Below are 57,671 nucleotides of genomic sequence, written 5' to 3' on the forward strand. Positions count from 1 at the left end.
CTATAGAAGAAAAATATGCTCGTCTTCAAGTTCAAAACAAACTATTAAAAGCTGAAAATGAATTACTAAAAAAGCTAGGAATGTTAGAAAGGAAGGTGTTAAAGAAGAAATAATTATACAATCTAAAGATAAATTCAATATTATTAGGAATGTTCTTAAAAAATATAAACTTAACCGAATGCTATCGCATTTATGTAAGTTAGCTAATGTTTCACAATCAGGATATTATAGATATTTTTCTAAAAACTCTAAATCTATTAGAGCGAAAAAAATTTAACTGATAATCTTGTGAAAGAAAATATCTTAAAGGCATTTAACTTTAAAGGGCGTAAAAAAGGTGCTAGGCAAATTAAAATGGTTTTAGAAAATGAATTTAACATAGTTTATAACTTAAAGCGTATTAGGCGAATAATGAAAAAGTATAATATTTTTTGCCCTATTAGAAAAGCAAATCCTTATAGACGAATGGTGAAAGCAACGAAGGAACATTCTGCTATGCCTAATCTACTAAATCGTAGATTTAAACAAGCTACACCTGGAAAAATTTTATTAACGGATATCACATATTTAACTTATAAAAACAGAAAAAGAGCTTATTTATCAACTATTAAAGATGGATCAACTAATGAAATTTTAGCGTATGCTGTCTCCGACAGTTTAAAACTCGATATAGCTAAAGATACTATGGAAAATCTTAAGAATAATAATTCTGTTAAATTACATAGTAATGCACTTATTCATTCAGACCAAGGATTTCATTACACAAGTCCAGTGTTTCAAAAATTAGTTAAAGAAATGGGGTTAATCCAATCTATGTCCGGATTCGGTAATTTTTGGGATAACGCGCCTCAAGAATCATTTTTTGGACATTTTAAAGATGAGTTAGATATTAAAAAGTGTAATACACTTGAGGAAGTAAAATCAGCAATAGATAGCTATATAGGATATTATAACAATTATAGATACCAATGGAATCTAAACAAGATGACTCCTGCACAATACAGAGATCATCTTGTTTAGAGTTAGTTTTTTTTTAATATGTCCTTGACAAAGGGTACATTTTAATTATCAACAGCTTTTTTATAATTTATAATCTTATAATTGTTTTTATATAATTATCTAAATAAACTTCCACCTATAATCATTTTTTGTATTTCATTTGTTCCTTCATATATTTGAGTTATCTTTGCATCTCTCATCATTCTTTCTACATTATATTCTCTCATATAACCATAACCTCCAAGCATCTGTACCGCATCAACAGTAACTCTCATAGCTAAGTCCGTACATGCAAGTTTAGCTTTAGCAGCAGAAACAGAATAAGGTTTGCCTAATTCTTTATCCATAGCAGCTTTATACAATATATATTTTGCCTCCTCTATTTCTAAATCTAGCTCTGCCATCTTAAAACTCAAATATTGATTTTTATATAAAGGTTTTCCAAATTGATTTCTCTCTTTCATATAATTTTTAGCTATTTCGAAAGCTCCCTCTGCTATTCCAAGACCTTGAGCCGCAACTCCTATTCTTCCAGCATCTAAAGTATTAAAAGCAATTTTTAGTCCATCTCCTTCTCTGCCAATTAAATTTTCCACTGGCACTTTACAGTTTTCAAAAATAAGTTCGGATACCTGTGCTGCTCTTATACCACATTTATTTTCAAGTTTTCCAATGGAAAACCCGGGGTATGTTTTTTCTACTATAAATGCAGATACACCTTTAGATCCTTTTGTTTTATCTGTTATAGCAAAAACCACAAAAACGTCCGCTAAAGGTGCATTTGTTATAAAACATTTTGATCCGTTTAATACATAATAATCACCTTCCTTTACTGCTGTAGTTTTGGCATTTCCTGCATCTGATCCTGCATCAGGCTCTGTTAATCCAAAAGATCCTAACTTTTTCCCTGAAAATATATCTGGAAGATATTTCTTTTTCTGTTCTTCAGAAGCATAACAATATATTGCTCCTGAACAAAGTGATGTATTTACTGAATAAGAAATTCCCATAGCTCCATGTACCTTTGAAATTTCTTCAACTGCTAGAATATAAGATAAATAATCTCCTCCTTGTCCACCATAATCTTTAGCATAAGGCAACCCAATAAGACCCATTTGTCCCATTTTTTTATATGATTCTATAGGGAATTCGGCACTCTCATCGTTTTCAATAGCTATAGGTTTTAGTTCCTTTTCTACAAATTTTTTTACCATATCTATTACCATTTCCTGCTGTTTTGTTAAATTAAAATCCATATATAACTCCCCCTTATTTTAAAAGAATTTTATTTAGGCTAGCCTTTATGGCTACCCAATTCTTTTTCCTTTATTTGGTATTCATTACCATTATATTACCCTTCCAATAAAATATGAATAAAAAAACTATTGATGAATTAAGTTCATCAATAGTTTTTTTTATAAATCTAAACTAGATAAATACCTTCATAAATGAAGTTATAGCCATTGCTATAACCACACATACAGGAATAGTTATAACCCAAGCTTTTACTATATTACTAGCTATATTCCATCTAACAGAGGAAAACCTTTTAGATGCCGATACTCCCATTATAGATGTAGATATAATGTGTGTTGTACTTACAGGTGCATTAAACATAGTAGCCGTAAAAATTACTGCAGCAGCTCCTGTTTCTGCTGCAAAACCATTTACTGGAGTTAATTTTGCTATATTATGTCCCATTGTTTTTATAATTTTTTCTCCCCCTACTGTTATACCTAATGCCATAGCCGTAGCACAACTAATTTTTACCCAAAGAGGAATGTGAAATTCATTAATAATTCCCCCACTCATAAGAGCCATAGTTATAACTCCCATGGATTTTTGTGCATCATTAGATCCATGATTTAAAGCCATCATCATAGCAGAAACCACCTGTGCCTTAGAAAAAATCTTTGTAACCGTTGCAGGTCTTTGTTTTCTCAAAATTATATTTAAAATACTCATGAATATATAGCCTGCTATAAATCCTATAATTGGTGATAAAAATAACCATAATACCACTTTCCAAAAAAAATTAGACCAATTTATTATACATAAAGATTTTGAAAAAGCAATGGCAGATCCTATAAGTCCACCTATTAATGCATGAGAAGAACTGCTAGGAAGTCCAAAATACCAAGTAAATACATTCCATATTATAGCAGAAACTAATCCCACTATAACAACATTTTGGGATATACTTTCTGGATTTATAAGACCTTTACCAATAGTTTGTGCAACCTTTACATTAGTAAAAGCCCCTATAAAATCAAATATGGCTGACATTAAAACAGCTTGTCTCATAGAAAGAACACGTGTGGATACACATGTAGCAATTGCATTTGCACTATCATGAAATCCATTAATAAAGTCAAATGTTAACGCTAAAATTACTATTATTATAGTTAATGTAAAAGTTCCACTAAGCATTTTTCATTACTACTCCTTCTATTACATTAGCTACGTCCTCACAAGCATCTAATGTATCTTCTAAAAACTGATATATCTCTCTCCATTTAATAATTTCTAAAACTTCCATATCCTTTGAAATAAAAATATTCCTTATAGCATTTCTTGATACCTTATCCCCTTCTTCTTCTATTCTGTTTATCTCAATAATTCCTTTTGCTATATTATTATTATTTTTCATATGTTTAAATTCTTTCATTAAATCAATTAATTCTTCACATGCTTTAAATATCATATTTCCTAAAAGTCTAGCTTCCTCTGTAGAATAATTTACATCAAGCATTACAAATCTACTAGCTGTAGATTCTATGTAATCTATAATATCATCCATATCCTTTGCTATCATATATATATCTTCTCTATCAAAGGGTGTTAAAAATGTTTTGTTTAGTTGTTCTATTATTTTATGTTGAAGATTATCTCCTTCGTGCTCCACTTCCTTTAACTTCTGTAATTTTTTTTCTGAATCCCTTAAATCACCTAAAAACTCTTCTAACATACCTGCTGCTTTAAAGGCAGTTTGGGCAATTTCCTCAAATAATGTAAAAAATTCATCTTCCTTTGCAGCTTTTTTAAACATTTTATGCCTCCTAATGTACTTTATTGTAATATTTACGCTTCTTAAAGTATATCACATTTCAATATATTATTAAACATAAGATATAATAAAAAGGTCGGTAAATTTACCAACCCTTGCCTTATAATTATTCATTTAAATCCTTTTGTTCTCCAGTAACCATATAAATTGTCCATTCACATACATTAGTAACATGATCCGCTACTCTCTCTAAATATTTACATACAAACAAAAATTGGGTAGCTTGATTGACAGTGTTATTATCCTTAGCCATCATAGGTAGCATTTCATTAAATACTCCTTTATATATATCGTCTATTTTATCATCCTCTTCACAAACTTTATAAGCTTTTTCAACATCACTTTCTACATAGGCATCTAAAGACTCCCTTATCATTTCCTTTACTATATCGGACATTCTAGGTATATCTACTACTGGTTTTATAAAATTTTCATTCTTTAATCTAATAGCAATTTTGGCTATATCCACTGCATGATCTGCCATTCTTTCTAAATCCGTTACAATCTTTGTTGTAGTAAATATCCTCCTTAAATCTGTTGCTAATGGTTGCTCCTTTGCTATAAGTTTTATACACTTATCTTCTATTTCCCTTTGCATATTATCTACTATATCATCATCATTTATTATATTCCTTGCTAAACTTACATCGTGATGTATTAAAGCTTCAATACATTCATGTATTTGTTTCTCAACTACACTTCCCATTCTAAGTATATCATTATGCAATTCATAAAGTTCTCTATCAAATGTACTTCTTGACAAAATTATCACCTCTCATAATATCACTTTAAACAATTAACCAAATCTCCCAGTAATATAATCCTCTGTCCTTTTATCTTTAGGCTTATAAAATATATCAGAAGTTTTACTAAATTCAATTAATTCCCCTGTTAGAAAAAAAGCTGTATAATCAGATATTCTAGCTGCCTGCTGCATATTATGTGTTACAATTATAACTGTATATTCCTTTTTTAAAGTGTCCATAAGCTCCTCTATCTTCAATGTTGAAATTGGATCTAATGCAGATGTTGGTTCATCCATCAAAAGTACCTCTGGTTCAACTGCAAGAGTTCTAGCTATACATAATCTTTGTTGCTGACCTCCTGACAGCCCTAATGCATTTTTCTTCATTCTATCTTTAACTTCCTCCCATAAGGCCGCTTTATTTAAACTTTCTTCCACTATTTCATCTAAATCATTTTTATCAGTTATACCATGTAATCTAGGACCATATGCAACATTATCATATATTGACATCGGGAATGGATTTGCCTTTTGAAATACCATACCTACCCTTTTTCTTAAATCTATCTCATCATAATCTTTGTATATATCTTTTCCCTTAAAAATAACTTTTCCCTCTATTTTCACACCATCTATCAAATCATTCATTCTATTTAATGTTCTAAGAAACGTAGATTTTCCACAACCCGAAGGACCTATAAGAGCCGTAACTAAATTTTTCCCTATATTTATATTAATATTGTTTAATGCCTTCGTTTCACCATAAAATAAATTTAAATTATTAGTCTCTATAATATGCATACAATATCCCCCCTATTTTTTCCCAGTATATGATTGATATACTTTTTTTCCTATAAACCTGGCAAATAAATTAAAAAATAAAACCATTAATATAAGCACTGCTGAAGAGCCATCTCCTATTCTACTGGCATCTGGTACCATGCCTTCAGAATTTATTTGCCATATATATACTGATAAAGTTTCCGCTGGCCTAAATAAACTAAATGGTGAGTTGCTACTAAATAATTTATCTGGTGAAAATGACAGCATAGGTGCGCTCATACCGGCAGTATATATTAATGCCGCTGCTTCTCCAAATATTCTTCCAGAGGCTAATATAACTCCTGTTAATATTTGTGGCATCGCAGAAGGCAAGATAACTTTAAAAATTGTTTGAAATCTAGTAGCACCTAATCCTAAACTAGCCTCTTTTACTCCAACAGAGGCCGATTTTAGAGCACTTTCACTAACCCTTGTAAACGCAGGTAAATTAATTATAGAAACAGCCAAGGCTCCTGATAGTAAAGTAAATCCCCATCCAGTAAGTTTTACAAATACTAAAAGTCCAAATAATCCAACCACAATTGATGGAAGAGAAGCCATAGTGTCTATACAAAGTCTTATAAAATTTAATAATTTACCTTCTTTAGCGTACTCAAAAAGATATATTGAAGCTCCTATCCCAAGTGGAATAGTTATTAGCAACGCAATTATTAACATATAAAAAGAATTAAATAATTGGGGTCCTATTCCCCCACCTGCTTCTCCTATCTTAGGACTCCCAAATAAAAATTCTAAAGTCAAGTATCTAATTCCTTTTACAAAAATATATCCAATTAAAGACATTAATAAAACCACTACAAATAAAGATATTATATATAAAATCCCTGTCCACACTTTATCTTTAATTTTTTCATCCATTTACCTTGCCTCCCCCCTTTTTGCTATAATCCTTATCATAAATATAAATATAAATGAAACAATTAAAAGTATCAAAGCCAATGCCCATAAAGCATCATTCCAAGGAGTACCTGTAACAGTATTTGCCATATCCATAGTTAAAATAGAAGTTAGTGTACTTGTAGGATCTAATAGCCCTTCTGGCATTTTTATAGCATTTCCTATAACCATTTGTACTGCAAGAGCTTCCCCAAAAGCTCTAGCAAGTCCTAATACTATAGCAGTTAATATACCACTTTTCCCAGCAGGAATTATTACATTCCTAATAGTTTGCCATCTAGTCCCTCCTAATGCATAAGAGGCTTCTAAATAATATTTAGGTATTGATTTTAATGTATCATAGGACAGACTTGCTATAGTTGGCATTACCATTATACTTAATACTAAAATACCTGCAATTAAACTAAAACCTATACCTGAAAAATTTAATTTTATAAAGGGAATCAATACTTTTATTCCAATCCATCCGTAAACTACAGAGGGAATACCTACAAAGAGTTCTAAAGCTGGTTGTAATATATTTTTACCTACTTTAGGAGAAATGTAATTCATAAATATGGCTATTGCTAAGCCAATAGGAGTACTTATAATCACAGCTCCAATTGACACTAGAATAGATCCAGTTATAAAAATTGCGGCTCCAAATTGTGGATTAGTAGAATCTGGGTTCCATTTTGTTGAAAGTAAAAAATCCTTAATAGTATAATTTCCTTTAATAAAAAGACTTGATCCTTTAACTCCGATAAAAAATATAATACTCAAAGTTAAAATAATAATAACCATAGCGCAGATTAGTGCATATAACTTTCCTATATACTCTGTTTTTATTTTTTTATATTTTTCACTTTTAAACATATATCCTCAACCTTTATAAAAATTTTTAAATCATAATTATTTATTTAAATCCGAAATAGGAATATACCCTAATTTTTCAACTGTATGATTATTTTCCTCTCCCTTTACATACTCAATAAAAGATTTTACTGCACCTTTAGCCTCTCCTTTAGTGTACATATGTTCATAGGACCAAAATGGATACTTTTTAGACACTATATTATCTTTAGAAGGCACTATGCCGTTAATTTTTAAAATTTTAACATTGTTATCTGTATCAAGGTTCAGATAAGATAAGGCCAAATAACTTATTGCTCCTTCAGTTGTTTTTATTGTTTCCTTTACGCTACCATTAGAATCCTGGATAGTTCCAAGTCCTTCTAGCTCATCTTTATTATCCATTATTGTATTTCTAAATGTAGCCCTTGTACCAGAGGATTTAGGTCTATTTATTATATTTATAGCTAAATTTTCTCCCCCAACTTCTCTCCAATTCTTTATTTTACCTGTAAAAATATCTTGTAATTCTGCTTTAGTTAAAGAATCAATTTTCACATCTTTGTTTACAACTATTGCAAACCCTACACCACATACTTTATAATCAACTAGTTCTCTTGCTCTTTCTTTTATCTTTGATTCTGCTAATACATCTGAATTTCCAATATCAATTGATCCTTCTAGTACTTGATTTATACCAACTCCACTACCGCCCCCTTGTATACTTATATTTAAATCTGTATACCTATTCTTAAAACCTTTATAAGTTTCTTCTACTAAAGGTTTTAAGGCTGTAGACCCTGCTATAGTAATCATGCCAACCGTATCAGTCGTATTTTTACTTTCTTTTCCGCAGGCCATGAGATTACAAGATATTATTATCATAGCAAGAGATCTTGTTAATATTTTCAATAATTTCTTTTTCATATACAAAAACCTCCATTTAATAAATTTAATAATTTATATTACATAAATTAGATTACTACACAGAAGTTAAGTATTGATTATCCCTGTGTTAAATATTATTTTATTTTGTTAATTAAAATTTAACAAAAAAATTTAAATTGTAGTTTCTTCCTACAATTTAAATTCTCCATTAATATAGTAATTATTCATATTTCTATCTAGTTAAAGTCCTTTAGTGGTATTACTACTGTAAATATACTTCCTTCTCCAATGTCACTTTTAACATTAATACTTCCCTTAAAGCCTAATACTATATGTTTTACTATGGCAAGACCTAATCCTGTTCCACCTTGAGCTCTACTTCTAGCTTTATCAACCCTATAAAATCTTTCAAAAACTCTATCTACATGTTCCTCTGGTATACCAACCCCTGTGTCCTTCACTCTTATTATACAATTGTTATCCTTTTTAGAAACATTAATAAATACTTCCCCATTATCATTATTATATTTTATAGCATTGTCTACTAAATTTATTATCATTTGTTTAAATCTATCTTTATCCCCTAATATCATTACATTTTTATTATAATTTGTATGTAACTTTACATTTTTTTTATCAGCATAGTTTTTTACAAGGTAACATATATTATTTATGGTCTCATTTACATCTATAATTTCTTCTTTTTTATCTTTAATTGTTTCTATATCCGATAAAGTTAAAATATCATTAATAAGTCTTGTAAGCCGTTCTGCCTCATCATTTATAATTTCTAAAAATTTATCTCTATTACCTTTATCATCTACATATCTTAAAGTTTCCGCAAATCCTTTAATTGATGTCAACGGAGTTTTTAATTCATGAGATACATTAGCAACAAATTGTGACCTCATATTCTCTAATTTTTTTATATCTGTTACATCCTGTACTACAGCTACAGTGCCTATAAGTTGTTTACCATTATTTATATCTGCGGTTTTGATTCTAAGCTCCCTCTCCTTGGGCCAAAGTATCTTCATTTGTCTGTAATCATCACATATATTTCTAAACAAATTCTCCAACTCAAAATTTCTTATATTATCTAATAGATTTTTTCCTATTATATCCCTATCTATTCCAAATATCTCTTTTGCATAAGGATTAATCATTATAACCTTAAAATTAGTATCAACAGCTATAACTCCACCATCCATACTTTTTAAAATAGCCTCTAACTTATTTTGCTTATCTAATGCATCGTTTAATGTCAATTGTAATTTTTCAGCCATATTATTAAATGTATCTCCCAATTGTCCAATTTCATCTTGAGAATTTATATTGACCCTTCTGTCAAGTTCTCCAGTTGCTATTCTAGTAGTTATAAATTCCAAATCTTTTATCGGCTTAACAATCCCTATAGATAATTTAGATGAAAATACAAAGGACATTAATATAACAAGTACAGCTACAAAAATATAATATTTAATAAATTGGCCCTCAAAACCCGTAAGAATATTCATTTGAACAGAACTTCTTATAATATAACCTTCTTTAAAAACCGTAGCAAAGTACATAGTATCACTATTAGTTGATTCACTATGCCTTATTTTATATCCATATCCTTTTTTTCTTGCTTCTTTAATTTCCTCTCTATTGTTATGGTTTTTCATTTCCTTTTTATCAATAATAGAATCACTTATTACATTACCATTTTTATCTATAAAAGTAACCCTAATTTCATTATTTAAAAATACATCCTTTGCAAATTTGTCCATTTCATTTACTTTTTGAGTATTAATTATATTAATAACTAATTCATTGTTTGATTTTAAAACCTTTTTAGTGTTTTCAACGTACTGATAATTAGCAATTATTATAAACAAAGTTATAACTATAGCTAAACTCAACATTAATGTAGTTAACATATACATCATTAATTTTTTCTTCATTTATCATCACCTAACGTTATTCAAAAATATTGAATCTATATCCAACTCCTCTAATAGTATCAATAAATTTGGGCTTTTTATCATCTTCTTCAATTTTTTGTCTTAAATGTCTTATATGTACATCCACAGTTCTAGTTTCTCCTATATATTCATACCCCCATATCTTATCTAATAAAAAATCTCTAGTTAAAACTCTTCCTTTGTTTTTTACCAATATTTCCAGTAATTCAAACTCTTTTAAAGTTAAATCTATCCTTTTATTATTCTTTATTACTTCATGCCTATCAAAATCAATTACTATATTTCCAAATTTATATCCTCTTTCAATAACTTGAAAACTAGTTCTTCTAAGCACAGCCTTAACCCTAGCAATAAGCTCTCTTACAGAAAAAGGTTTAGTAATATAATCGTCCGCTCCTAATTCTAAACCCAATACCTTATCTAATTCCTCCCCCTTTGCTGTTATCATAATTATAGGTGTAGTGGATATAACATCATCTTTTCTTATTTCCTTGCACACATCATATCCATCCATTTCAGGAAGCATTAAATCTAACAAAATAAGTTGTGGCTGCTCCTGCTTAGTTATTTTTAATGCATCTATACCATTATCCGCATATAACACAGTATATCCTGATTTTTCTAAATTAAACTTTAATAATTCTATTATATGTTCTTCATCATCCACAATTAAAACTTTTTCTTTGGCCATAATTTACCTCCTACTTATTACTATTTATACTTATCTATATTCTAACATTTTTTTATTACAATATAATATATATTTTAAAACTTTACTTTATTAACTGTATCTTAACATTAAATTAAATAACAATAAGCTTTATGTTTACCATAAAGCTTATGTAAAAAATTATGTAATTTTATTTATCTGACATTAGTCTTTTAATTTCTTCCATAAAAGTATTCACATCTTTAAACTGCCTATACACAGATGCAAATCTTACATAAGACACTTCATCAATTTTTTTTAAATTGTCCATTATCATTTCGCCAATACACTCTGATCTAACTTCAGTCAACATCTGATTATTAATCTTTTTCTCAACATCATCTGCTATAACTTCTATTTGTTTTCTGGAAACCGGTCTTTTTTGGCAAGCCTTTATAAGCCCATTTATTATTTTAGACCTATCAAAATACTCTCTACTCATATTTTTTTTTATAACTAATATTGGGACATTCTCTATTTTTTCATAGGTGGTATATCTTTTGGTACATTTAAAACATTCTCTCCTTCTTCTTATAGACATATCATCTTCCGTTGATCTTGAATCTACAACTTTACTTTCATTATATCCACAATATGGACATTTCATACATCTCCCGCCTTCTCAATTTAAGCTTAATTAAAATATGTTTATACTATATTATTATACACTTTTTTAACTTTATTTCTACTCTGATTTATCAATTAAGTATTCATTTCCATCAACTAAAATAACATCTATTCCAACTTTTCTAACCTTTGACCAAGGTATTTCCATATCATTATTCTTTCCAAACCATGATATTTTTTGAGAAGGCAATATTATTGCTAGTATTTTGCATACACTAGCATCTATCTTTAGGTCTTTAATACAACCCATCTTTGCTCCTGAATTCACATCTATAACTTCCATAGTTCTCAAACTATTTAATGAATAAAAAGCTCCTTCCATCTAAAACCCCTCCTATACACTTATATATATATCTATGAAAAAAAATTTATTATAATGACTAATAAAAACCCATATCATAAATTTTATGATATGGGTTTTTATATAATCAAACATATTTTCTCATGTGCTTTAATGCAGTTTTTTCTAGTCTTGATACCTGTGCTTGAGATATACCTATTTCATCTGCAACTTCCATCTGAGTTCTCCCATCGAAAAATCTTAAGGTAAGTATTAATTTTTCTCTGTCATTTAATTTTTTCATTGCCTCCTTTATAGATATATTTTCTAACCAGCTATCATCTACATTCTTATTATCACTTATTTGGTCCATAACATATATTGCATCCCCACCATCGTGATAAATTGGCTCAAATAGCGATACAGGATCTTGTATTGCATCTAATGCAAACACCACTTCTTCTCTTGGTAAATCTAATTCTTTAGCTATTTGTGATACTGTAGGCTCTTTATTATCTTTAGCAATTAGCCTATCCCTTACCTGTAAAGCCCTATAAGCGATATCTCTAAGTGATCTACTAACTCTTATAGAATTGTTATCCCTAAGATATCTTCTTATTTCTCCAATTATCATGGGAACTGCATATGTAGAGAATTTTACATTCTGACTTAAATCAAAATTATCAATTGACTTAATAAGTCCAATGCATCCTACTTGAAATAAGTCATCTATATTTTCTCCTCTATTATTGAATCTTTGAATTACACTTAAAACAAGTCTTAAATTCCCCTTAATAAATTTTTCTCTACACCCAGCCTCTCCATTTCTTATTCTAATTAATAAATCATGCATTTCCTTCTCTTTTAATACAGGTAATTTAGAAGTATTTACACCACAAATTTCAACCTTATTAATCATCATCAGTAATCAGTCCCTTCTGAGTGATTGCATTTTAATTATTTCCAGAGAAACTGATTTTTATTCAAAGGACAAGTTTTATAACATTTTATTTATTTCTTTTTTTAATCTTTTAATTATTCTTTTTTCCAACCTTGATATATAAGATTGTGATATACCAAGCATATCCGCCACTTCTTTTTGAGTTTTTTCTATTTTACCACCTAATCCAAATCTTAAATTAACAATTTCTTTTTCCCTGTTATTTAACTTGTCCATAGCAATAAATAAGAGTTGCTTGTCTACTTCATCCTCAATTAGATTATATACCACGTCATTATCTGTTCCTAAAATGTCTGAAAGTAGTAACTCATTTCCATCCCAATCTACATTTAGTGGTTCATAAAATGAGATTTCAGCCTTAACTTTACTATTTCTTCTTAAATACATTAATATCTCGTTTTCAATACATCTAGATGCATAAGTTGCAAGTTTTATTTTCTTTTCAGGGTTAAAAGTATTAACTGCCTTAATTAATCCTATAGTTCCAACTGATACTAAATCTTCAACATTTACTCCGGTATTTTCAAATTTTCTTGCTATATATACTACTAGTCTCAGATTCCTTTCTATAAGTGTAGCTCTTATGCTTTCATCACCACATACAAGTTTATATACTAGCTCCTCTTCTTCTTGTTTTGTAAGTGGTGGAGGAAGTGCATCATTACCACCTATGTAATATATCTTTCTAGTAAATATTTTTAATTTAGAAAGTATATTATTTAATAGAATTTTTAACTTTAGCATCACATTTCCCCCTATTTTTTATAATATTCCTCTTGATAACAATGCTTGGTAATCTCCAGTATCACTAAGCTTTTCATTACTAAATGCTATTAAAGCATCTTTTTCTTCTATCTGCTCCTCCTTATATATTTTTATACATTCTGGTTTAATAGCCCTTAATCTTCCCCCTGCCCCATTAACTACTTTATAAGGTATGTAAAAATTACTATAATCTTTTATATCTATATCTTTAAATATATCCTCTTGTACAACTATTACTGGTAAATTCGTCACAGGTTCCACTAATTCATTTCCTGTATCCAAAAAAGCCTTTACCTTTGTTTTAGAACTTCTTAGTACTATATCCACATCATACAAATAACAATTACTATCTCTTCTATCCTTTATGAATGCTAATAATCTATTTATAACTAAATAAATAATCATTAAAGATAGCATAAGTTTTTTATATGAAAAATTATATATAACTGCTGTACCTTCTATTGGATTATTATTTTTATTCATTTCTATAAATACACAAAGCCCAGCTAGTAACATAGTATAAAGTATAAAAATAATTGTTGTTTTTATATTAAATAATAAATTTTTTTTTCTAAATGTTATATAAGTCATAACCAATGCTAAAAGTATTTTAAAATAAATGCTAATAAAGTAACCTTTTTTATCATAAAACATTACTAGAATATATAGGCTACCAATAAAAGCAGATAGGGTTATATCAAACTGTTTTATTTTAACTTTTACAGTTTGGGCTGTTAGGTAAAGTAAAAATTTATTTACAATAAAATTTTCTAAAATTAATAAATCCATGTAAATGATCACACTCTTCACCTCTAAAATTATTATATACCTATTCTCTTCAAAATTTTGTCAAATTATAATATTAATTCCTTTTTTTATTTTTTAAAATACGCCAATAAAATAAAAAAATCTGACCTTATTTTCAAGATCAGATTTTTTACAATCTTTAAATTATCTTCTTTGTCTTCTTAAGAATGTTGGGATTTCCAAATCATTCTCATTATAACTCTCTACCTCTTCTTTAGATGCAGCAGCTTCATTATTAGATTGTTCCTTTGATGAATTATCTGGAATATTTATATTAAACTTTTCTTTTCCCTTTTCCTTTTCACATTCAAATCCAGTAGCTATTACAGTTATTCTTATTTCATCTTTCAAGTTTTCATCTATTACAGCACCAAAAATAATATTCGCATCTGGATCAGCAGCATCCTGAACAATTTCCGCTGCTTCATTGATCTCAAGCAATCCTAAATCTGCACCACCGGTTATATTTAATAGTACACCTGTAGCTCCTACTATTGATGTTTCAAGTAATGGACTAGATATAGCCTGCTTAGCTGCCTCTTGGGCTCTATTATCGCCTGAACCTCTACCAACGCCCATATGTGCAAGTCCTCTATCTGTCATTATAGTTCTTACATCCGCAAAGTCTAAGTTTACTAGTCCAGGTATAGTAATTAAATCAGAAATACCTTGTACACCCTGTCTTAAAACATCATCAGCCAACTTAAAAGAATCCATAAGTGTAGTTTTCTTATCAACTATGCTTAATAACCTTTCATTAGGTATAGTTACTAATGTATCTACACTCTCCTTTAACTTATTAACCCCCATCTCTGCATGCAACATTCTTTTTCTTCCTTCAAATGGGAATGGTTTTGTAACAACTCCTACAGTAAGTATTCCCATAGACTTAGCTATGTTTGCTATTACAGGGGCAGCACCTGTACCTGTTCCACCACCCATTCCGGCAGTAATAAATACCATATCTGCTCCTTTAATTGCTTGTGAAATTTCCTCTTTACTTTCTTCTGCTGCTTTTTCTCCAATCTCAGGGTTCGCACCTGCTCCCAAACCTTTGGTAAGTTTATCCCCTATCTGTATTTTTTGAGAAGCCTGAGACAACATTAACGCTTGTTTATCTGTATTTATAGCAATAAATTCAACATTCTTTAATCCCTCTTTAATCATTCTATTTACTGCGTTATTACCTCCGCCACCACAACCAATTACCTTTATCTGAGCAAATTGTTTTACATCTACATCAAAATCTAGCACAATAATACCTCCTCATTAGAAAAAATCTGTGAAAAATTCTTTTATTTTTGTTAATATCCCATTGCCTTTTTCTTCATCAGAATAATCTTCATTTCTTATATCCCATGTAGATTTATAATCATCTTCATGATCATCTGTTGAAACATTCCCTTTAGACAACTTTACCTTTCCTGAATATATAACATCTTTAACTATTCCAACTGCAGAAACATATACTGGACTAGCAGCACCTACATATTCAGGATATCCTATTCTCACTGGTTTATTTAATATATTTTTACATAAATCGCTACTTCCTTTTATTAAAGCTATACCTCCTCCTACTATGACTACTCCTGATACTTCATCAATTTGTCCACATGTTATCAATTTCTTTTTTATAAGGTATAAGATTTCCTCCACTCTAGCTTTTATAATTTGTGACAATATACTATATTCTACTTCTATTATATTATCATAGTTTGTGTCTATTTTTATTTTGAAATCTTCTCCTGAAGTTTTATTATTAACATTTCCGTATTTAGTTTTTAACTTTTCTGCATCTGAAAATGGTATTTTCAAACATACAGATATGTCATTAGTTATAGTATTTCCTCCTAATGCTATTACATCAGTAAACAATAACCTTCCATCTTTGAAAACTGTAATATTAGTACACTCTGCGCCAACATCTAAAAGAACAGTCCCCATTTTTATTTCTTCATCTTTTAACACAACATTTGCACTAGCTAATGGTTGAAAAACCATACCCTTAACATTTATTTCTGACTTCTTTATACTTTTAAATATATTACTTATTACAGTAGACTGAGATAATATTATCTGTGCATCAACTTCTAACCTCACTCCACTCATGCCTATAGGGTCCATAATATTATCGTAACCATCTACAATAAATTGTTCCGGAATTACCCCTATAATTTCTTTATCGGATGATATAGTTATAATTTTAGCTGCTTTTAAAACTCTTTCTACATCATTTTCCCTTATTTCTCTATCTTCTGACGATACCGCTACTACTCCTCTATTTAGGGTTAACTCACAAATTTCTGATGGAATTGCTATATAGGCATCTGTAATTTTATAATCTATCATTCTTTCCAACTGCTCTATACAGTTTTTAATAGATTCAGCTGTATTATCTATATCAACTACAATACCTTTTTTCATTCCATTACAGCTAACTGAAGTAATCCCTGTAACTTGAATTTTCCCAAACCTGTCAAGCTTACCAGCTGCAGCACATATTTTAGAAGATCCTATATCGATTCCTACTACATATTCATTCATCAGTCTTTCCCCCCTTAAAGAGAACCATTACAAAGTATATATTCAACAAAAAAATTTATTTTCCTCTAACAGTATTAAAAATTTTAATTTTATATACCATCCATTGTATTTATGATTTAAAAAAAGAAAGATTCACTAATCTTTCTTTTTTTATTAGTTGGCTTTTTCTAACTCCTGTATATCCACATTTCTAGTATGTAATGTGTGGCTCCATTCTTTGTCATTTTTGCGCAGTATACCCTGAATGGATATCGGTAACCAAGTTATAGAATATATAGGATATAATATATAGTACCAGAATATTTTAAAATCCAACTTCTTATCAAGAACTAGTATAAATGGAGTATATATAAACTGCAATATTGTAATCAGCACACCTGCTATAGTAATCATTCCAAAATTCATAGAATATAACGATCCCAAAGCATTAATATTAGATACAAAATCAAAAGCCTTCATAATATAATTTGTTCCACCAACAATCATAGAAAAACCAAAAAGAATTATTATTATAGGTTGAATACTATATAAAGCACAATCTAGAGCTGTAAAACTAAAGCTTTTTATAGATTTTTTTAAAAGTCTAAAAAAATATCTCCCAGCTACATCTGCAAATCCTTGCATCCACCTTCTTCTTTGAAACCAGGATTGTGTCAATGTCAATGGCTTCTCATCATATATTATAGCATCATGAGCCCATCCTACTCTATAGCCGTTTAAAACTAATTTACAAGTAAACTCTAAGTCCTCTGTAAGGCAGGTTGCGCCCCAACCTAATTCTTTTAATATATCAGTGTCTATACAAAATCCTGTTCCACCTAATTGACTTGAAAGCCCAAGGTTACTTCTAGATAATTGAAACATTCTATTTGATGTCCAAAATGATATAGAGTAGCTTCCTGTTATCCATGTGTCATCAGGATTTTTACTATCTAAATATCCTTGAACAACTTTATACCCATCACACATTTTCTTATTCATTTCTCTTAAAAAATTTTTATGAACTAAATTATCTGCATCAAAAACAGCTACAGCATCATATTTTTCATCATCCATATCAAAAATATTTTTAAACATCCATTCTAATGCATAGCCTTTGCCTCTTTTATCTTTATTAAATCTTTCGTATACAATGGCACCTTTTTCTTTTGCCTTACTAGCTGTTTTATCCGTGCAATTATCTGCAATAACATATACATCATATAGTTCCTTGGGGTAATCTAAATTGTTTAAACTATCTACTATATTTCCGATAACTATTTCTTCATTATGAGCTGCTACAATTAATGCAAATTTTTTTTCTGGTTCTACCTTTCTATTGTCCTTTTTTCTCCATATTCCAAAAAAGGATATACATAAATAATACATGGAAACTATAAATACAGTAATAGTAATAATACGTGATACATCATGTATTATATTATAAAAGATTTCCACTAAAAATCCCCCCTAATTCACAGTTATTTTAGCATAAATATGCTACAATTACTATAGACTAAGCATAAATATTTAAAATAATTTATATCAAATTATAAATTTGATTAATATAAAGCTATATAAAGAATTATTAATTTATTTAAAATGTATTCTATATTATTATGATAAAATACTGAAATTTAATGCTTTTTATGACTTGAATTTATTTCCAGTATATATTATAATATATACTATCAAAATATTAGCTGTAATATATTCACAGCAAAAGGGGGTAGAGCCTTATGAGGCGCTACGAACTTATATTTTATGTAGATTTAAGTAAGCTTCATAAAAAAGACGAATCTTTCTGGTAAATCCTTAATTTAATTTATGATAAATTAAATTAAGGAGGTTAAAATATGGAGTCTGAAAAATCCAAAAATCCTTCTAATGTTGAAAATAACAATATTAACCATAAGAAACAAATAAAAAAAGATAATTCTTTTTCCTCAATTGAATTTTGTATAAAAATTTACGATTACACTATATTTTAGTTAGAATAATAAAAGGGATCTTTAAAGATCCCTTTTATTTATATAGGGCTATTATTTTTTCAAGCATTTCCCTATCAACTGAATATGTAAGCGCATCTTCATAAGATATAGAACCCTTTTTATACATTTCTGCTAAACACATATCCATAGTCTTCATTCCATATTTTGAGCCTGTTTGTATTGAAGACTCAATTTGATGAGTTTTTCCTTCTCTTATCATATTCTGTATAGCTGAGGTTGTAGTCATAATTTCAAATGCAGCAACTCTTCCATCCCCATCCTTTTTAGGTAGTAATTGCTGTGATATTACTCCTTTTAAGACTGCTGATAATTGTACTTTTACTTGTTGCTGTTGATATGGTGGAAAAACATCTATTATTCTATCTATAGTTTTAGCTGCTCCAATTGTATGAAGTGTTGAAAAAACTAAGTGTCCTGTCTCTGCAGCTGTAAGAGCCACTGAAATAGTCTCTAAATCTCTCATCTCTCCTACCAAAATCACATCTGGATCCTCTCTAAGTACAGATTTAAGTGCATCTGCATATCCCTTTGTATCTTTTCCTATTTCTCTTTGATTTATTATAGATTTATTATGTTTGTGTAAATATTCAATAGGATCCTCTAAAGTTATAATATGTGCTGCTCTTGTTGCATTTATTTCATTTATCATAGCTGCTAAAGTTGTACTTTTCCCACAGCCTGTAGGTCCAGTTACTAATACTAAACCTCTTTGTTTAGATGTGATAGTCCTAATTATATTAGGAAATTGTAGTTCATTTAATGTTGGGACCTTTAAACCAACTACTCTAATAGCTGCTGCATCACTGCCTCTTTGTTTAAAAACATTTACTCTAAATCTTCCAAGTCCTGATACTGAGTAAGATGTATCCATTTCTCCTTTCTCAGAATATTCTTTGTATAAATCACCTAATATCTCCTTAACATACTTTTCTGTATCTATTGGTGTAAGTTTCTCATTTCCCAATCTTGCAAGTTCCCCATTTACTCTGATTGTAGGAGCAACCCCTACTGTTAAATGTAAATCTGATGCCTTTTCTTTTATTGTAGTTTCTAATAAACTGTTTAATGAAATCAACTCTTTTTTCTCCTCTCTTATATGTATACTCTCCAAATTTCTATGGCTTTATATGCTTGAAGCTTTAGCATAAGTTCTCCATTCATTACATTTGCACCTAAATTCTCAGCTTCCTTTAATAGTCTAGACTTTTTAGGTGAATAATTTAAGTCATATACTAAAAGCCCCTTTTTTGTATTTTTCAGTGTTATTAAAGAATCATTTTTATAGTTTTCTCCTCCTATTGGGGTGCAGTTAATAATTAAATCATAATTGGATAAATCATTTTCCCCTTTTGTAGATAAAATTTTATCTACTTTATCAAATTCATATTCTATATTAGAAACATTTCTAACTAAAATATCTATGCTCTGTATTTTTAAATCTAATAAAGCGTAATAAATACTTCTAGCAGCCCCACCACTACCAATTATTAAGGCCCTGTTATTTTTAATACTTACTTTATTATATCTTAAACTTTGTATAAATCCATAATAATCTGTATTAAATCCTATTAACTTATCCTTACCAACTACTACAGTATTAACTGATTTGATTTTATTTGCTGGATATTCTATTTCATTTAAAAACTCTATAATTTGCCTTTTGTATGGTATAGTTACATTAAACCCCACTATATTATATAATCGTACATTTTTTATAAAGTTTAACAATTCATCCTTTTTAAGGTCAATTATTTTATAATAAAGAGGAATATTATATTTCTCATAATAACTATTATGAATCTCAGGAGATCTAGAATATTGTATATCATTGCCTATAAGTCCAGTGTACTTCATTTCTACACCCCTTAATTTTATAAATTATATGGTATGTTTTTCTTACGTTTATTTTACAATAAAATTCTAATAATATCAAAAAATATATTATTTTAGACTTTGCTACTATTCATCTCCTTATATAATTTTTTTAGTGCCCTTTTCTCTATCCTAGAAACATAAGATCTGGAAATGCCCAGAATAGTTGCTATTTCTCTTTGAGTTTTAGGTTTCCCATCCACTAACCCATATCTCATTTCTATAACAGATTTTTCTCTCTCTAGAAGACAAGTACCTATTTTACCATATAATTTTTTTATTTGTATTTTATTTTCAACTATTTCAATTATTGAGTCCTCCTCACTACTTAACACATCCATTAAGGAAATCTCATTTCCTTCTTTATCAACCCCTATAGGATCTTGTAGATATACCTCTCCTTTAGTTTTCTTATTGTTTCTTATAAGCATTAAAATCTCGTTTTCTATACATTTTGCTGCATATGTTGCAAGCCTAGTCCCTTTATTAGTATTAAATGAATCTATGGCTTTTATTAGTCCAACCGTACCAATGGATATTAAATCATCCACATCTTTTCCTGGGTATGAATATTTTTTTACTATGTGCGCAACTAGTCTTAAATTCCTCTCCACTAAAACACTTTTAGCTAGAATATCCCCTTCCTTTAATTTTTTCAAATAATACTCTTCCTCTTTCTCATCCAAAGGTTGAGGAAATGAATTATTTCCCGTAACATAAGCAGTTAAGAAAAAATTCTCACTAAATAGATTAACTAAACAATCTATAAATAACACAGCCGCTCCTCCAAATAGTGCTTATTAATATAATATTCAGTTAGCTTGTACTAGTTGCATATTTAAGACTATATTTTTCATTAAAAATCAATATTTAATATTTTAAAATAAAAAAGAATCTCCTAGAAGATTCCTTAATATTTCTTTGCTTCCTGTGTATTTGTTTTTGTAAATTTATTATTATTATCTTTAGTTACTTTATTAAGTTCCTTTATTATGCCACCTACACCTTATATATAAGTATGTTACTTTTTAATGTTTCTGTAACTTTTTCCTTTACCCTATTTTGCCTTACTAGAAAATATGTCTAACTGCTCTTAATAAATTCTTCCACTACATCTCTAAAAATAGGTGCAGCAGTATTTCCTCCGCTTTCAGTATTTTTATTTATATTTTGTACAAATACTACCATAGAATAATACTTATTATTAAAATAAAAGTATCCAATAAACCACCCATCTGATAGTTCTCTTTTCTTGTTTTCACTATCTTCTTTAAACACTTCTATCCTCTCTGTTGTCCCAGTTTTCCCTCCTGTAATTGCTTTAGATGTAAAAGCCATTTTGCCAGTACCTCTTTTTACAACCCCCTCCATTGCATCCTTTATTATATCTGCATTCTTTTTTGAAATTATTTTCTTTTTTATTATTTTAGTTTTATCAATTATTTCTCCCTCACTATTAATATATGAATCTATAATATATGGTTTTACATAGTATCCATTATTTGCTATGCTATTTACTATACTAATAGCTTCTATTGGTGTTATCCTTAGGTTTTGACCTATAGACATACTTCCTAAACTACCATCCTCTGCAATAGGTTTTGTAACTTCTAATTTTCCATGTTGCTCCTTTTCAAATCCCAAAACTTTATTAAACAGTCCCTGTTCTTCGCATAATTCATTTATTTTATTAAACCCAGCATTAATTCCTATACGCGAATAAATATCATTACATGAAACTATAAATGCATCTATCATATTTAAGCTACCGTGATTATGTCCTATACTCTCAAACTCTCCACTACAAGAAATTTTTTTATTTATAGGAATTTTATTTTCTTCTAAAGCAGCTTCAAGCACTATAGATTTAAATATGGATCCTGGGAAAAAACCATTTAAAGTTTCTGCACCTATATTTACATTAGGAAGAGTATCATCCTTTTGTACTAAAGCCTTTATTTTACCAGTATTCCCTTCCATAAGAACTATTCCTATTTGATCATACTTTTTATACTTAGAGTTTATTAATTTCTTTATACGTTGTTGTAGGCTACCATCTAAGGTTAATAAAACATCTTTATTATCTTTTCCGTACTCTATACCTGCCTCAGTTATATTACCATTCATATCTATATTAAAAACTACTTTAGGCTTTTTGTTATTCTTCACATTATTATATAGTTTCATCTCTAAGGAATCATTATTTTTTAAGGAGCTGTCACTGGTATTTCTTGTATTTATTAATAAATTTTCTATTTTCCATCCTTCTTTATTGTCCAACTCAAGATAAGAATAGGTATAAAAGCCCTTAATATTTTTTAATTTTCTTAATTTGTTATAAGTTATATCATCTATATCAAAATAGATTTTCTCACTTTTGTTACTTCCTATAGTTGTGGATAAATCATATTCATCATTATAACTTTTTAATATATATAAAAGTTTTAAAAACTCTTCATTTCCCTTATCATAATTATTTTTTGAAAAAGCTGAAGGTATAATTACTGCTTTATACTTTTTATTATAATTTAAAAGTTCTTTCTTATTACAATCAATTAAATTATAATTTAATTCTTTGTAATTTTCAGTATATTTATATTGAGAATCTGCTATAACACTTAATTGGTCTGCATTCTTATACTGAATTTTTATAATTCTTATATATACCAAAAGAAACCCTGTTAAAAAAAACAATAATAGGATAAAACACCTTCTTTTATGCATAAAAATACCTCACTTTCAACTTTAATTATAGCCAAAATGAGGTATTTTATTCTCTATTCATTTGATTGTAACATTTGTTTTATATTACCCACTATTACATCAATCGCTACTTTATTATGTCCACCCTCTGGAATTATTATATCTGCATACCTTTTACTTGGTTCAATAAACTGCAAATGCATAGGTCTTACCACATTTAAATATTGATTTATTACAGAATCTACACTTCTTCCTCTTTCCTTTATGTCTCTTAAAAGCCTTCTAATAATCCTTACATCAGCATCAGTATCTACATATATCTTAATATCTAAAATATCTCTTAATAATTTATCTTCTAAAACTAATATCCCCTCAACTATTATAATATCTCTTGCTTCAACCTTAATAGTTTCCTTTTTTCTATTATGCTTTTCAAAATCATATATAGGTTTTTCCACATTTTTCCCTTCCAAAAGCATTTGTAAATGTTTTACTAAAAGCTCATTATCAAAAGCATCAGGATGATCATAATTAGTTTTTATTCTGTCATCAAATGATAGGTGACTTTGATCCTTATAATAAGAATCCTGTTCTATCATTGCTATACAATTTTCATGAAATTTTGTATATATTTCCTTAGCAATAGTACTTTTACCTGAACCTGTTCCTCCACTTATTCCTATTAAAACTGGACGTTTCATAATAAATTTTCCTTTCCCCCCCTTAAGCTTTTTTATATTGTCTTTTTATCTTTACTTTTAATTATCATATCGTTTTCTCTTAACTCTTTATCAACAAAAGCATTATAAATCATTTGAGCTGATGGAGTAGAGGATATTTGATTACCATTTGAATCCTTTAATTGTGTCAATTTAATTTCAAAATTATCTCCAATAGGTCTTAATACTTCTACAATATCCCCCTGAAATATCTTGTTTCTTTGTTCTATTGTAGCAATCTTATTATGGCTATCATATTTTTTTACAATACCCACTATATCAAAATCTCTTATGTATGAAGAATTTTCATATATTTGACTATCTTTATCTTTAAAATAAAAGCCTGTATAATAATTTCTATGACTTGTTTTTAATAAGTTACTCATCCATTCTTGTTTAAATATATACTCTTTTGGGTTAGATAAATAACTATCTAAAGCTTCTCTATAAGACTTAACTACAGCAGCTACATAGTAAGAACTTTTCATTCTTCCCTCAATTTTTAATGAGTTAATACCCGCTTCAACAAGATCAGGAATATATTTTATCATACATAAATCCTTGGAATTAAAAATATATGTTCCTTTATCATCTTCATTTACTTTAAAAAATTCATTAGGTCTTTTTTCTTCCATTAAATAATATTTATATCTACAAGGTTGAGCACACTCTCCTCTATTAGAATCCCTTCCAGTCATATAATTGGAAAGAAGGCATCGTCCTGAATAAGACATACACATAGAACCATGTACAAATGCCTCTATATCACAATCACTTGGGATATTTGTCCTAATTTCTTGTATTTCTTCTAATGACATTTCCCTGGCTAAAACTATTCTTTTAATACCTTGTTTGTACCAAAACAAAGCAGATTTCCAATTAACATTATTAGCCTGAGTACTTAAATGTAATTCTAAATCTGGAACTACTTCTCTTGCAGTCATGATTATACCAGGATCTGATACAATTATTGCATCTACCTTTAAGTTATATAAATTAATAAGATATTCTTCTAAGCCATATAAATCTTTATTATGTGGAAATACATTTAAAGTTACATATACTCTCTTACCTCTAGCATGGGCAAATTCTATACCTTCTTTTAACTGGTCATCACTAAAGTTATCCGCAAAAGCCCTTAGATTTAATTTGCTTCCACCTAAATACACTGCATCTGCACCAAAATTTATAGCAGTTTTAAGTTTCTCTAAATTTCCAGCAGGAGCTAGTATTTCTGGTTTATTCATAATCCTTCCTCCTTGTTATTACTGCTATTCCATCTCCCATAGGAATTACAGAAGTTATAAATTCTTGTTGGGATACCAAATCTAGAAATTCTCTCATACGTTTTACTATAGTTATTTTTCTCCTTTTAACAAGTTCGTCACTTGCAACCATACCTCTAAACAAAACATTATCCGCAATGATTACACCATTTTTATTCAATAGTCTTAAACAATTAGGGAGGAAATGATTATAGTGCCCTTTTCCGGCATCCATAAATATTAAATCATATTTTTCCTCTAGGTCTTCTAATACTTCCAAACAATCCCCTTCAATTACTTTTATCTTATGAGAAAACCCAAATTTTTTTATATTTCCTTTTGCTATAGAAACCATATGATTATCTCTTTCAATTGTTACTATTTCACATTTATTATTTGAAGCTATCTCCATTAATATAGCAGAGTAACCTATGGCAGTGCCAAGTTCAAGTATTTTTGATGGTTTTTTTAAATTTATCATTAATTCTAAAAATTTAGCTACTTCTTTGTGTATTATAGGAACTTTATTTTCCTTGGCATATTTTTCAATTTCATCTATAATGGGACGTTCATCCTTTATTAATCCTCTTATGTATTTCTCTATATAATCATAAGTAATTGCGCTCATTACATCCTCCTAAATATACATAAACTAATTTTCTTGAGTAGCTGCTTTTACTTTTAAAAACTCGTTATAATTATCAGTAAAAAAATGTGTTCCATCATTATAGGATACAAAAAATAGGTAACTAGTTTTATCTGGTTTCAACGCAGCCACAATAGAAGGCATACCAGGACTACATATAGGACCCGGTGGTAACCCTTTTGCTAAATAAGTATTGTAAGGAGATTTAACCTTTAAATCATTATAGTATAACTTGTCTTTGTGTTTCCCTAAGGCATATAGCACTGTAGCACAAGACTCTAATTTCATTTCATTTTGTATTCTATTATAAAAAACCGAAGCAACTTTTCCTCTTTCATTATCATTTTCTGCTTCCTTCTCTATAATAGAAGCTATAGTAATTATATTATCAATATTATCCTTCTCAATATTATACTTAGATGATATTTCATTAATAGCCTTGTTAAATCTATCAACCATAGTATCGATAATATAGCTACCCTTTGAACCTTTTAGAAATTCATAGGTATCAGGATACAAATACCCTTCTAATTCATATTTTTTATTACTAGTATTTTTTTTATTATAGGGTAAATTATCATACACACTTAAACTATATAAAAAGTCTTTTTTACTAATAACGCCTTTTTCTTGTAATAATGTAGCTATATTATCTACATTATACCCCTCTGGTACAGTAATCTTTACTAAGTTTTTATTATGTTCCCCTGTATTTAAGCTTTTTACTAACTGTTGCAAATCAACTTCTGAGCTAAACTCATAACTACCCTTTTTTATATTAGTATCTAAGTTTTTATTTTTTATATAAAACTTAATAAAAAATAAATTATTTATTTTTTTATCCTTATGTAAAGAATCCAAAACTTTATATAAACTATCGCCATCTTTTACTGTAACTTCTATTTTTAAATTTTTCTGTTTAAACGGATGATTTACAACGTTATTAAAGTATAGATATGCTAAACTGCTTACACATACTAAAGTTATTATAATAAACATAAGCATTTTAACTCTTTTTTTCATAGCCCCTCCACTTTGAACCTAATTTATAATCCAAATTAATACTATAAGATTATTCCTAATACCATTACTCTTTTATAGTGATGGTATTAGGAATATTATGCATATACTAAAAGTCCAAAATTTATTTTCTTCTAGAAGCTTTCTTTCTTGTTTCGGTATTTAATATTCTTTTTCTCATTCTTATATTTTTAGGTGTAACTTCTACTAATTCATCTGATGCTATAAATTCCAAACACTGCTCTAATGACATTACTGTTATAGGTGTTAATTTTAATGCATCATCAGAACCTGATGATCTTGTATTAGACAAATGCTTTTTCTTACATACATTTACATCTATATCATCTGCTCTTGAACATTCTCCTGCAACCATTCCCTCGTAAACCTCTGTACCAGGTCCTATAAACAGAATACCTCTTTCCTGAGCATTAAATAGTCCATAGGTTATTGCTGTTCCTGTTTCAAATACTACAAGTGAACCTCTACTTCTTTCAGGTATTTCTCCTTTAAATGCTTCATATCCTTCAAAAATGTGATTCATTATTCCATTTCCTTTTGTATCCGTCATAAATTCATTTCTGAATCCTATAAGTCCTCTTGCAGGGATTCTAAATTCAAGTCTTGTATAACCATTAACTGCTGAAGTCATATTTACCATTTCAGCCTTTCTTGGTCCTAACTTCTCCATTACAACTCCCATAAACTCTTCTGGAACATCTATAGTCAAATACTCAATTGGTTCTAATTTTTTACCATCTTCAGTCTCTCTAAAAATTACACTAGGTTTTGAAACTTGAAATTCATATCCTTCTCTTCTCATAGTTTCTATAAGTACTGATAAATGAAGTTCTCCTCTTCCACTAACTTTAAAACAGTCAGCTGAATCTGTTTCTTCTACTTTTAAACTTACATTTGTTTCAATCTCTTTCATGAGTCTGTCTCTTAAATGTCTTGAAGTAACAAATTCTCCTTCTTTTCCAGCAAAAGGTGAATCATTTACCATAAAGTACATACTTAATGTTGGTTCATCTATTTCTACAAAAGGAAGTGCTTCTGGATTACTTGAATCTGCTATAGTTTCTCCTATATTAATATCTGAAATACCTGCAACAGCAATTACATCTCCAAGTTTAGCTTCCTCTGTTTCTTCTCTTTTAAGACCATTAAAAACATAAAGACTACTTATTTTAACATTCTCAACCTTACCATCTTTTCTTATAATAGATAACTGTTGATTTTTCTTTACAGAGCCTCTTTCTATTTTACCTATACCGATTCTTCCTACATACTCACTTGAATCTATAGTAGTAACAAGCATCTGGAAAGGCTTATCAATGTATCCTTCAGGAGCCTTAACATTTTTAATTATCGTATCAAATAATGGATCCATATTGTTACTTTCTTCGTCCATTTCTTTTTTTGCCATACCAGCCTTAGCAGAACAATATACCACTGGGAAATCTAACTGTTCATCAGATGCTCCAAGTTCAATAAATAAATCAAATACTTCATCTAATACTTCAGCAGCTCTTTGATCTGGTTTATCTATTTTATTTATAACAACTATTGGTTTTAAATTTAATTCTAACGCCTTTTTTAGTACAAATTTTGTTTGTGGCATTGGTCCTTCATAAGAGTCAACTAAAAGTAAAACACTATCTACCATTTTTAATACACGTTCTACTTCCCCACCAAAATCAGCATGTCCTGGAGTATCTACAATATTAATTTTAACGCCATTATGCATTACTGATGTGGTTTTAGAGAGTATTGTTATTCCTCTTTCTCTTTCAAGAGCATTTGAATCCATAACCCTTTCTTGCACCTTTTCATTTTCTCTAAATACATGACTTTGTTTTAGCATGGCATCTACTAATGTAGTCTTACCATGATCAACGTGAGCTATTATAGCTATATTTCTTATATCATTTCTTGTAAATAAATTCATATTTATTTCCCCCATTTGTGAATTTTCTCTCAAAAAAATTGGATACTTCAAGTATCCAATTAAGTCATTACATCCATTCTAATATTATGCTCGTAAAAAGTCAACTTATGTAAAATTATTTTCCTATTTTGAAAGTTAAATCAATATCTATAGCTTCATTCAATATTTCCATAATATCTTCCGATATTACAGCAAATTTAGCTTCTGCTTGAAGATACGAGGTTATCTCATCATTCATAGATATAATCCCACCTAAGTTACTCAATTTACATTCCGTTTCTTTTGATAACTTACCTTTTTGTACTTGTTCAGAACATGCTTCATACTGCAATTTTCTGAAATCATTTAAGATTTTTTTATTTTTCATCATTATTTATTTTTTTGCATTTTCTTAATTTTATTACCTTTGATACTTTCCTAGTTCTCTACCTAATTTATGGATTATATCATATGCACTCATGACAATCCCTCTGATTTTACTTTTAGGTAGGAAATTTTTGGAATAATTTTCTACCTAAAATTATATTTCCATTATAATCGGAAGTATCATAGGTTTTCTTTTCGTTCTTTCATATAAAAATGTTCTCAAAGCATCTTTTATATTTGATTTAATAGTAGCCCACTCTGTTATATGTTTTTCTTCGCATTCTTTTAATGCTTCTCTTACAATATTACGAGCTTCTTCCATCAAATCTTCTGATTCTCTTACATACACAAAACCTCTAGATATTATATCTGGTCCTGCAATTACTACTCCTGATTCTTTTTCTATTGTAACAACAACAGTTAATATTCCATCCTGCGATAGATGTTTTCTATCCCTTAATACTATATTTCCTACATCTCCTACACCAAGTCCATCTACAAACACTTGCCCTGAAGTAACTACTCCAGCTTTTCTAATAAAGTCTCTATTTACCTCAATTATATCTCCATTATCTGCTACAATAACATTTCTTTGACGCAATCCTAGTTTTACTGCAAGCTCTGCATGTTGTTTTAAATGTCTATATTCACCATGAACGGGTATAAAAAATCTTGGTTTTACTAATGTATGAATTAACTTTAACTCCTCTTGACAAGCATGTCCGGAAACATGTACATCTGCCAAAGCTTCATATATAACCTCTGCACCTTTCTTGAATAATTGATTTATAACTCTTGAAACCAATTTCTCATTTCCAGGAATAGGTGTTGCAGAAATTATAACCATGTCCCCTGGTAAAATATTAACTTTTTTATGTTCTGAAGCTGCCATTCTTGAAAGCGCTGACATTGGTTCTCCTTGACTACCCGTTGTTATAATAACAACTTTTTCCTCTGGATATTTTCCTATTAAATCGATGTCTATAAACATTTCATTTGAAGCATCAATATACCCAAGTTCCTTTGCCACCTCAACTATATTTTCCATGCTTCTTCCAGAAAAGGCAACTTTTCTATTATATTTTTCTGCTGCGGAAATGATTTGTTGTATTCTGTGTATATGTGACGCAAACGTAGCTACAATTATTCTTCCTTTTGCTGTAGCAAATATATCCTCAAATGCTTCTCCCACAGTACTTTCTGACATAGTATAACCTGGTCTTTCCACGTTAGTACTATCTGCCATCATTAATACTACTCCTTTTCTACCTAACTCAGCAAATCTAGCTAAATCCGCTACATATCCGTCTATAGGTGTATAGTCAATTTTAAAGTCACCAGTGTGCAGTACTACTCCTAAAGGAGTGTGTATTGCTATAGCTACTGAATCTGCGATACTATGATTAGTCCTTATAAACTCTACAGATACATTTTCTAACTTTATCATATCTCTAGGTTTTATATAGACTAAATTTACAGAACTCAAAAGATTATGTTCTTTTAATTTTGTTTCCAAGATACCTAATGTAAGTTTTGTACCATATACAGGGACATTCAATTCCTTTAATATATATGGAAGCGCTCCTATATGATCTTCATGACCATGGGTTAAAAATATACCCTTAACTCTTTCTCTATTTTTTATTAAATAGCTTATATCTGGTATTACTACATCTATCCCCAGCATCTCTTCGTCTGGAAATTTCAGCCCGCAATCAATAACTATTATATCATTTTTAAATTCTATAACTGTTAAATTTTTTCCAATCTCATTTAATCCACCTAATGAAATAACTTTGATTTTATCCCTTTCCTTACGCATTTTCTCCCCTCCTTTTTATTTTTTATATTAGGTATCTTTATTTTAATTAATTCTTAGAACATTCACTACATATACCATAAAATTTTACACTGTGATCTTTAATTTTGAAATCATATTTAGATTCTATATTATGCTCCAACACCTCTAAAAGGTCGCCTTCTACTTCAAGTACTTTCCCACAATTAGTACATATAAGATGATGATGCTGATGATTTTCATCCTCATGAACAAGTTCATATCTACTACATCCATCATTTAAATCTAACCTTGTAACAATCCCCATCTCTTCTAAGAGCAAAACTGTCCTATATACTGTAGCTAATCCTATTTCTGGGCATTCCTCTTTAACAAGATTATATAGTTCCTCTGTGGTTAAATGACTTCCTTCGTTTTTGATAATTATATCTACAATAGCTCTTCTTTGAGGTGTTAGCTTATAACCCTTTTCTTTTAATGTGTTTTTTAGTCTTTCTACTTCCTCATATGAAACCTTAGCCATATTAGTCCCTCATTTCATATTTATTTCTCTATAGAAATCTTACACTTAATTATAACTACAATAATTAATTATTGTCAATTGATAATCATTATATGAAACAAACTTTATTTTTAAATAATAAAAGCTATGTAGTGAAAACATAGCTTTTATTAATTCATTAATTTAGCTCACTATCCTCTTCTGCAAATAAACTTTCGTATGCTTCTGCAACAATAGCAAATTCATCATCATCATCTACTGTAACAAGAATATCTTTCCCACTTTCATTACTAATAATCTTTAAAGCTATAGCTTCATCTGTCTCCTCATCCTTTGGTACCACAATTACATACTCTTTATCCTGTATATCCAATTTAGTAACAACATCAAATTCTATATTTTCTCCATTTTCATCCGTCAATGTAATTGATTCTACAGTATTATCCATGTATTATCCTCCCTTATATTTTTAATAAATACTATCCAAATAGCCCTGCAGTATATATACAGCAGCAATTTTATCTACTATTTTTTTTCTCTTAGAACGTGACAAATCTGCTTCTAACATAGCTTTATGTGCCGCCACAGTAGTAAGTCTCTCATCCCAAAAGATTATTTCCTTATCTATCTTATTATGTAAAACATCACAAAAATCTCTTACTTTTTCGCTTTGTGGCCCTAAAGTACCATTCATGTTTTTAGGTAATCCTGATACTATCTTTTCTACTCCATATTGAGCACATATCTTTTTCAATTCATCTATATCATTATCTATCCCTTTTCTTCTTATTGTTGTTATACCTTGGGCAGTTAATCCTAATGGGTCACTTACAGCTACCCCTATAGTTCTATCTCCCACATCTAGTCCTAATATTCTCATGACAATCTCCTTTATTATGCTCAATTTTAAAAATAAAAATGCCCTTAAAGGGCACTTTTATTTTATCCCTAAATAAATTTTTAAAACTTCCTCTAGTATCTCATCTCTTTCTAATTTTCTAACAAGCGCTCTAGCACCATTATAATTAGTTATATATGTAGGATCTCCTGAAATTAAATATCCTACCATTTGGTTTACTGGATTATATCCCTTTTCTTTTAAGGCATCATAAACCTGGGTTAAGATTTCCTTTGTTAGATCTTTTTTATTCTGCACTAGATCAAACTGTATAGTATTATCGTTCCCCATTTTACCTTCACCCCACTCGCGTTAATATCATATGTTATTAAATTTATATAAGTTAAATATATTGGTATTTCCTTTAAATATATTATAAAACATATTTTATGAATTGTACACTACTTTACTAAAGTTACCATTATAGATTCCACTTTAGAAATTGCCTCCTCTAACTTTTCAGGTAATTTACCACCTGCTTGAGCCATGTCTGGTCTTCCACCACCACCGCCTCCAGCTATAGTTGCCACCTCTTTTATTATTTTACCACAATGAACACCTTTTAATACAGCATCTTTTGATGCCATAGCAACAAATTGTACCTTTCCTTCATTATTGCTTCCTAAAACAACTAATCCTTCTGATATTTTATTCCTTATTTTATCAGCTAGTTCTCTTAATGAATTTCCATCTATATCATTTAATACTCCTGTTACTAACTTTACCCCATTTATTTCCTTAGCATTATTTAATAGGTCATCTTCACAACCGTTAGCAAGCTTAGATTTTAATTCGTTGATTTCTTTTTCTTTTATCTTCATTTCTACAATTTGTGAATTTACTTTGTTTATTATATCCTTTTCTCCACATTTTAAAACATCTGAAATGTTTTTTAATATGTTTTCCTTTGTTTCCATATAAGCTATAGCACCAAAGCCAGTAACAGCTTCTATTCGTCTTACCCCTGCTGCAACTCCCGATTCTGAAACAATTTTAAATAACCCAATTTCTCCAGAATTCTTAACATGTGTTCCACCACAAAGCTCCTTACTAAATTCACCTACAGATACAACTCTTACTTCTTTTTCATATTTATCATCAAATAGTGCAGTAGCACCACCATTTTTTGCTTCTTCTATGGACATTAATTCTGTTTTTGTATTATATACTTTCATTATTTCTGTATTAACTATTTTTTCTACTTTATATAATTCTTCTTCTGTTAATCCCTGAAAATGATTAAAATCGAATCTCAGTTTTTCAGCATCCACAAAAGAACCTGCCTGTTGAATATGTTGACCTAAAACCCCTCTTAAGGCTGCATGTAATATATGTGTAGCAGTATGATTCTTACTTATATTATTTCTTCTAGTCTCATCAACCCTTAAAGTAACAAATTCTCCTTTTAATAATTTTCCCTCTGTTACTTTTACAAAATGAAGTATTTTACCTGCTATGTTCTTCTTACAATCAACTACCGTTGCCTTAACTTGTTCTGATATTATAACTCCAGTATCTCCTATTTGCCCTCCCATTTCTGCATAAAAAGGAGTTTTTTCAAAAATAATTACTCCTTCTTCTCCTTCATTTAAAGATTCCAAGATTTCTTTATTATTAGCTACTAAGGTTATTTTAGTATTACATTCAATAGAATCATACCCAACAAACTCTGTTAAAATTTCGTTTGGTAATTTATTTAATATTGTATCTTCTGCTCCCATATAATTGGACTCGCCTCTTGCTGCCCTAGCTCTTTGTCTTTGATTTTCCATTTCATTATTAAATCCTTCTATATCTACATCCATAGATTTTTCTTCCAATATTTCCTGTGTTAATTCTATTGGGAATCCGTAGGTATCGTATAGTTTAAAAGCTTTCTCTCCTGGTAGAATTTTTTTATCTTCTTTTTCCAACTTATTTATGTACTCATTTAGAATTTCAATTCCACCATCTATAGTTTCTGCAAATCTCTCCTCTTCCAATTTTATAACTTTCTTTATATATCCTTCTTTTTCTTTTAATTCTGGATAAGCATCACATGAATTCTTAATAACAACATTACATATTTTGTATAAAAAATTATTTTTTATTCCTAAAATTCTACCATGTCTTGCCGCTCTTCTAAGCAATCTTCTAAGTACATAACCCCTACCTTCATTTGATGGCAATATGCCGTCTGAAATCATAAATGTTACACTTCTTATATGATCTGTTATAACTCTTAAAGATATATCTATTAATTCATTTTTACCATAAGATACATTTGCATATTCACCTACTGTATCTAAAATAGCTCTTATTGTATCAACCTCAAAAATACTATTTTTACCTTGCATAATAGTAGCCATTCTTTCAAGTCCCATACCTGTATCAATATTAGGATTAGCAAGTTTATTATATTTACCAAACTCATCTTTATCAAATTGAGTAAACACTAAATTCCAAAACTCAACTATCCTATCATTATCAGATTCTTTTAAAAATTCTTCTACTGTAGTTACTTTTCCTTCACCTCTATCAAAATGTATTTCTGAACATGGACCACAAGGACCTTGCCCTATTTCCCAAAAATTATCTTCTTTTCCCAATCTAAATATTCTCGTTGAATCTATATCTGTACTTTTAGTCCAAATTTCATAAGCTTCATCATCATCTAAATAAATAGTTACATATAATTTCTCTTTTGGAATTTGTAATACTGATGTAACAAATTCCCATGCCCATGGAATAACTTCCCCCTTAAAATAATCTCCAAAAGAAAAATTTCCCATCATTTCAAAGAAAGTACCATGCCTAGATGTTTTACCAACATTTTCTATATCCCCAGTTCTAATGCACTTTTGACAAGTAGTTACTCTGTTTCTCGGCGGTGTTTGAACACCAGTAAAATAAGGCTTTAAAGGAGCCATTCCTGCATTTATTAAAAGCAAACTTTTATCATTTTTAGGTACTAATGAAAAGCTTGGTAATCTTAGATGCCCTTTACTTTCAAAAAATTTTAAATAAGCCTCTCTTACTTCGTTTAAACTCATATTTTTCATAATAATTTCCTCCATTATATATTAATTATTTTCTATTAGTTTTTAACAACAAAAAAAGCCTTCGTTTTTTAAGGGACGAAAGCTTTTCCGTGGTACCACCCTAATTATATAGCTAGTTTAATTAAACTATATCTCTCAAAACTATAGTTAGCTCCAAAACAGCTTCGACATTTCTATTAAGAAGTTTACACCTACCACTTCCTCTCTAAATAACAAAAAAATATCTACTAGTTTTCTTCATCACTAAAATATTCATTTTGATAAAGATTATAAATAAAAAAATATAATATGTCAATATTTAGCTACATTTTCTATAGATATAAAAAAACATATTTTATATTTTTATTATGGTTTTACCTTTATATTACTGTTTGCAACATATTTTTTTATATTTTTCAAAATTTATTTTACATACAAATTCAATAGCTTAATTTTGAAATTTTATAAATATTTAAAAAATATAATAATTTAGATCTTCGTATACTACTTTTATAGCTACTCCTATTGGTACTGCCAATACCATGCCAACAAAACCTCCTATTTTACCTCCGATTAATAATAAAAGTATTACAATTAAGGGATGCATACTTATATTATCCCCTATGAATTTAGGTGATATTATATTTCCTTCTATTTGTTGTATTGCATATAACCAAATCGCTGTCCAAAATGCTATTTCAGGAGACTTTAACAACGCTATTAAAATAGCTGGCAAAGCACCAAATAACGGTCCAAAATAAGGTATTATATTAAAAAAAGCATTAAGAAGTGATAATACAAGTGGAAAGTCAACCTTAAGTAAAATTAATACTAAAAAAGTAAACCCACCAACTACCATAGAAAGTATAATCTGCGTAACTATGTATCTACCTAACATTTTGTCTATATCTTCTACTATAGTATAAACCAGCTTTCTACTTTTCACTGGAAACATATTAATAAGCCTATTACTTATATCCTTACCATCAGATAAAAAATAATAAGTTATTATAGGAACTATAGCAAAAGCTAATATATTTTCTCCAAGTTTTAAAGCACCTTCAAACGCGCTATTAAATGCTTTGTTAAATCTAATATTTATTTTCCCATAAACTGTTCCTAATATATTTTCAAATATTTTATTGTTTTTTATAAGTTTTATTCTTTGATATAAATCAGTTATAATATTTTCTATATTAGAAATAGTTTCACCAATATTTAAACTTTCCTTAAATAAATAAGGGATAAAGAAAGCGATACTCATAGCAAAGATAACTATCAATAATACTATAATACATACAGATGATATAGTTTTATTTACACCCTTACTTATTAAATAATTATTTAATGGTTTTAAAACATATGCAACTATAAAGGAAATAAATATTAATTTAAAAATATCTCTTATTATAGGTACTTTTAAAATCAATATTACTAGTACAAACATAAAAATTAAAAATACTATAAGTTTTTTATTCTGTTTAATTTTTTCTTTCATCTGTATCATCTTCCATTAATATTTTATTAGGCACATTGGATAACATTACTTTATTTTTATCTTCATAATACAACAAATTTTCTTCCCCTAATATTAAATCTTTTATTAGAAAAACTTTCTTTCCATGTAAAAAATTAGTTATATATCCTGTTGTAACCACAATACCACTTATTAAAAAAGAATCTTTACTAAAAATTATATCTTCCACCATCCCTATTATATTACCATTTAGATCAATAATGTTCATACCACACAATTCTTTAAGTTCAAGTAACTTTCCCCTTCTATACTCGGTAACAATCATACTATTACAAAAGGATAGTATATCTTTTGTTAACACATATGTAGATTTTTGAAAAACTTTATAGGAGGATATAGAAAAGCCCTTTACAATTCCAAAATTAAAATCTATTAAGATATCTTTGATAAATCCTATTTTATTTCCATTTATGCTATTTACTTTCATAAATAAAAAATCCTTTTTCCTATACATATTATCACTCCAATTAAAATCCAACATATAAATTATATTTTTTCCTCAACATAAAAAAATATGCTAAAAAAAAAGAACTTACCCTGGTAAGTTCTTCAAAGAATTTATTATTAAATAATACTTTCTATTACTCCTCCACCTACTAGTAAATTTTCCAAGTAAAATACTACAGACTGTCCCTTAGTTATGGCCCTTTGTTTCTCATGGAAAACCACCTTTACTTTTCCTGAGCTTACAGGCTCTATAGTAGCTAGTGCAGGTCTTGCAGAGTATCTAATTTTAGCAGTAACTCTCATTTTATTTTCTAATTTATCAAAAGGTATAAAATTTACTTCTTTAGCAATAAGTTCTGTTTTAAATATTTCCTTTTCTTCCCCTAATACAATTTCATTTTTATTTGGAATTATGTCTGTAACAAACACAGGTTTACCTAATGCTATTCCTAATCCTTTTCTTTGACCAATAGTATAATATATAATGCCTTTATGTTTTCCTAACACCTTCCCATATTTATCAACAAAATTACCTGGTAATATTCTTTTATCTGTATTACTTAAGATATATTTTCCATGATTATTATCAGGTATAAAGCAAATTTCTTCACTATCTTTTTTATTGTGTACTTCTAACCCAATCTCTTTTGCAAATTCCCTTATTTTATCCTTAGTATAATTGCCACAGGGCATTAATAAATACTTTAATTGCTGTTGTTTCATATTATAAAACATATATGTTTGATCTTTTTTATCATCTTCAGCTTTAAAAATTAAGTATCTATCATCACATTTTTTTACTCTAGAATAATGCCCTGTAGCTATATAATCAGCGCCTAAATTTAAGGCCTCTTTTAAAAATGCATCAAATTTTATATACTTATTACATGCAATACAAGGATTAGGTGTTCTTCCATTAATATATTCATTAATAAAATTATTCACTACCTTATCTCTAAATTCATCAATTAAGTCTATTTTCACAAAAGGTATTTCTAAATCCTCACAAACCTTTTTTGCATTTTCTATTATAATATCAGATTCAGTTAAATTTCCACACACCTTATTTCCTGGGAAAACTTTCATAGTCATTCCTATAACATCATATCCTTGTTCTTTTAATAGATACGCAGCTACTGAACTATCAACGCCTCCACTCATACCTACAACAACTTTTTTTTTCATATCTTCACCCTATCCTTTTAAAATAAGCAAAGAGTTAATAGTAATTATATATAATTTAAACTATTAACTCTAATTTGCATCGCTTTTACCTGCTATACATTATTCTCCATGCACCTCTTTATGAACATGATCTGAATGTGTTTTTATTTCTAATACTTCTAATCCTGCACGTTGTCTATAATCATTTATAGCCTTATGTATAGCTTCTTCTGCTAGTACAGAGCAATGCATCTTAACTGGTGGTAAACCATCTAACGCTTCTGCCACTGCTTTATTTGTGAGGTCCCATGCTTCTTCTATACTTTTTCCTTTTATAAGTTCTGTAGCCATACTTGATGATGCAATAGCTGATCCACAACCAAAAGTTTTAAACTTTACATCTTTTATTATATTGTCTTCTACTTTTAAATAAATTTTCATTATATCTCCACACTGTGGATTACCAACTTCACCTACTCCATTAGCATCCTTTATTTCACCTACGTTTCTAGGATTTTTAAAATGCTCCATAACTTTTTCGCTATATATCATAATTATCTGTCTCCCTTCTTCATAAAGTCTTCCCACAATGGTGACATATCTCTTAACCTCTTAACAATTGGAGGTAACTTTTCTAATATATAATCCACATCTTCTTCACTACTACTTTTACCTAATGAAAGCCTTAAAGATCCATGGGCAAGTTCATGTGGAAGACCCATCGCTAATAAAACATGGGATGGGTCCAATGACCCAGAAGCACAAGCACTTCCTGTAGATGCACAAATTCCTTCAAAGTCTAACATTAAAAGTAGAGCTTCTCCTTCTATACCAATAAAACTAAAGTTCGCATTCCCAGGCAACCTATTTTCACCTATAGGTCCATTTAACTTAGTATAAGGTATTCTCTCTTTTATTCCATTTATTAATCTATTCCTTAAATAATTTAATCTTTTTACTTCCTCATGTATTTCTTCTACAGCAAGTTCTATTGCTTTACCTATACCAACAATACCAGGTACATTTTCTGTACTTGCTCTCTTGCCTTTTTCTTGTCCTCCTCCATGAATTAAATTATCTAATCTTATTCCTTTTCTTATATAAAGCACTCCTACCCCTTTAGGTCCATAAAATTTATGTCCAGCCATAGAAAGTAAATCTATATTCATATTTTTCACATCTACATGCACATGTCCTATAGCTTGAACTGCATCTGTATGAAAAAATATTTTATTTTCCTTGCAGATTTCCCCAATTTCTTTTATTGGTTGTATAGATCCAACTTCATTGTTAGCAAACATAATTGTTACTAATATTGTAGTCTCCTTAATTGCTTTTTTAAATTCATCTATTTTAATTAAGCCATTCTCATCTACAGGTAAATACGTAACTTCAAAACCATTTTTTTCTAAAAACTTACAAGTATTAATTACTGCATGATGCTCTATTTGTGAAGTAATAATATGATTTCCCTTATTTTTATGTGCTAAAGCTATTCCTTTAATAGCCCAATTATCCGCTTCTGATCCTCCGCCTGTAAAATATATTTCACTTTTTTCAGCATTTATAGCTTTTGCTATTCTTTCCCTTGCTGTATCTATAGCTATTCTTGGTTTTTCTGATATAGCATAAAATTTTGATGAAGGGTTTGCGAAGTTTTCTGTAAAATACGGAATCATTTCTTCTAATACTTCTGGTCTTGTATAAGTTGTTGCTGAATAATCCATATAAACGTATTTTCTTTCCATTTATATTTTCTCCTTTCGGTTTATGTCTTTTAATTTATTATAATCCTGTGCTAAGTGCTGTAAAGTTGTTGATTTTGTTACCTTCTCTATACTCTCTTTTATTTTTACCCATAATAACCTAGTTGAACAAGAATCCATATTACTACATGTCCCTTCAAGTATACATTCCGACAAATCTAAGGGGCCTTCTAAAACTTCCATTATATCAGATACCGTAATTTCATCTGGTGTTTTACTTAATATGTATCCTCCTTGGGCTCCCCTTATACTTTTTATTAAGTCAGCCCTTCTTAAAGATGAGAATAGCTGTTCTAAATAATATTCCGATATATTTTGTCTTTCAGCTATACTTTTTATAGAGACTGGCTCTTTGCCATAATTGATAGCTAAATCAACCATAGCTCTAACTCCATATCTCCCCTTGGTTGATAACTTCATACATACACCTCTTAAGTATTTTTAAATGTTGACCATTTTACTAAACTTTCAAATTTATAATATCAAATCAGAGTAAAGTTGTCAACATTAAGCATCAAAAAAAACATCCTATTTAAAGTTTTATTTATATAAAATTTTTAATACTAATTTATAAAAAATTAAAAGAAACCTTTTTAAAATATCTATATATAATATTTCCAAAAGGTTTCTTTTATATTATTCTTTTATAAACTTCATATATGCTCTTATTTTATCCTCCATTTTATTTTTACATGGCACATAATATATTACATCTTCTATATTTTTAGGCAAATAATCTTGGTTAACATAGTGCTTTTTATAATCATGGGGATATCTATATTCAATTCCCCTACCAAGTTTATCTGCTCCTTTATAATGGGAATCCCTTAAATGACTTGGAATTTCTCCCACATCTTTATTCTTTATATCATCTAAAGCTTTATCTATAGCGTTAATAACAGAATTAGATTTTGGAGATGTGGCCAAAAGTATTACTGCCTCAGCCAATGGTATCCTTCCTTCTGGAAGTCCCAACTGCATAGCAGAATCTACACAATTTTTGACTATAGATATGGCACTGGGATAAGCAAGTCCGATATCCTCACATGCTATTACCAATAACCGTCTACATATAGAAATTAAATCTCCTGCCTCTATAAGCCTGGCTAAATAATGTATGGATGCGTCCACATCACTGCCACGTATTGATTTTTGAAAAGCACTTAAAATATCATAATGACTATCCCCAAATTTATCATAATTAAGAATTTTTACTTGAGTACACTCTTTAGCTGTTTCTACATTTATATATACTATTCCATCCTCTTTAGGCATAGTGGAATACGCACATAGTTCTAAAGAGTTTAAAGCTTTTCTTAAATCTCCTGCACTAACCTCTCCTATATAATTTATTGCCTCATTAGAAAAATTAAGATTTACATCTTTAAATTCACTTTGAAGAATTTTAATTCCCCTATTTATTCCATCTATGATATCTTCTTTAGTTAAAGGTTTAAACTCAAATACAGTAGCCCTGCTTAAGATTGCTTTATATATATAATGATAAGGATTCTCTGTTGTACTAGAAATAAGTGTTATCTTTCCATTCTCCATAAATTCTAGTAAAGATTGCTGTTGTTTTTTATTAAAATTTTGTATCTCATCTAAATAAAGTAATATTCCATTCATTCCCATAAAGCTATCTAACTGAGATGTTATTTCTTTTATATCGTTTAAAGACGCGTTAGTGGCATTTAGTTTATAAAACGTCTTTCCTGAAGATTTAGCTATTATATTAGCCAATGTTGTTTTACCAGTACCAGGAGGTCCATAAAATATCATATTAGTTATTTTTCCTGAATTAATTATTCTATTTAAAATTTTATTATTTCCCAGTAAATGTTTTTGACCTACCATTTCCTCTAACTTAGTAGGTCTAATTCTTTCTGCCAAGGGTTTACTTTCCATATATAAATTAAAATTTCCTTTCTATAATTTTACTCATCCTTTAAAAATTTATCTATACTATTGTCTAATATTCTTTCACTTGTATTTTTTAGCTTTCTACTTTGATTAACTAAAGCATTTACACTGCCATTTAAAGTAGCTTTTAATATACTTTTATTAAGCCCATATTTGAATTTTTTTATATTCTTACCCTCTACTCTGTCCAAGTAAAACAATATTTCATCTCTATTCTCTATAGAACAAATTTTTAAAGCCTTATTTAAGTATTTTTCTTTTAATACTGTTAGGTTTTCCTTTTCTAATGGCTCAAAACAGCTTTCTGATAAAAGTTTTGCACTTTTTCCTATACAAACTAATGTCTTTTCATCCTCTAAATTACTTTTAACAGCTAAATTTAAACATTTAAGTAAACATCTTTTATATGTCCATTTATCTTTATCAATACTAGATTCTAAGAAATCCGAGCCAAATTCAATTCCTAAATCCATTAAACTCCCCATTAAATCTATAGGGGCTTTAGCTAAATTAATCCATAAAAAAGTTTCTTTATAATACTGAAGAGCCTCCGCTAAAATAATCCAGTTTAAAGGTTCCTCTGGATTATCTTCAACAACTCTCTTTAATTTTTCAATGCCTGATGCTCCCTCAACTATATCATCCACCACGGTAATTATAGGTATTTGTTTAAATTCTTTTTCTATTCTATTTACAAAGTTTAACTTTTTATTCTCCTTAACTCTCTCTTCCTGGGAGTCTTTTACTATACCTTTTAAATTTTTTATAATATTTTTTCTTTTTAAGCTTTCCTTTTCTCTAATTTTTTCAATTTTGTTATTTAGGATATCTTTTTTTGCTAAAACACATTTTTTATTTTTTTTATCTGTACTTCTTATTTTCCTTTCTAAATACATACAATGTATATTTTCTTTTAATTTACTTTTACCTATAGAACCTAATTTGCTAATTTTTTTTATAAATGTCATCTAAAAACCTTTTCTTATTTATTGGTTAATATAACAATCCAATATTTCACCATAATAAAATACATGATAATCTCCATTTTTATAACAAGATTCTTTTATTTCATCGTATAAAAACTCACTATCCATTTCTTGTTTATATAATATTTTGCATTCAAAATGCATATCACAATTACCAATTACAGGAGTTACAACTTTATTACTAGGTTGAACTTTCAGATTACATTCTTTAAATTTATTTATATCCCTATAAGATTTAGTTCCACAAGTAATTAATTCTTGCTTTACATCCACATTTAAAGGTATGCTAACCGTAAACTCCTTAGAATTTTCTATAATATCATAAGTATATCTTGACTTTCTAACCATTACTGTTAAGATAGGTTTTTTCCACTGATATCCTATATTAGCCCACCCTATAGTCATAGTATTCAGCCTTTCCTTGTCTTTAACAGTTAAAAAAGCTCCTTTGTTTTTTATAGCTTCTATCGCTTTCCCCATATAAATTTCAAAATTCATATTTAACCCTCCTAAAAATAATATCTTTAAATTAAGTATTCTATTTTAAATATTGAACTTTTCTATTTTTAAAATACACAATATTTAAATTACATTGATCTGCAATTTCTTTGGCTTCCTTATAATAATTTCCTATATTTTTATTTATATGTGCATCAGATCCTATGGTAACAAATTTACCTCCTAGTTCTTTAAATCTTTTAAAAATTTTAATCATATTTTCTAAAACCTTTTTTTGAGTAAACCTTCTAGTGTTAATTTCTATAGCTTTTCCACTATCTGCTAATAATTTCAGTGTTGGATCTATATATTCTCTATACTCTTCATAATATATTTCTTTATCATGGAATTTAGCATATCTAGCAATATAATCTATATGTGCCAAGGAGTCAATATAGTTATGTTCCTTTATGCATCTAAATATATAATTAAAATAATATATAAAAATATCTGTTTTACTGCCATTATAATAAAGCTCTTTATTATAAATATCATAATATATATTATTCATTTTTACCACATGCACAGAACCTAATACAAAATCAAAAGGGTATTCTTTACTTATCTTTCTGTTCTCCTCAATACAATCTGGTCTCATTCCCATTTCTATTCCTAAAAGTAATTTTGAATTTCTATACTTACTGTATTCTTTAAAATATTTATCTATATTAAATATAAACTCTCCTGGTCTCATAAAGTTCAAGTCTAAATGTTCGGTTATCACTATTCCAATATCATTTTTCTCACTTACATCCAATACTTGTTTTATATCCATTTTACTATCTGTAGAAAATTTTGTATGTATATGACTATCAAACATATTTTCCTCCTATAGTTTAATCTATTCTATACAATTATAATTTTTATAAAATAATTCTTTTGTATTAAAAAACTGTAATAAAACTTTTTCATTTTGGGCTGTGTCTATTCCAAATCTTGCACAAGTAAAATTAGGATCATTTTTCAGTGCTAAAATAGAATCTTCATAGCCTTTCCCTCTATAATTTAGTATACTCATAAAATCTTTAAGTGAAATATTATCACCCTTCTTTTCAATAGATTTTTTTAATAATTGTGAAGCTTTTTCCAATCTAAAAAAAGATGTACTTTCCTTTGGTACTTCTTTATGATTATATTCTATATTTTTATGTACAAAATGATTAGTATGTACATAAAAATCGTTTAACTCTTTTACACTTATATTCTTGTAATCACATTCCACTGAAATAGCCTTATTTTCATGTACATCTAAAGCAATGGCGTGAAAACCAGATGCTCTATTATCTATATTACATCTATTTATAAAATCATTTAAGGATTTTGCTTCACTTATATGTCTTTGTACAAAATATCTTGGAACTCCCTCTTCTCTAATTGTATTATTGTAACAAAAATTTATAGTCTTAACTATCCCATGACTATTAAAACTAAATGCATTTCCAAAAGGCATATTAATATAATCATAAGTTATAAACCACTCTTTTTCTAACATACATTTTGTAATACATGCGCTATTAACCTTATAAGTATCATCTTCATTATGTGCTAATACTAATGTACCATCTTTTCTTTTATATAATATGGTAGTACACCCAACCCCTTCATTCAATATTTCCGCACACATTGTTAATAAATATAACTTTTCATTTACTAAAGCCCCTTGTGCCCTTCCATAAATTTCTTTTAAATATTTTGGAAATATTTTTTCTAAATTTTTTTGTATCTTTTCTAGTTTGCACAAAATAGCATTATCATTTAATAGATGTTTATATTTATTCACATGTAAATTTATTTCCCTTTTAAATTGAATTCCTATAGTTTTTCCCAATTCTATAGCACTTCCAGATGCCTTTATAAACTTAAGTTTTTCCTGCATTTATATATCACCTCATATAAAAATATTATATCAGAACCTAATAACTATTCCTAATATAGTATTTGCTTATTTTAATGGTTTAAATTTTTAACCTTTTATGAGATAATTAAATAAAAAAGTTTTTGGGGGCGTTGTATATGATTGATAATAAAAGACTTAATTATATAAAAAATGTGCAAAATATCGTAGTAAAGGTTGGATCATCTACCCTGACTTATAGTAATGGATTGCCTAACTTATCTCATATAGAACATCTAGTTAGACAACTAGCTGATTTACATAATAAAGGATATGGTATTATACTTGTTAGCTCTGGTGCTATTGGTGCAGGCATGGGTAAGCTTGGTTTAACTGAAAAACCAAAAAGCATTCCAGAAAAACAAGCTACCGCTGCTGTAGGTCAGGGAATATTATTACACATGTACGAAAAATTTTTTTCTGAATATGGTAAAACAGTAGGACAATTACTTCTAACAAAAGAAGATATGACTGATGTTACTAGAAGTTTAAATGCCCATAATACTTTTACCTCTCTTTTAAATAAAAGAGTTATTCCTATAATAAATGAAAATGATGCCGTTGTTGTTGATGAAATAAAGGTTGGAGATAATGATACTTTATCTGCTCTTGTAGCTAAGCTTATTGGTGCGGATTTATTGATATTAATGTCTGATATAGATGGTCTATATAACTCAGATCCTAAAAAAGATAAAGATGCAAAACTTATAAGCTTTGTAGAAAATATAACAAAAGAGATCGAATCTTGCGCCGGAGGTGCTGGTTCAAATCTAGGTACTGGTGGAATGACAACTAAAATAAACGCTGCAAAAATTGTTAACTCAGCAGGTATTTCAATGGTGATAGTAAATGGTGATAATGCAGAACTTCTTTCTGAAATTCTTGATGGTAAAAATGTAGGAACTTGGTTTAACGCTAATAACTAAAACACAGGAGGTTTTTTTAATGGAAGACTTAAAAGAATATATTAATGAAAAAGGAATTAAAGCTAAAAAAGCCGCTAGAATACTCTCAACTTTAGATACTAATTCTAAAAATAAAGTTTTATTAAATATGGCAAATGAATTAAAAAACAATATAGATTTAATAATTGAAGAAAATTCTAAAGATATGAAAATTGGAGAGAAAAAAGGGCTTTCTAAAGCTCTTTTAGATAGACTTTTAATAAATAAAAAAAGAATACTTGATATGGCAGAAGGATTAAAACAAGTATCAGAACTACCCGATCCAATAGGAGAAATTACAAAAATGTGGAAAAGACCAAATGGTCTAACTATTGGGAAAAAAAGAGTTCCTCTTGGAGTTATAGGTATAATTTATGAATCCAGGCCTAATGTAACTGTGGATGCCGCTGCACTTTGTTTGAAATCTGGAAATGCAGTGATACTTAGAGGAGGATCAGAAGCTATAAATACCAACAAAATTGTATCTAAAATTCTTTCAAAAGCCTGTGAATCTTGTGATCTTCCAGAAGGAACAATACAACTTATTGAAACCACCAATAGAGAAGCTGTAAATTTAATGCTTAAATTAAATGAATATATTGACGTATTAATTCCAAGAGGTGGAAAAGGCTTAATACAAGCTGTAGTTAGTAATGCTACTATACCAGTTATTGAAACTGGTGTAGGTAATTGTCATATATTTGTAGATGAAAGTGCAGATTTAAAAAATGCTGAAGAAATAGTTTTAAATGCTAAAGTTCAAAGACCTGCTGTATGTAATGCAACAGAAACCTTACTCGTTCATGAAAATGTAGCTGAAAAGTTTTTACCTTCTTTAGCAAATTCACTTGCGGAATTAAATGTTGAGATGAGAGTTTGTAAAAAAAGTAAAAATTTATTATTAAATTCACTTAAAAAAGACAAAATTATTCATCACATTAAAAACGCTACTAAGGAGGATTGGGACAAAGAATTCTTAGATTTAATCATTTCTATTAAGATAGTTAAATCCTTAGATGCTGCCTTAGAACATATTTATATGCATAGTAGTAAACATTCGGAATCTATAATCACAAATAATTATTCTAATTCTCAAAGATTTTTAAATGAAGTAGATGCTGCTGCTGTATATGTAAATGCTTCTACAAGATTTACTGATGGTTTTGAATACGGCTTCGGGGCTGAAATTGGTATAAGCACCCAAAAACTTCATGCCAGAGGTCCTATGGGGCTTGAACAACTTACTACCAATAAATATATAGTTTACGGTAATGGTCAAATTAGAAAATAATAAGAATAATTAATTATAATACCTTTTAAAAAATAAAAAGTCTGTGAAAACCCTAACATTTAGACATAAAGAAATATCTAAAATAGGACACAGACTTTTATATGTCATTATTATTCTATTTAAACATAGGAAACCTGCTTATCTATATCACATACTATATCTATATCCTTGCCATTTAATGTAGTTTTAAGTATAATTTTATGCTTCCATAAATCTACTAAATATTTCAAAGTTTCCATAGTATAACTCATTTCTAATTCTCTTCCATCAAATTTGTGTTCAAGGGTTAATATTTTATTATTCGTGTTCATATCTGCAATAACTATATGAGGTATCATACCTATACCACAACTTTCGCATAAAGTATTTTTTATTTCCTTAAATCCTCTTTCATCAGAAACCTCTTCAATTGTATAATCCTTACCATGCTTCCCATATTGAAACAAATTCATTTCATAACAAAGTTCTTCTGTTAAATACCTTCTTATAAATGATTCATCTCTTTCTAGTAGCCTAACTTGGAATATTTTATCCCAACCATAGGTATGATATAAATTTTCATAAATTTTAAATCCCATATAGTAAGGATTTACTCTTCCTTCTAACGGAGTTATAACATCATTATGTCTTTTCATAAATTCTAAATGTAATCCTTGAGGTAATTTCAATTCTTTTAAAATATTATAATGCCAAAAACTGGCCCAACCCTCATTCATTATTTTAGTTTCAATTTGAGGGATAAAATATTTAGTCTCTTCTTTTACTATCTGAACAATATCTTTTTGCCATTCATATAATTCACCATAATTTATTATAAATCCTAGTATATCTTCTTCTGGTTCCAATGGAACTTTATTTATATCTTTTATAGGTTTTTTAACGTTTCCTTTTAATAAATCATTATGACTATTATCATTTTTATATTCTCGTATAATTTTATCTTTTAATTGGGTAATACTTAATTTCTTCACTCCAATGGCCCTATCTGTTTGAAGTTTTATAGCATGAGCCGCATCAAGTATTTTTTCCACCTCTTCATAACCAATACTTGGATCATTTATATACTGCCTAATTCTATCTCCATTACTCTTAAACATTTCTATGGTGTAATTTGCATCAGTAGCTTCTGCAAATAGTCTATTATTTTTAAAAAAATCATTATGTCCATAAACATGAGCAATAGTAAGTATTTGTAAAAGCAATGTATTATCCTTCATTAAATAAGCTATACATGGATTAGAATTTATAACCATTTCATATGGTAATCCTACAAAGTTATATTGATACAATGTTTTTAACCTATCATATGCCTTTCCAAAACTCCAATGAGGATATCTTGCAGGCATGCCTAAATATACTTCATATGCAAGCATATCACTATAATCTATTATTTCAAATTCTTGAGGATAATAATCCAAGCCAAAATTTTTAGCTATTTCTTCTATTCTATAATTCCATTTTTCCAAATCTTTTATATTATAATCCAAATTATGCTTCACCTCCCTTTTGTTAATTAGCAATAATAGAATATTTTAAAACATAGTCTCGTAAGTTTTAGGTAGAGTAAAATAAACTCTACCTAAATAAAAAGTATATTTACTTAGCTATTTACTCTAATCTCAGCTCTAAACATCTCTTTTAATGCACCCCATAAATCCTCCTTGGTTTGCATAGTAACAGATACAAAATTATCATTTTTTACTTCTTTAGAAAATCTTTTCTTTATACTACTAGCATAGCCATATGTCATTATTTCTGTATATCCAAATAAATTACATACATTACTTAATTCATTAGCAGCTTTTACTGCTCTTTCATTATCTTCACTCCAGTTATCTCCATCACTTGCATGAAACGCATATATATTATAATTTTCTGGATTATATTTATCATTTATTATCTCTAAAGCCTTATAATATCCACTAGATATATAAGTTCCACCAGACTCAACTTTATGAAAAAATTCATCTTCTGTAACAGACTTTGCAGTGGTAGAGTGAGCTATAAACACAATATCAGCACTTTCATACTTCATTTTTATAAAACTATATATCATAAAGAAAAATGATCGGGCCAAATATTTTTTACTTTGATCCATAGAGGCCGAAGTATCCATAATGCATATAACTACAGCATTATATTCTTTCCTTTTTTGTGGTTTAACTCTAAAATATCTTATATCATCTTTTTTGAAAGGAAATCTTCCTATATCTATTTCGTTAATTTCTTTATTAATTTCTTTTGCCCTTTCTTTAAGTACACGTTTCATTCCCTGCTTTCTTTTAAGTTTTTCAACCACAGTCCTTTTCTTTGCCAATCTTGGTGGAATACCATTTTTTTGATATCCACACTTCTTTTTAGAACCTTCTTTTAATATTTCAGAAAACTTTTTTTTCTTTAAATTAGGTAATTCTAAATCATCAAACATATATTCGAATATTTCTTCTAAAGTAATTTCCGTTTCAAATATATCTTCTCCTTCTTCATTACCTGCTTTATTTTTTCCTTTCCCAGAAGTAGATTCATCGGTACCTATTTTATCTCCCCTTTTTTCACTACCATCACCACTTCCTACTCCTGAAGCATTCTTCCCAAATATGAATTGATATTCTTTTATACCTCTTATAGGTATTTTTATTTTTTTATTTTTATTCTGCCCTATTAAACTCTCTTCTGATAAAATGTCCACTAAATTTTTTTTTATAGAATCCTCTACTAACTTTTGGTGTCTTCTTCTATCTTCTGCTGATCTATCATGAGGAATAGGATTAAATTCTCTAAAAACTGCCATATTATCAATCCTTCCAAAGATTATTAGCAGCATATTTTAATATTACGTCACAACATTCATTACAATACCCATTCCTTTTCATTTCTTCAACCATAGCATTATATTTTTCATTCTGTTCTTTATCCCTTACCCTAGATTTAGTAATGATTCTAGACATTTCTCTTACAGAATAAGTTAGTTTCTTTTCAATAGCCTCTTTTAATGGTTCATAGGATGTATAGTCAATTTTTGTTCCTTTTCTAATTAAGTAAAACATATAAGATGTAACATCTGCTCTAAATCCCTTTGAAGAACTCTCTGATATTCCTATTTGTTCTTCAATGGATCTCATAAACCTTTCATCAGGTTCTAGTTGCTCTCCAGTTGCCCTATCTTTTATTTTAGTTTTATTAACAAAAGCTTCCGCATGATCTAAATAATTATTAAACAAACTTTCTGCCTGCTCTTTAAAACTTTCAATAAAAGCTTTTGTAATTTCTTTTTCTAATATCTTATTATATTCTTTTCTAACAGTGTCTTGTAAAAATACCAAATTTCTTTTTCTTTCATCATCAGATATGTCTAAATCTTTAATGGATTTAATTAAACTTTCCATAACACTTAAAGGATTAATACATCCTGATTTTGAATCAGACAATGCATTATCTATAGCTTTTATAATAAACCTTGTAGAGATTCCAGACATTCCTTCTTTAAGCCCAGCTTCCTCCCTTAATTCTATAATATCTATCTTCTTAGTAGTTCCCTTTTCTACTATTTCTTCTCCATTATATATTTTAAGTTTTGTTAAAGAGTCTACTTTGTTAGATGGAGTTAATCTAGTAAGTATTGCAAACATTGCAGCTACATCTAATGTATGTGGGGAAATATGCGCTTTAAAATTACTCCTTTTTAAAATCTTTTCATATATTTTCTTTTCTTCACTTAATTCAAGACAATAGGGAACTTCTATTTTTACTATTCTATCTAATATGGCTTCATTTGTATGATCTGATTTGAATTTATTCCATTCAGCCTCATTAGAATGCGCAACTATTACACCGTCAAAATATATCATAGCTCCCTTCCCTGGAGAAGGTATTGATTTTTCTTGGGTAGCTGTAATTATAGTGTGTAGATATTCCACATCATTTTTAAATACCTCTATAAATTCAACCAATCCTCTATTGCCTACATTAAATGCACCATTTAATGAAAAAATTCTAGGATCATCCTCAGAATATAAATCCATTTTAGATATATCTACAGAGCCTATAAGCACAGAAGTGTCTTGATTATTAGGATCAACTGGTGGAACAACTCCTATACCTTTTCTTGACCTAATAGAAAAATCCATCTTTTCTATTGGAAACTTTTCATATTCACCCTTAAACTCATTTTTAAGTTTATATCTACAAACTGGACATAAATCCCCTTCTATTTTTATTCCTAATTCTTTTTCAAAAGTCCTTCTTAAATGTTTAGGAACTAAATGTAAGGGTTCTTCATGCATTGGACAGCCCTTCAAAGCATATATGTCTTGGCTACTCTCTAAAGCCTTTTTTAAAGCTTCAACTATAGATGATTTTCCTGATCCAACAGGTCCTACTAAATATAATACTTGCCTTGATTCTTCTCCCTTCATAGATGCTGAGTAAAAATAATTAACTAATTTCATTAAAGTTTTGTCTATTCCAAAAAAATCATCCTTAAAAAATTTATAACTCTTTATAGTCTCATTTCCATATATCTTTCTTACTCTTATGTTTTCCTCTGGATTTAAAACTTCCATCCCTTTTTCCATTATAATATTATACATTCTCTCATGAGCCAATCCATATAATGTAGGATCTTTCTTAATAATTTCTAAATAATCTAAAAAATTACCCTTGAAATTTACCTTTTTTCTTGTTTCTCTATCCTTCTCTATTAATTCCTTAAAATTCATAAATACCTCCTGATAATTCATGCTATATGAGGATATATCTTTGTTGTATTTATATTAATTGAATGTTTATTTTAGAACATGAACTATATATCATAATTAAAGTAGTTCTATTATTTATAAATCAAAGTTTATTATTTTAGAAATTTCCATTATAATATAGTTTAAGAATATTTTATTTAAATTCATATAAGGGGGATTTTTTTATGAACTTTATAGATTTAAGAAGTGATACTGTTACTGAACCTACTAAAACTATGAGAGATGCTATGTATAATGCAAAAGTTGGTGATGATGTCTATGGAGACGACCCAACAGTTAATGAATTAGAAAATTTTGCTGCAAAACTAGTGGGAAAAGAGTCTGCTTTATTTGTTCCAAGTGGTACATTCGGCAATCAATTATCTTTATTTACCCATTGCAAAAGGGGAGATGAGGTAATTTTAGGAGAAGATTCTCATATATTAATGCATGAAGTTGGTGCCCCTGCTATTATTGCTGGAGTGCAATTACGTGCTCTTAAAACTAATAAAGGAATATTAAACCCTATAGATATAAAAAACACTATAAGAGGAGAAGACATACATTTCCCAGATACAGGTCTAATATGCGTAGAAAATGCTTATTCTAATGGAAAAGTTATTCCACTATCAAATATGAAAGATATTTATAATTTAGCCAAAAACAATAATCTACCTGTACATTTAGATGGCGCACGATTATTTAATGCCGCCTCCTATCTAAAAGTGCCTGCTAAAGAAATAACAAAATACTGCGATTCAGTAATGTTTTGCCTATCTAAGGGTCTTTGCGCTCCCGTAGGTTCTATTCTAGCAGGAAATAAAGACTTTATAAAAAAAGCCAGAAAAAAAAGAAAAATAATGGGTGGTGGTTTAAGACAAGCTGGTATATTAGCTGCCGCAGGATTAATAGCTTTACAGGATATGCCAAAACATTTAGAAGATGATCATAATAAAGCTCTATTACTTGGCAAAAAGTTATGTGAAATACCTGGTATAAATGTAAAACTTGACGACATTGATATAAATATGGTATTCTTTAAAATAAATAATACAAATTATGACATGAATAGCCTATCAAAACATCTTTATGATAGAGGTATTAAAATTAATGGTCCAGAAAATGGGTTTATGCGTTTTGTTACACATTATTGGATTACAATAGAACATATAGATTATATTACTGCCTGTATAAAAGAAGCTTTAGGTTAAGCATAAAAAATTGAGGATAAGATTCTATGCTTATTCCTCAATTTTTATTATAATTTTTATAATTAAGGAGGAGTGTAAATGAAAAAATTAGTAATATTATGTATACTACCATTTTTATTATTAACATCCTGCAGTAAATCTAACAAACCAGCAAAAAATGAAAATACTAGTATAGTTTCCGAAAGTGATTCTAAATCCTCTAATAGGACTACATCTAAATATACAATAAAAGATTATTTTCCATTTAATGAAAATTCAAAATTAACATACAAAGGATCTGGTAGCGAATATGCACAAAAAAACGTTTTTGTGGATTATATAAAAAATAATAAAATACAATTAAGAATTGTAAATCCTGGAACTACCGCTGGTGAAATACTTGAAATTTCTAATGGAGAATTACGTCTTTTAGATACTAAAGAAGAATTTTACTATAGAGATGATTTAACTTCTATTGATAATTCTAAATATGAAATCTTATTAAAAGAACCTTTAATTAAAGGAACCTCTTGGACTTTAGCTAATGGGAGTAAGAGATATATCTCTGATTTAAACAAAGAAATATTTACCCCTTATGCTAAATATAATGCTATAGAAGTTACTACAGAATCTACTGAGTCAAAATCCTATGATTATTATGTTTTAAATGTAGGTTTAGTTAAATCTTTATATAAATCAAAAAATATGGAAGTGTCTACATCCCTAGAAAAAATTGAAAAAAATGTTCCTGTATCTCAAACTATAAAATTTTATTATCCTGATTATATAAATAATAAAATAATATATACTAAAAAAACCCTGAATTTTAATACCAATGATAAAATAAACCCTTACTTTGAAAAATATTTTAAGGAGACTCCTAATAACAATATATCCCAACTAATAAATTCTAATGTAAAAATAAATAAAGTTAGTTTAAATTTAAAAACCAATACAGTCGAAATAGATTTTTCAGATAACTTACTTAATGAAAAAAATTCTAGTAGTGGACTTGAAAGCTCAATTTTACAATGTATAACTAATACACTAGCAGACTATTATAATGTAGATAAGGTGTATTTAACCATAAATAATAAGCCATATACTTCAGGCCATATTTCGCTAAAAGAAAATGAACCTTTGAAAATAAACCTAAATAATACTATAGAGTATAAATAAATAAAATATCTGTTGAGCAACCTCAACAGATATTTTTCTTTTCCTTATCTATAATTAAGTTTATTTCAACTAAAGAATCTATTATATAGTCAGGACTATAAGTCATAAGTTCATTCATACACAGAGCAGTATATTTTACTAAACATGTCTTTGCTCCTGCATTCTTTCCACATAATATATCATTATGACTATCTCCCACCATTAATGCGTCTTCTGGTAGTATTTTTAATATCTCACAAGCTTTTAGTACAGGTTCTGCCTCAGGTTTATGTCTTTTAGTATCTTCTGGGCACACTACTATATCCATATACTTGTCTAGATTAAAAAGCTTAAGTCCTCTCAAAGCCACCTGTCTTCTTTTGGATGTTACCACTGCTAATTTTATTCCCTTTTCTTTAAGGAGTACAAGTCCCTCTTCTACTCCTTCTATTTTTTTAGTCAACTCATCATGTTTTATTCTATTATACTCTAAATAAGTTTTTACTAAATCCTTTGCCTTATCTTCACTAAATAACTCCATAGCTTCTAAAAGGGGCTGTCCAAAAGTATTAATAATCTCCATATCTTTTACACCTTCTATAGAAAACTCTCTAAGTGTATACCTGAAGGACTGTAAAATTAAATTGTTAGTGTTTATTAGTGTCCCATCTAAATCAAATAGTATAGCCTTAAACATAGATTCCCTCCAATTATATATATTATTACTAGTAGTTTTTGCAAGACTTCAAATAAAAAAATGCCATTATAGTTTTATCATCTATTATTTTTTCTTCTTTTATCATGTCCCCTAACTTAGAAATCTTTACCCAAAGACCTGATAAAACATCCTCATCATTTATGTTCTCACTAATAAAATCCATTTTATTAATTTTAACTTTAAACATATGCATACTACTTGAACTAAAACCTAAAATAGGCTTATATGAAACAACTTTTTCCACCTGATTCTCTTTTATATTTAACGCAGCCTCTTCTTTTAATTCTCTAATTAAGCAACTTTTTATATCTTCACCTTTAATATCTAAAAGTCCCGCTGGGATTTCTAATGTTTCTTTCATAACTGCAGGTCTAAATTGCTTTATCAATAATATTTCATCAAATTCATTTAATACTATGGCTGAAACTGCACTATGATTTTTCACTATTTCATACTCTCTTTCATTGACCTTCTTTTTGAATAATTTTAGCCATCCATCATATATTAATTTATCCTCCATTTTACCCCCTCCTTAGTTTTTAAAACTATGAATCGGCGCAGGTATTCTTCCTCCCCTATTTACAAAATCTTTACTAGAAAATTTACTAACTGCCATAATAGGGGCTTTACCAAGCAACCCTCCAAATTCAACACTATCCCCTACACCTTTCCCAGGAACAGGAATTATTCTCACTGCTGTAGTTTTATTATTTATAACACCAATAGCTGCCTCATCTGCAATAATGGCTGATATAGTTTCAGGAGTTATATTTCCTGGGATAGCTATCATATCCAATCCTACTGAACACACACATGTCATTGCTTCAAGCTTTTCAATATTAAGTGCTCCCCTCTCTACAGCATCAATCATACCTATATCTTCACTAACTGGTATAAATGCTCCACTTAAACCACCTACATGACTGCAGGCCATAACTCCTCCCTTTTTAACTGCATCATTTAAAAGAGCTAATGCAGCAGTAGTTCCTGGTGCTCCACAACATTCTAATCCTATTTCCTCTAATATATGTGCTACACTGTCTCCAACAAATGGAGTCGGAGCTAAAGATAAATCAACTATTCCAAAAGGTACATTTAATCTTCTAGAAGCTTCTTTAGCTACCAACTGCCCCATTCTAGTTATTTTAAACGCAGTGTTTTTTATTGTATCTGACACTATATCAAAACTCTTACCCCTTACTGTCTCTAAAGCAGATTTTACTACTCCTGGTCCACTTACACCTACATTTATTATACATTCATTTTCCCCTACACCGTGAAAAGCTCCTGCCATAAATGGGTTATCTTCAACTGCATTTGCAAATACCACAAGTTTAGCACTCCCTATACCATCTTGACTTTTGGTAAGATCTGCTGTATCTTTTATTATTTTTCCCATTTGTTTTACCGCATCCATATTAATACCTGTACGGGTAGAACCTACATTAACAGAAGAACATACCTTTTCTGTCCTGCTAAGCGCTTCTGGGATTGAATTAATTAATATTTCATCTCCCTTTGTATATCCTTTTTGTACCAGTGCAGAGAATCCTCCTATAAAATTTACTCCTACATTATTTGCTGCCTTATCTAAAATTTCAGCAAACTTTACATAGTTTGTATCCTCAGAAGCTCCAGCAACTATGGAAATAGGTGTTACGGATATTCTTTTATGTATTATAGGAATTCCATATTCCTTTTCTATATTCTCTCCTACCTTAACTAAATTTTCAGCATT

Annotated in this window: 56 protein-coding genes, 1 pseudogene and 1 other annotated feature (1 of these 58 running past the window's edge); of the genes and pseudogenes, 6 read left to right on the plus strand and 51 right to left on the minus strand. The window is 28.9% G+C overall.

The window, feature by feature from the left end; genetic code table 11:
• Positions 1 to 1,020: pseudogene (locus EJL03_RS14165) on the plus strand (IS3 family transposase); the annotation flags it as partial.
• A 95-nt stretch (positions 1,021 to 1,115) separates the two neighbouring features.
• Here EJL03_RS14165 and EJL03_RS14170 read toward each other — a convergent pair.
• The 18 genes from EJL03_RS14170 to EJL03_RS14255 form a co-directional block, all read right to left on the minus strand.
• Positions 1,116 to 2,255 (minus strand): acyl-CoA dehydrogenase family protein, encoded by a 1,140-nt coding sequence (locus EJL03_RS14170; protein ID WP_125154628.1) that lies wholly within the window; start codon positions 2,253 to 2,255, stop codon positions 1,116 to 1,118.
• A gap of 172 nt (positions 2,256 to 2,427) precedes the next feature.
• The gene (locus tag EJL03_RS14175; RefSeq protein WP_125154629.1) at positions 2,428 to 3,429 is read right to left on the minus strand and encodes an inorganic phosphate transporter; all 1,002 of its coding nucleotides are present in this window, start codon (positions 3,427 to 3,429) and stop codon (positions 2,428 to 2,430) included.
• A complete protein-coding gene (locus EJL03_RS14180) occupies positions 3,422 to 4,048 on the minus strand; it encodes a DUF47 domain-containing protein (protein WP_125154630.1) in 627 nt (208 codons plus the stop codon). The genes EJL03_RS14175 and EJL03_RS14180 overlap by 8 nt, the downstream gene beginning before the upstream one ends.
• A 124-nt stretch (positions 4,049 to 4,172) precedes the next feature.
• The gene (gene phoU / locus EJL03_RS14185) at positions 4,173 to 4,829 is read right to left on the minus strand and encodes a phosphate signaling complex protein PhoU (protein ID WP_125154631.1); all 657 of its coding nucleotides are present in this window, start codon (positions 4,827 to 4,829) and stop codon (positions 4,173 to 4,175) included.
• Positions 4,830 to 4,862: 33 nt separating this feature from the next.
• Positions 4,863 to 5,612 carry a phosphate ABC transporter ATP-binding protein PstB gene (gene pstB, locus EJL03_RS14190; RefSeq protein WP_125154632.1) on the minus strand — a complete coding sequence of 250 codons (750 nt, stop codon included), beginning with the start codon at positions 5,610 to 5,612 and terminating at the stop codon, positions 4,863 to 4,865.
• A 12-nt stretch (positions 5,613 to 5,624) separates the two neighbouring features.
• Positions 5,625 to 6,512, minus strand: a complete 888-nt coding sequence (pstA, locus tag EJL03_RS14195) for a phosphate ABC transporter permease PstA (RefSeq protein ID WP_125154633.1) — start codon at positions 6,510 to 6,512, stop codon at positions 5,625 to 5,627.
• Positions 6,513 to 7,406 (minus strand): phosphate ABC transporter permease subunit PstC, encoded by an 894-nt coding sequence (gene pstC / locus EJL03_RS14200; protein ID WP_125154634.1) that lies wholly within the window; start codon positions 7,404 to 7,406, stop codon positions 6,513 to 6,515.
• 36 nt (positions 7,407 to 7,442) lie between these two features.
• Entirely contained in the window at positions 7,443 to 8,309 is an 867-nt protein-coding gene (locus tag EJL03_RS14205) for a phosphate ABC transporter substrate-binding protein (protein WP_125154635.1), read from the minus strand.
• A 197-nt stretch (positions 8,310 to 8,506) separates the two neighbouring features.
• The gene (gene pnpS, locus EJL03_RS14210) at positions 8,507 to 10,216 is read right to left on the minus strand and encodes a two-component system histidine kinase PnpS (RefSeq protein WP_125154636.1); all 1,710 of its coding nucleotides are present in this window, start codon (positions 10,214 to 10,216) and stop codon (positions 8,507 to 8,509) included.
• A gap of 16 nt (positions 10,217 to 10,232) precedes the next feature.
• Positions 10,233 to 10,928, minus strand: coding sequence for a response regulator transcription factor (locus EJL03_RS14215; RefSeq protein WP_125154637.1), 696 nt, complete (start codon positions 10,926 to 10,928; stop codon positions 10,233 to 10,235).
• A 169-nt stretch (positions 10,929 to 11,097) separates the two neighbouring features.
• Positions 11,098 to 11,553: a transcriptional regulator NrdR gene (gene nrdR / locus EJL03_RS14220; protein ID WP_125154638.1), complete on the minus strand. Its 456-nt coding sequence runs from the start codon at positions 11,551 to 11,553 to the stop codon at positions 11,098 to 11,100.
• A 78-nt stretch (positions 11,554 to 11,631) separates the two neighbouring features.
• Positions 11,632 to 11,895 (minus strand): YlmC/YmxH family sporulation protein, encoded by a 264-nt coding sequence (locus tag EJL03_RS14225; protein ID WP_125154639.1) that lies wholly within the window; start codon positions 11,893 to 11,895, stop codon positions 11,632 to 11,634.
• A gap of 106 nt (positions 11,896 to 12,001) precedes the next feature.
• Positions 12,002 to 12,775, minus strand: a complete 774-nt coding sequence (gene sigG / locus EJL03_RS14230) for an RNA polymerase sporulation sigma factor SigG (RefSeq protein WP_125154640.1) — start codon at positions 12,773 to 12,775, stop codon at positions 12,002 to 12,004.
• Positions 12,776 to 12,850: 75 nt separating this feature from the next.
• Positions 12,851 to 13,558: an RNA polymerase sporulation sigma factor SigE gene (gene sigE / locus EJL03_RS14235; RefSeq protein WP_125154641.1), complete on the minus strand. Its 708-nt coding sequence runs from the start codon at positions 13,556 to 13,558 to the stop codon at positions 12,851 to 12,853.
• An 18-nt stretch (positions 13,559 to 13,576) separates the two neighbouring features.
• The gene (gene spoIIGA / locus EJL03_RS14240) at positions 13,577 to 14,380 is read right to left on the minus strand and encodes a sigma-E processing peptidase SpoIIGA (RefSeq protein WP_125154642.1); all 804 of its coding nucleotides are present in this window, start codon (positions 14,378 to 14,380) and stop codon (positions 13,577 to 13,579) included.
• 150 nt (positions 14,381 to 14,530) lie between these two features.
• A complete protein-coding gene (gene ftsZ / locus EJL03_RS14245; RefSeq protein ID WP_125154643.1) occupies positions 14,531 to 15,640 on the minus strand; it encodes a cell division protein FtsZ in 1,110 nt (369 codons plus the stop codon).
• A 15-nt stretch (positions 15,641 to 15,655) separates the two neighbouring features.
• Positions 15,656 to 16,930 (minus strand): cell division protein FtsA, encoded by a 1,275-nt coding sequence (gene ftsA, locus EJL03_RS14250; protein ID WP_125154644.1) that lies wholly within the window; start codon positions 16,928 to 16,930, stop codon positions 15,656 to 15,658.
• A 153-nt stretch (positions 16,931 to 17,083) separates the two neighbouring features.
• Positions 17,084 to 18,367: a glycosyltransferase family 2 protein gene (locus EJL03_RS14255; RefSeq protein ID WP_243108727.1), complete on the minus strand. Its 1,284-nt coding sequence runs from the start codon at positions 18,365 to 18,367 to the stop codon at positions 17,084 to 17,086.
• Positions 18,368 to 18,765: 398 nt separating this feature from the next.
• On the opposite strand from EJL03_RS14255, the gene EJL03_RS16665 reads away from it, so the two are divergent.
• Positions 18,766 to 18,900 (plus strand): hypothetical protein, encoded by a 135-nt coding sequence (locus EJL03_RS16665; protein WP_279222089.1) that lies wholly within the window; start codon positions 18,766 to 18,768, stop codon positions 18,898 to 18,900.
• Between the two features lie 34 nt (positions 18,901 to 18,934).
• Here the strand turns inward: EJL03_RS16665 and EJL03_RS14260 are convergent, their stop codons facing one another.
• The 27 genes from EJL03_RS14260 to EJL03_RS14390 all read right to left on the minus strand — a co-directional run bounded on the left by EJL03_RS14260 (position 18,935) and on the right by EJL03_RS14390 (position 45,878).
• Entirely contained in the window at positions 18,935 to 19,996 is a 1,062-nt protein-coding gene (locus EJL03_RS14260; protein WP_125154645.1) for a type IV pilus twitching motility protein PilT, read from the minus strand.
• A 17-nt stretch (positions 19,997 to 20,013) separates the two neighbouring features.
• Positions 20,014 to 20,775 (minus strand): shikimate dehydrogenase, encoded by a 762-nt coding sequence (gene aroE, locus EJL03_RS14265; protein WP_125154646.1) that lies wholly within the window; start codon positions 20,773 to 20,775, stop codon positions 20,014 to 20,016.
• A 92-nt stretch (positions 20,776 to 20,867) separates the two neighbouring features.
• Positions 20,868 to 21,569, minus strand: coding sequence for an RNA polymerase sporulation sigma factor SigK (gene sigK, locus EJL03_RS14270; protein WP_125154647.1), 702 nt, complete (start codon positions 21,567 to 21,569; stop codon positions 20,868 to 20,870).
• Positions 21,570 to 21,876: 307 nt separating this feature from the next.
• Positions 21,877 to 23,517 (minus strand): penicillin-binding transpeptidase domain-containing protein, encoded by a 1,641-nt coding sequence (locus EJL03_RS14275; protein ID WP_125154648.1) that lies wholly within the window; start codon positions 23,515 to 23,517, stop codon positions 21,877 to 21,879.
• Between the two features lie 53 nt (positions 23,518 to 23,570).
• Positions 23,571 to 24,197: a uridine kinase gene (udk, locus tag EJL03_RS14280; protein WP_125154649.1), complete on the minus strand. Its 627-nt coding sequence runs from the start codon at positions 24,195 to 24,197 to the stop codon at positions 23,571 to 23,573.
• 32 nt (positions 24,198 to 24,229) lie between these two features.
• Positions 24,230 to 25,462 (minus strand): peptidase U32 family protein, encoded by a 1,233-nt coding sequence (locus EJL03_RS14285; protein WP_125154650.1) that lies wholly within the window; start codon positions 25,460 to 25,462, stop codon positions 24,230 to 24,232.
• On the minus strand, positions 25,455 to 26,108 hold the full coding sequence (locus EJL03_RS14290) for an O-methyltransferase (protein ID WP_125154651.1): 654 nt from the start codon (positions 26,106 to 26,108) through the stop codon (positions 25,455 to 25,457). The genes EJL03_RS14285 and EJL03_RS14290 overlap by 8 nt, the downstream gene beginning before the upstream one ends.
• Positions 26,109 to 26,132: 24 nt before the next feature.
• A complete protein-coding gene (mltG, locus tag EJL03_RS14295; protein ID WP_125154652.1) occupies positions 26,133 to 27,149 on the minus strand; it encodes an endolytic transglycosylase MltG in 1,017 nt (338 codons plus the stop codon).
• A 121-nt stretch (positions 27,150 to 27,270) separates the two neighbouring features.
• Positions 27,271 to 29,097 (minus strand): translational GTPase TypA, encoded by a 1,827-nt coding sequence (typA, locus tag EJL03_RS14300; protein WP_125154653.1) that lies wholly within the window; start codon positions 29,095 to 29,097, stop codon positions 27,271 to 27,273.
• Between the two features lie 115 nt (positions 29,098 to 29,212).
• Complete coding sequence (locus EJL03_RS14305) at positions 29,213 to 29,467, minus strand: YlbF family regulator (RefSeq protein ID WP_125154654.1); 255 nt, start codon at positions 29,465 to 29,467, stop codon at positions 29,213 to 29,215.
• Positions 29,468 to 29,617: 150 nt separating this feature from the next.
• Positions 29,618 to 31,285: a ribonuclease J gene (locus tag EJL03_RS14310; RefSeq protein ID WP_125154655.1), complete on the minus strand. Its 1,668-nt coding sequence runs from the start codon at positions 31,283 to 31,285 to the stop codon at positions 29,618 to 29,620.
• A gap of 46 nt (positions 31,286 to 31,331) precedes the next feature.
• A complete protein-coding gene (locus EJL03_RS14315) occupies positions 31,332 to 31,784 on the minus strand; it encodes a Fur family transcriptional regulator (RefSeq protein ID WP_125154656.1) in 453 nt (150 codons plus the stop codon).
• A 157-nt stretch (positions 31,785 to 31,941) separates the two neighbouring features.
• Complete coding sequence (locus tag EJL03_RS14320) at positions 31,942 to 32,211, minus strand: DUF1292 domain-containing protein (RefSeq protein ID WP_125154657.1); 270 nt, start codon at positions 32,209 to 32,211, stop codon at positions 31,942 to 31,944.
• A 21-nt stretch (positions 32,212 to 32,232) separates the two neighbouring features.
• Positions 32,233 to 32,643 (minus strand): Holliday junction resolvase RuvX, encoded by a 411-nt coding sequence (ruvX, locus tag EJL03_RS14325; protein WP_125154658.1) that lies wholly within the window; start codon positions 32,641 to 32,643, stop codon positions 32,233 to 32,235.
• A gap of 57 nt (positions 32,644 to 32,700) precedes the next feature.
• Positions 32,701 to 32,952 carry an IreB family regulatory phosphoprotein gene (locus EJL03_RS14330; RefSeq protein WP_125154659.1) on the minus strand — a complete coding sequence of 84 codons (252 nt, stop codon included), beginning with the start codon at positions 32,950 to 32,952 and terminating at the stop codon, positions 32,701 to 32,703.
• Between the two features lie 110 nt (positions 32,953 to 33,062).
• Positions 33,063 to 35,702 (minus strand): alanine--tRNA ligase, encoded by a 2,640-nt coding sequence (alaS, locus tag EJL03_RS14335; RefSeq protein ID WP_125154660.1) that lies wholly within the window; start codon positions 35,700 to 35,702, stop codon positions 33,063 to 33,065.
• Between the two features lie 68 nt (positions 35,703 to 35,770).
• Positions 35,771 to 35,952: a binding site (T-box leader), on the minus strand.
• Between the two features lie 201 nt (positions 35,953 to 36,153).
• Entirely contained in the window at positions 36,154 to 37,179 is a 1,026-nt protein-coding gene (locus EJL03_RS14340) for an AI-2E family transporter (RefSeq protein WP_125154661.1), read from the minus strand.
• Positions 37,163 to 37,672 (minus strand): PRC-barrel domain-containing protein, encoded by a 510-nt coding sequence (locus tag EJL03_RS14345; RefSeq protein WP_164509110.1) that lies wholly within the window; start codon positions 37,670 to 37,672, stop codon positions 37,163 to 37,165. Before EJL03_RS14345 ends, EJL03_RS14340 begins: the two co-directional genes overlap by 17 nt.
• A gap of 110 nt (positions 37,673 to 37,782) precedes the next feature.
• Positions 37,783 to 38,850: a tRNA 2-thiouridine(34) synthase MnmA gene (gene mnmA, locus EJL03_RS14350; protein WP_125154663.1), complete on the minus strand. Its 1,068-nt coding sequence runs from the start codon at positions 38,848 to 38,850 to the stop codon at positions 37,783 to 37,785.
• A gap of 99 nt (positions 38,851 to 38,949) precedes the next feature.
• On the minus strand, positions 38,950 to 39,381 hold the full coding sequence (gene nifU, locus EJL03_RS14355) for a Fe-S cluster assembly scaffold protein NifU (RefSeq protein WP_125154664.1): 432 nt from the start codon (positions 39,379 to 39,381) through the stop codon (positions 38,950 to 38,952).
• 2 nt (positions 39,382 to 39,383) lie between these two features.
• Positions 39,384 to 40,577, minus strand: coding sequence for a cysteine desulfurase NifS (gene nifS / locus EJL03_RS14360; protein ID WP_125154665.1), 1,194 nt, complete (start codon positions 40,575 to 40,577; stop codon positions 39,384 to 39,386).
• Positions 40,578 to 41,015: an RrF2 family transcriptional regulator gene (locus EJL03_RS14365; protein WP_125154666.1), complete on the minus strand. Its 438-nt coding sequence runs from the start codon at positions 41,013 to 41,015 to the stop codon at positions 40,578 to 40,580. It abuts the gene before it with no gap.
• Positions 41,016 to 41,231: 216 nt separating this feature from the next.
• Positions 41,232 to 42,503: a replication-associated recombination protein A gene (locus EJL03_RS14370; RefSeq protein WP_125154667.1), complete on the minus strand. Its 1,272-nt coding sequence runs from the start codon at positions 42,501 to 42,503 to the stop codon at positions 41,232 to 41,234.
• Positions 42,504 to 42,532: 29 nt separating this feature from the next.
• Complete coding sequence (locus EJL03_RS14375) at positions 42,533 to 43,486, minus strand: hypothetical protein (protein ID WP_125154668.1); 954 nt, start codon at positions 43,484 to 43,486, stop codon at positions 42,533 to 42,535.
• Positions 43,487 to 43,504: 18 nt separating this feature from the next.
• Positions 43,505 to 44,002: a flavin reductase family protein gene (locus tag EJL03_RS14380; RefSeq protein ID WP_125154669.1), complete on the minus strand. Its 498-nt coding sequence runs from the start codon at positions 44,000 to 44,002 to the stop codon at positions 43,505 to 43,507.
• Between the two features lie 40 nt (positions 44,003 to 44,042).
• Positions 44,043 to 44,822: a histidinol phosphate phosphatase gene (locus EJL03_RS14385; RefSeq protein ID WP_125154670.1), complete on the minus strand. Its 780-nt coding sequence runs from the start codon at positions 44,820 to 44,822 to the stop codon at positions 44,043 to 44,045.
• A 21-nt stretch (positions 44,823 to 44,843) separates the two neighbouring features.
• Complete coding sequence (locus tag EJL03_RS14390) at positions 44,844 to 45,878, minus strand: C45 family autoproteolytic acyltransferase/hydrolase (protein WP_125154671.1); 1,035 nt, start codon at positions 45,876 to 45,878, stop codon at positions 44,844 to 44,846.
• 137 nt (positions 45,879 to 46,015) lie between these two features.
• Here EJL03_RS14390 and proB point away from each other — a divergent pair, with 137 nt between their 5' ends.
• Both proB and EJL03_RS14400 read left to right on the plus strand, forming a co-directional pair.
• A complete protein-coding gene (gene proB / locus EJL03_RS14395) occupies positions 46,016 to 46,822 on the plus strand; it encodes a glutamate 5-kinase (RefSeq protein ID WP_243108728.1) in 807 nt (268 codons plus the stop codon).
• A gap of 19 nt (positions 46,823 to 46,841) precedes the next feature.
• Positions 46,842 to 48,131 carry a glutamate-5-semialdehyde dehydrogenase gene (locus EJL03_RS14400; protein ID WP_125154672.1) on the plus strand — a complete coding sequence of 430 codons (1,290 nt, stop codon included), beginning with the start codon at positions 46,842 to 46,844 and terminating at the stop codon, positions 48,129 to 48,131.
• Positions 48,132 to 48,250: 119 nt separating this feature from the next.
• Here the strand turns inward: EJL03_RS14400 and EJL03_RS14405 are convergent, their stop codons facing one another.
• The 3 genes from EJL03_RS14405 to EJL03_RS14415 all read right to left on the minus strand — a co-directional run bounded on the left by EJL03_RS14405 (position 48,251) and on the right by EJL03_RS14415 (position 52,849).
• Positions 48,251 to 49,618: a SpoVR family protein gene (locus tag EJL03_RS14405; protein ID WP_125154673.1), complete on the minus strand. Its 1,368-nt coding sequence runs from the start codon at positions 49,616 to 49,618 to the stop codon at positions 48,251 to 48,253.
• A gap of 113 nt (positions 49,619 to 49,731) precedes the next feature.
• Positions 49,732 to 50,922 carry a sporulation protein YhbH gene (gene yhbH / locus EJL03_RS14410; protein WP_125154674.1) on the minus strand — a complete coding sequence of 397 codons (1,191 nt, stop codon included), beginning with the start codon at positions 50,920 to 50,922 and terminating at the stop codon, positions 49,732 to 49,734.
• A gap of 4 nt (positions 50,923 to 50,926) precedes the next feature.
• Positions 50,927 to 52,849, minus strand: a complete 1,923-nt coding sequence (locus EJL03_RS14415; protein ID WP_125154675.1) for a PrkA family serine protein kinase — start codon at positions 52,847 to 52,849, stop codon at positions 50,927 to 50,929.
• A gap of 203 nt (positions 52,850 to 53,052) precedes the next feature.
• Here EJL03_RS14415 and ltaE point away from each other — a divergent pair, with 203 nt between their 5' ends.
• Positions 53,053 to 54,078, plus strand: coding sequence for a low-specificity L-threonine aldolase (ltaE, locus tag EJL03_RS14420; RefSeq protein WP_125154676.1), 1,026 nt, complete (start codon positions 53,053 to 53,055; stop codon positions 54,076 to 54,078).
• Positions 54,079 to 54,156: 78 nt separating this feature from the next.
• Entirely contained in the window at positions 54,157 to 55,236 is a 1,080-nt protein-coding gene (locus EJL03_RS14425) for a GerMN domain-containing protein (RefSeq protein ID WP_125154677.1), read from the plus strand.
• 22 nt (positions 55,237 to 55,258) lie between these two features.
• On the opposite strand, the gene ppaX is transcribed toward EJL03_RS14425, so the two are convergent.
• The 3 genes in view from ppaX to EJL03_RS14440 are tightly spaced (at most 28 nt apart) and all read right to left on the minus strand, a layout consistent with a single transcriptional unit that may run on beyond the window.
• Positions 55,259 to 55,912: a pyrophosphatase PpaX gene (ppaX, locus tag EJL03_RS14430; protein WP_125154678.1), complete on the minus strand. Its 654-nt coding sequence runs from the start codon at positions 55,910 to 55,912 to the stop codon at positions 55,259 to 55,261.
• Positions 55,913 to 55,940: 28 nt separating this feature from the next.
• On the minus strand, positions 55,941 to 56,453 hold the full coding sequence (locus EJL03_RS14435) for an NUDIX hydrolase (protein ID WP_125154679.1): 513 nt from the start codon (positions 56,451 to 56,453) through the stop codon (positions 55,941 to 55,943).
• A 12-nt stretch (positions 56,454 to 56,465) separates the two neighbouring features.
• A protein-coding gene (locus EJL03_RS14440; protein WP_125154680.1) for a PFL family protein crosses the window boundary here: on the minus strand, positions 56,466 to 57,671 show its 3' portion. Its footprint extends 153 nt past the window's final position; the window shows 1,206 of its 1,359 coding nt (coding positions 154-1,359); the start codon falls outside the window, past its right edge — the gene reads right to left on this strand; its stop codon occupies positions 56,466 to 56,468.

Source organism: Clostridium rectalis, from assembly GCF_900626095.1.
Lineage (GTDB): Bacteria > Bacillota > Clostridia > Clostridiales > Clostridiaceae > Clostridium_AS > Clostridium_AS rectalis.

Excerpts from the sequence above, each read along its gene's own strand:
- EJL03_RS14320 (WP_125154657.1), bottom strand. The coding sequence starts at position 32,211 with ATGGATAATACTGTAGAATCAATTACATTGACGGATGAAAATGGAGAA.
- EJL03_RS14170 (WP_125154628.1), bottom strand. The coding sequence starts at position 2,255 with ATGGATTTTAATTTAACAAAACAGCAGGAAATGGTAATAGATATGGTA.
- EJL03_RS14175 (WP_125154629.1), bottom strand. The coding sequence starts at position 3,429 with ATGCTTAGTGGAACTTTTACATTAACTATAATAATAGTAATTTTAGCG.
- EJL03_RS14340 (WP_125154661.1), bottom strand. The coding sequence starts at position 37,179 with ATGAAAGAAAAAATTAAACAGAATAAAAAACTTATAGTATTTTTAATT.
- yhbH (WP_125154674.1), bottom strand. The coding sequence starts at position 50,922 with ATGGCAGTTTTTAGAGAATTTAATCCTATTCCTCATGATAGATCAGCA.
- EJL03_RS14215 (WP_125154637.1), bottom strand. The coding sequence starts at position 10,928 with ATGGCCAAAGAAAAAGTTTTAATTGTGGATGATGAAGAACATATAATA.
- ftsA (WP_125154644.1), bottom strand. The coding sequence starts at position 16,930 with ATGAATGAATATGTAGTAGGAATCGATATAGGATCTTCTAAAATATGT.
- alaS (WP_125154660.1), bottom strand. The coding sequence starts at position 35,702 with ATGAAAAATATGAGTTTAAACGAAGTAAGAGAGGCTTATTTAAAATTT.
- EJL03_RS14370 (WP_125154667.1), bottom strand. The coding sequence starts at position 42,503 with ATGGAAAGTAAACCCTTGGCAGAAAGAATTAGACCTACTAAGTTAGAG.
- pstC (WP_125154634.1), bottom strand. The coding sequence starts at position 7,406 with ATGTTTAAAAGTGAAAAATATAAAAAAATAAAAACAGAGTATATAGGA.
- EJL03_RS14345 (WP_164509110.1), bottom strand. The coding sequence starts at position 37,672 with ATGTATAGGAAAAAGGATTTTTTATTTATGAAAGTAAATAGCATAAAT.
- EJL03_RS14285 (WP_125154650.1), bottom strand. The coding sequence starts at position 25,462 with ATGAATAAACCAGAAATACTAGCTCCTGCTGGAAATTTAGAGAAACTT.
- pstB (WP_125154632.1), bottom strand. The coding sequence starts at position 5,612 with ATGCATATTATAGAGACTAATAATTTAAATTTATTTTATGGTGAAACG.
- nifS (WP_125154665.1), bottom strand. The coding sequence starts at position 40,577 with ATGGAAAGAAAATACGTTTATATGGATTATTCAGCAACAACTTATACA.
- sigE (WP_125154641.1), bottom strand. The coding sequence starts at position 13,558 with ATGCTAAAGTTAAAAATTCTATTAAATAATATACTTTCTAAATTAAAA.
- EJL03_RS14330 (WP_125154659.1), bottom strand. The coding sequence starts at position 32,952 with ATGGGGAACGATAATACTATACAGTTTGATCTAGTGCAGAATAAAAAA.
- EJL03_RS14380 (WP_125154669.1), bottom strand. The coding sequence starts at position 44,002 with ATGAATTTTGAAATTTATATGGGGAAAGCGATAGAAGCTATAAAAAAC.
- nifU (WP_125154664.1), bottom strand. The coding sequence starts at position 39,381 with ATGATATATAGCGAAAAAGTTATGGAGCATTTTAAAAATCCTAGAAAC.
- EJL03_RS14400 (WP_125154672.1), top strand. The coding sequence starts at position 46,842 with ATGGAAGACTTAAAAGAATATATTAATGAAAAAGGAATTAAAGCTAAA.
- EJL03_RS14290 (WP_125154651.1), bottom strand. The coding sequence starts at position 26,108 with ATGAGCGCAATTACTTATGATTATATAGAGAAATACATAAGAGGATTA.
- EJL03_RS14375 (WP_125154668.1), bottom strand. The coding sequence starts at position 43,486 with ATGACATTTATAAAAAAAATTAGCAAATTAGGTTCTATAGGTAAAAGT.
- typA (WP_125154653.1), bottom strand. The coding sequence starts at position 29,097 with ATGAATTTATTTACAAGAAATGATATAAGAAATATAGCTATAATAGCT.
- ppaX (WP_125154678.1), bottom strand. The coding sequence starts at position 55,912 with ATGTTTAAGGCTATACTATTTGATTTAGATGGGACACTAATAAACACT.
- EJL03_RS14205 (WP_125154635.1), bottom strand. The coding sequence starts at position 8,309 with ATGAAAAAGAAATTATTGAAAATATTAACAAGATCTCTTGCTATGATA.
- mnmA (WP_125154663.1), bottom strand. The coding sequence starts at position 38,850 with ATGAAAAAAAAAGTTGTTGTAGGTATGAGTGGAGGCGTTGATAGTTCA.
- EJL03_RS14435 (WP_125154679.1), bottom strand. The coding sequence starts at position 56,453 with ATGGAGGATAAATTAATATATGATGGATGGCTAAAATTATTCAAAAAG.
- sigG (WP_125154640.1), bottom strand. The coding sequence starts at position 12,775 with ATGATGATTAATAAGGTTGAAATTTGTGGTGTAAATACTTCTAAATTA.
- aroE (WP_125154646.1), bottom strand. The coding sequence starts at position 20,775 with ATGAAGTACACTGGACTTATAGGCAATGATATACAATATTCTAGATCT.
- proB (WP_243108728.1), top strand. The coding sequence starts at position 46,016 with ATGATTGATAATAAAAGACTTAATTATATAAAAAATGTGCAAAATATC.
- EJL03_RS14305 (WP_125154654.1), bottom strand. The coding sequence starts at position 29,467 with ATGATGAAAAATAAAAAAATCTTAAATGATTTCAGAAAATTGCAGTAT.
- EJL03_RS14315 (WP_125154656.1), bottom strand. The coding sequence starts at position 31,784 with ATGGCTAAGGTTTCATATGAGGAAGTAGAAAGACTAAAAAACACATTA.
- ruvX (WP_125154658.1), bottom strand. The coding sequence starts at position 32,643 with ATGAGAATATTAGGACTAGATGTGGGAGATAGAACTATAGGGGTAGCT.
- EJL03_RS14415 (WP_125154675.1), bottom strand. The coding sequence starts at position 52,849 with ATGAATTTTAAGGAATTAATAGAGAAGGATAGAGAAACAAGAAAAAAG.
- EJL03_RS14225 (WP_125154639.1), bottom strand. The coding sequence starts at position 11,895 with ATGGAAGGAGCTTTTTATTCATTAAATAGTTTGAGAACTATGGAAGTT.
- udk (WP_125154649.1), bottom strand. The coding sequence starts at position 24,197 with ATGAAACGTCCAGTTTTAATAGGAATAAGTGGAGGAACAGGTTCAGGT.
- EJL03_RS14180 (WP_125154630.1), bottom strand. The coding sequence starts at position 4,048 with ATGTTTAAAAAAGCTGCAAAGGAAGATGAATTTTTTACATTATTTGAG.
- pnpS (WP_125154636.1), bottom strand. The coding sequence starts at position 10,216 with ATGAAGAAAAAATTAATGATGTATATGTTAACTACATTAATGTTGAGT.
- EJL03_RS14390 (WP_125154671.1), bottom strand. The coding sequence starts at position 45,878 with ATGCAGGAAAAACTTAAGTTTATAAAGGCATCTGGAAGTGCTATAGAA.
- EJL03_RS14275 (WP_125154648.1), bottom strand. The coding sequence starts at position 23,517 with ATGCATAAAAGAAGGTGTTTTATCCTATTATTGTTTTTTTTAACAGGG.
- EJL03_RS14365 (WP_125154666.1), bottom strand. The coding sequence starts at position 41,015 with ATGAAGTTATCAACCAAGGGGAGATATGGAGTTAGAGCTATGGTTGAT.
- mltG (WP_125154652.1), bottom strand. The coding sequence starts at position 27,149 with ATGAAAAAAAGAGTTAAAATGCTTATGTTTATTATAATAACTTTAGTA.
- pstA (WP_125154633.1), bottom strand. The coding sequence starts at position 6,512 with ATGGATGAAAAAATTAAAGATAAAGTGTGGACAGGGATTTTATATATA.
- EJL03_RS16665 (WP_279222089.1), top strand. The coding sequence starts at position 18,766 with ATGGAGTCTGAAAAATCCAAAAATCCTTCTAATGTTGAAAATAACAAT.
- EJL03_RS14385 (WP_125154670.1), bottom strand. The coding sequence starts at position 44,822 with ATGTTTGATAGTCATATACATACAAAATTTTCTACAGATAGTAAAATG.
- nrdR (WP_125154638.1), bottom strand. The coding sequence starts at position 11,553 with ATGAAATGTCCATATTGTGGATATAATGAAAGTAAAGTTGTAGATTCA.
- ltaE (WP_125154676.1), top strand. The coding sequence starts at position 53,053 with ATGAACTTTATAGATTTAAGAAGTGATACTGTTACTGAACCTACTAAA.
- EJL03_RS14425 (WP_125154677.1), top strand. The coding sequence starts at position 54,157 with ATGAAAAAATTAGTAATATTATGTATACTACCATTTTTATTATTAACA.
- EJL03_RS14310 (WP_125154655.1), bottom strand. The coding sequence starts at position 31,285 with ATGCGTAAGGAAAGGGATAAAATCAAAGTTATTTCATTAGGTGGATTA.